The 57,671-nt window shown below is 65.4% G+C and carries 46 protein-coding genes and 2 rRNA genes (1 of these 48 running past the window's edge); 17 read left to right on the forward strand and 31 right to left on the reverse strand.

Annotation, left to right across the window (positions count from 1 at the left end; translation table 11 throughout):
- Positions 1-369, forward strand: a 23S ribosomal RNA gene (locus Q8Q80_RS05300); the annotation flags it as partial.
- A gap of 164 nt (positions 370-533) precedes the next feature.
- Positions 534-646: ribosomal RNA gene (rrf, locus tag Q8Q80_RS05305) — 5S ribosomal RNA — on the forward strand.
- Positions 647-783: 137 nt separating this feature from the next.
- Here rrf and Q8Q80_RS05310 read toward each other — a convergent pair.
- Positions 784-1,518 carry a hypothetical protein gene (locus tag Q8Q80_RS05310; protein WP_305631925.1) on the reverse strand — a complete coding sequence of 245 codons (735 nt, stop codon included), beginning with the start codon at positions 1,516-1,518 and terminating at the stop codon, positions 784-786.
- A 59-nt stretch (positions 1,519-1,577) separates the two neighbouring features.
- Here Q8Q80_RS05310 and Q8Q80_RS05315 point away from each other — a divergent pair, with 59 nt between their 5' ends.
- Positions 1,578-2,525, forward strand: a complete 948-nt coding sequence (locus tag Q8Q80_RS05315; protein WP_305631926.1) for an alpha/beta fold hydrolase — start codon at positions 1,578-1,580, stop codon at positions 2,523-2,525.
- On the opposite strand, the gene Q8Q80_RS05320 is transcribed toward Q8Q80_RS05315, so the two are convergent.
- Both Q8Q80_RS05320 and aqpZ read right to left on the reverse strand, forming a co-directional pair.
- The gene (locus Q8Q80_RS05320; protein ID WP_305631927.1) at positions 2,429-3,262 is read right to left on the reverse strand and encodes a hypothetical protein; all 834 of its coding nucleotides are present in this window, start codon (positions 3,260-3,262) and stop codon (positions 2,429-2,431) included. The genes Q8Q80_RS05315 and Q8Q80_RS05320 overlap by 97 nt on opposite strands.
- Before the next feature lie 126 nt (positions 3,263-3,388).
- Positions 3,389-4,078, reverse strand: coding sequence for an aquaporin Z (gene aqpZ, locus Q8Q80_RS05325; RefSeq protein WP_305631977.1), 690 nt, complete (start codon positions 4,076-4,078; stop codon positions 3,389-3,391).
- Positions 4,079-4,369: 291 nt separating this feature from the next.
- Between aqpZ and Q8Q80_RS05330 the strand changes: the two genes are divergently transcribed.
- On the forward strand, positions 4,370-5,014 hold the full coding sequence (locus Q8Q80_RS05330; RefSeq protein WP_305631928.1) for a hemerythrin domain-containing protein: 645 nt from the start codon (positions 4,370-4,372) through the stop codon (positions 5,012-5,014).
- An 8-nt stretch (positions 5,015-5,022) separates the two neighbouring features.
- Here the strand turns inward: Q8Q80_RS05330 and Q8Q80_RS05335 are convergent, their stop codons facing one another.
- Positions 5,023-5,577 carry a hemerythrin domain-containing protein gene (locus Q8Q80_RS05335; RefSeq protein ID WP_305631929.1) on the reverse strand — a complete coding sequence of 185 codons (555 nt, stop codon included), beginning with the start codon at positions 5,575-5,577 and terminating at the stop codon, positions 5,023-5,025.
- A complete protein-coding gene (locus tag Q8Q80_RS05340) occupies positions 5,574-8,483 on the reverse strand; it encodes an adenosylcobalamin-dependent ribonucleoside-diphosphate reductase (RefSeq protein WP_305631930.1) in 2,910 nt (969 codons plus the stop codon). Before Q8Q80_RS05340 ends, Q8Q80_RS05335 begins: the two co-directional genes overlap by 4 nt.
- A 180-nt stretch (positions 8,484-8,663) precedes the next feature.
- Here Q8Q80_RS05340 and Q8Q80_RS05345 point away from each other — a divergent pair, with 180 nt between their 5' ends.
- Both Q8Q80_RS05345 and Q8Q80_RS05350 read left to right on the forward strand, forming a co-directional pair.
- Entirely contained in the window at positions 8,664-9,020 is a 357-nt protein-coding gene (locus Q8Q80_RS05345) for a cupin domain-containing protein (protein ID WP_305631931.1), read from the forward strand.
- On the forward strand, positions 9,017-9,421 hold the full coding sequence (locus Q8Q80_RS05350; RefSeq protein WP_305631932.1) for a ribonucleotide reductase subunit alpha: 405 nt from the start codon (positions 9,017-9,019) through the stop codon (positions 9,419-9,421). The genes Q8Q80_RS05345 and Q8Q80_RS05350 overlap by 4 nt, the downstream gene beginning before the upstream one ends.
- Before the next feature lie 31 nt (positions 9,422-9,452).
- Here the strand turns inward: Q8Q80_RS05350 and Q8Q80_RS05355 are convergent, their stop codons facing one another.
- The 12 genes from Q8Q80_RS05355 to Q8Q80_RS05410 form a co-directional block, all read right to left on the reverse strand.
- Entirely contained in the window at positions 9,453-10,751 is a 1,299-nt protein-coding gene (locus tag Q8Q80_RS05355) for an NnrS family protein (RefSeq protein ID WP_305631933.1), read from the reverse strand.
- Between the two features lie 28 nt (positions 10,752-10,779).
- A complete protein-coding gene (locus tag Q8Q80_RS05360) occupies positions 10,780-12,078 on the reverse strand; it encodes an NAD(P)H-dependent flavin oxidoreductase (protein ID WP_371132701.1) in 1,299 nt (432 codons plus the stop codon).
- Between the two features lie 14 nt (positions 12,079-12,092).
- Positions 12,093-12,833 (reverse strand): carbonic anhydrase, encoded by a 741-nt coding sequence (locus tag Q8Q80_RS05365; protein WP_305631934.1) that lies wholly within the window; start codon positions 12,831-12,833, stop codon positions 12,093-12,095.
- A gap of 19 nt (positions 12,834-12,852) precedes the next feature.
- Complete coding sequence (locus tag Q8Q80_RS05370; RefSeq protein WP_305631935.1) at positions 12,853-13,665, reverse strand: peptidylprolyl isomerase; 813 nt, start codon at positions 13,663-13,665, stop codon at positions 12,853-12,855.
- A gap of 19 nt (positions 13,666-13,684) precedes the next feature.
- A complete protein-coding gene (gene narI, locus Q8Q80_RS05375) occupies positions 13,685-14,419 on the reverse strand; it encodes a respiratory nitrate reductase subunit gamma (protein WP_305631936.1) in 735 nt (244 codons plus the stop codon).
- A complete protein-coding gene (gene narJ / locus Q8Q80_RS05380; RefSeq protein WP_305631937.1) occupies positions 14,416-15,120 on the reverse strand; it encodes a nitrate reductase molybdenum cofactor assembly chaperone in 705 nt (234 codons plus the stop codon). Before narJ ends, narI begins: the two co-directional genes overlap by 4 nt.
- A 2-nt stretch (positions 15,121-15,122) precedes the next feature.
- Positions 15,123-16,646 carry a nitrate reductase subunit beta gene (narH, locus tag Q8Q80_RS05385; RefSeq protein WP_305631938.1) on the reverse strand — a complete coding sequence of 508 codons (1,524 nt, stop codon included), beginning with the start codon at positions 16,644-16,646 and terminating at the stop codon, positions 15,123-15,125.
- A gap of 11 nt (positions 16,647-16,657) precedes the next feature.
- Complete coding sequence (locus tag Q8Q80_RS05390; protein WP_305631939.1) at positions 16,658-20,452, reverse strand: nitrate reductase subunit alpha; 3,795 nt, start codon at positions 20,450-20,452, stop codon at positions 16,658-16,660.
- Positions 20,453-20,494: 42 nt separating this feature from the next.
- Entirely contained in the window at positions 20,495-22,120 is a 1,626-nt protein-coding gene (locus Q8Q80_RS05395) for an MFS transporter (RefSeq protein WP_305631940.1), read from the reverse strand.
- Between the two features lie 209 nt (positions 22,121-22,329).
- On the reverse strand, positions 22,330-23,577 hold the full coding sequence (locus Q8Q80_RS05400; RefSeq protein ID WP_305631942.1) for a nitrate/nitrite transporter: 1,248 nt from the start codon (positions 23,575-23,577) through the stop codon (positions 22,330-22,332).
- Positions 23,578-23,816: 239 nt separating this feature from the next.
- The gene (locus Q8Q80_RS05405; RefSeq protein ID WP_305631943.1) at positions 23,817-24,518 is read right to left on the reverse strand and encodes a response regulator; all 702 of its coding nucleotides are present in this window, start codon (positions 24,516-24,518) and stop codon (positions 23,817-23,819) included.
- On the reverse strand, positions 24,515-26,425 hold the full coding sequence (locus Q8Q80_RS05410) for a type IV pili methyl-accepting chemotaxis transducer N-terminal domain-containing protein (RefSeq protein WP_305631944.1): 1,911 nt from the start codon (positions 26,423-26,425) through the stop codon (positions 24,515-24,517). Before Q8Q80_RS05410 ends, Q8Q80_RS05405 begins: the two co-directional genes overlap by 4 nt.
- 356 nt (positions 26,426-26,781) lie before the next feature.
- On the opposite strand from Q8Q80_RS05410, the gene Q8Q80_RS05415 reads away from it, so the two are divergent.
- Positions 26,782-29,421, forward strand: coding sequence for an ATP-binding protein (locus Q8Q80_RS05415; protein ID WP_305631945.1), 2,640 nt, complete (start codon positions 26,782-26,784; stop codon positions 29,419-29,421).
- 31 nt (positions 29,422-29,452) lie between these two features.
- On the opposite strand, the gene Q8Q80_RS05420 is transcribed toward Q8Q80_RS05415, so the two are convergent.
- The 8 genes from Q8Q80_RS05420 to Q8Q80_RS05455 all read right to left on the reverse strand — a co-directional run bounded on the left by Q8Q80_RS05420 (position 29,453) and on the right by Q8Q80_RS05455 (position 39,624).
- Complete coding sequence (locus Q8Q80_RS05420) at positions 29,453-30,334, reverse strand: phosphoribosylaminoimidazolesuccinocarboxamide synthase (RefSeq protein WP_305631946.1); 882 nt, start codon at positions 30,332-30,334, stop codon at positions 29,453-29,455.
- A gap of 42 nt (positions 30,335-30,376) precedes the next feature.
- Positions 30,377-31,441 carry a class II fructose-bisphosphate aldolase gene (fba, locus tag Q8Q80_RS05425; protein ID WP_305631947.1) on the reverse strand — a complete coding sequence of 355 codons (1,065 nt, stop codon included), beginning with the start codon at positions 31,439-31,441 and terminating at the stop codon, positions 30,377-30,379.
- 19 nt (positions 31,442-31,460) lie between these two features.
- Positions 31,461-32,909 carry a pyruvate kinase gene (pyk, locus tag Q8Q80_RS05430; RefSeq protein ID WP_305631948.1) on the reverse strand — a complete coding sequence of 483 codons (1,449 nt, stop codon included), beginning with the start codon at positions 32,907-32,909 and terminating at the stop codon, positions 31,461-31,463.
- 59 nt (positions 32,910-32,968) lie between these two features.
- The gene (locus tag Q8Q80_RS05435) at positions 32,969-34,135 is read right to left on the reverse strand and encodes a phosphoglycerate kinase (RefSeq protein WP_305631949.1); all 1,167 of its coding nucleotides are present in this window, start codon (positions 34,133-34,135) and stop codon (positions 32,969-32,971) included.
- Positions 34,136-34,272: 137 nt separating this feature from the next.
- Positions 34,273-35,286, reverse strand: a complete 1,014-nt coding sequence (gene gap / locus Q8Q80_RS05440) for a type I glyceraldehyde-3-phosphate dehydrogenase (RefSeq protein WP_305631950.1) — start codon at positions 35,284-35,286, stop codon at positions 34,273-34,275.
- 90 nt (positions 35,287-35,376) lie between these two features.
- The gene (gene tkt, locus Q8Q80_RS05445; protein WP_305631951.1) at positions 35,377-37,410 is read right to left on the reverse strand and encodes a transketolase; all 2,034 of its coding nucleotides are present in this window, start codon (positions 37,408-37,410) and stop codon (positions 35,377-35,379) included.
- 224 nt (positions 37,411-37,634) lie between these two features.
- Positions 37,635-38,519 carry a phosphoribulokinase gene (locus Q8Q80_RS05450; RefSeq protein ID WP_305631952.1) on the reverse strand — a complete coding sequence of 295 codons (885 nt, stop codon included), beginning with the start codon at positions 38,517-38,519 and terminating at the stop codon, positions 37,635-37,637.
- A gap of 10 nt (positions 38,520-38,529) precedes the next feature.
- Positions 38,530-39,624, reverse strand: a complete 1,095-nt coding sequence (locus Q8Q80_RS05455) for a class 1 fructose-bisphosphatase (RefSeq protein WP_305631953.1) — start codon at positions 39,622-39,624, stop codon at positions 38,530-38,532.
- A 412-nt stretch (positions 39,625-40,036) separates the two neighbouring features.
- Between Q8Q80_RS05455 and Q8Q80_RS05460 the strand changes: the two genes are divergently transcribed.
- Positions 40,037-40,981, forward strand: coding sequence for a LysR family transcriptional regulator (locus Q8Q80_RS05460; protein WP_305631954.1), 945 nt, complete (start codon positions 40,037-40,039; stop codon positions 40,979-40,981).
- Positions 40,982-41,003: 22 nt separating this feature from the next.
- Here the strand turns inward: Q8Q80_RS05460 and Q8Q80_RS05465 are convergent, their stop codons facing one another.
- Positions 41,004-41,804, reverse strand: coding sequence for an inositol monophosphatase (locus tag Q8Q80_RS05465; RefSeq protein ID WP_305631955.1), 801 nt, complete (start codon positions 41,802-41,804; stop codon positions 41,004-41,006).
- Positions 41,805-41,808: 4 nt separating this feature from the next.
- Complete coding sequence (locus tag Q8Q80_RS05470) at positions 41,809-42,366, reverse strand: thioredoxin family protein (RefSeq protein WP_305631956.1); 558 nt, start codon at positions 42,364-42,366, stop codon at positions 41,809-41,811.
- 74 nt (positions 42,367-42,440) lie between these two features.
- Here Q8Q80_RS05470 and Q8Q80_RS05475 point away from each other — a divergent pair, with 74 nt between their 5' ends.
- The 6 genes from Q8Q80_RS05475 (at position 42,441) to Q8Q80_RS05500 (ending at position 49,371) form a co-directional block, all read left to right on the forward strand.
- Positions 42,441-43,163, forward strand: a complete 723-nt coding sequence (locus Q8Q80_RS05475) for a 16S rRNA (uracil(1498)-N(3))-methyltransferase (RefSeq protein WP_305631957.1) — start codon at positions 42,441-42,443, stop codon at positions 43,161-43,163.
- The gene (gene pap, locus Q8Q80_RS05480; protein WP_305631958.1) at positions 43,163-44,656 is read left to right on the forward strand and encodes a polyphosphate:AMP phosphotransferase; all 1,494 of its coding nucleotides are present in this window, start codon (positions 43,163-43,165) and stop codon (positions 44,654-44,656) included. The genes Q8Q80_RS05475 and pap overlap by 1 nt, the downstream gene beginning before the upstream one ends.
- A 55-nt stretch (positions 44,657-44,711) precedes the next feature.
- Entirely contained in the window at positions 44,712-46,034 is a 1,323-nt protein-coding gene (gene argA / locus Q8Q80_RS05485) for an amino-acid N-acetyltransferase (RefSeq protein WP_305631959.1), read from the forward strand.
- 24 nt (positions 46,035-46,058) lie between these two features.
- On the forward strand, positions 46,059-48,122 hold the full coding sequence (locus Q8Q80_RS05490; protein ID WP_305631960.1) for a GGDEF domain-containing protein: 2,064 nt from the start codon (positions 46,059-46,061) through the stop codon (positions 48,120-48,122).
- Positions 48,123-48,190: 68 nt separating this feature from the next.
- On the forward strand, positions 48,191-48,463 hold the full coding sequence (locus Q8Q80_RS05495) for an oxidative damage protection protein (RefSeq protein WP_257080205.1): 273 nt from the start codon (positions 48,191-48,193) through the stop codon (positions 48,461-48,463).
- Positions 48,464-48,534: 71 nt separating this feature from the next.
- The gene (locus tag Q8Q80_RS05500) at positions 48,535-49,371 is read left to right on the forward strand and encodes a tetratricopeptide repeat protein (protein WP_305631961.1); all 837 of its coding nucleotides are present in this window, start codon (positions 48,535-48,537) and stop codon (positions 49,369-49,371) included.
- Positions 49,372-49,522: 151 nt separating this feature from the next.
- On the opposite strand, the gene Q8Q80_RS05505 is transcribed toward Q8Q80_RS05500, so the two are convergent.
- The 4 genes from Q8Q80_RS05505 to Q8Q80_RS05520 form a co-directional block, all read right to left on the reverse strand.
- A complete protein-coding gene (locus tag Q8Q80_RS05505) occupies positions 49,523-50,596 on the reverse strand; it encodes a serine protease (RefSeq protein WP_305631962.1) in 1,074 nt (357 codons plus the stop codon).
- Positions 50,597-50,692: 96 nt separating this feature from the next.
- Positions 50,693-51,271: a flavin reductase family protein gene (locus tag Q8Q80_RS05510; protein ID WP_305631963.1), complete on the reverse strand. Its 579-nt coding sequence runs from the start codon at positions 51,269-51,271 to the stop codon at positions 50,693-50,695.
- A 3-nt stretch (positions 51,272-51,274) separates the two neighbouring features.
- Positions 51,275-53,050 (reverse strand): glutamine--tRNA ligase/YqeY domain fusion protein, encoded by a 1,776-nt coding sequence (locus Q8Q80_RS05515; RefSeq protein ID WP_305631964.1) that lies wholly within the window; start codon positions 53,048-53,050, stop codon positions 51,275-51,277.
- Positions 53,051-53,209: 159 nt separating this feature from the next.
- A complete protein-coding gene (locus Q8Q80_RS05520) occupies positions 53,210-53,629 on the reverse strand; it encodes a SoxR reducing system RseC family protein (protein ID WP_305631965.1) in 420 nt (139 codons plus the stop codon).
- A 556-nt stretch (positions 53,630-54,185) separates the two neighbouring features.
- Here Q8Q80_RS05520 and nifA point away from each other — a divergent pair.
- From nifA to cysE, 3 genes are all read left to right on the forward strand, one after another.
- Entirely contained in the window at positions 54,186-55,859 is a 1,674-nt protein-coding gene (gene nifA / locus Q8Q80_RS05525; RefSeq protein ID WP_305631966.1) for a nif-specific transcriptional activator NifA, read from the forward strand.
- Between the two features lie 250 nt (positions 55,860-56,109).
- Positions 56,110-57,249, forward strand: a complete 1,140-nt coding sequence (nifV, locus tag Q8Q80_RS05530; RefSeq protein ID WP_305631967.1) for a homocitrate synthase — start codon at positions 56,110-56,112, stop codon at positions 57,247-57,249.
- On the forward strand, positions 57,246-57,671 hold the 5' portion of the coding sequence (gene cysE / locus Q8Q80_RS05535; protein WP_371132704.1) for a serine O-acetyltransferase. Its footprint extends 402 nt past the window's final position; the window shows 426 of its 828 coding nt (coding positions 1-426); its start codon is at positions 57,246-57,248; its stop codon lies off the right edge, out of view. The genes nifV and cysE overlap by 4 nt, the downstream gene beginning before the upstream one ends.

Below are 57,671 nucleotides of genomic sequence, written 5' to 3' on the forward strand. Positions count from 1 at the left end.
GTCCCAAGGGTATGGCTGTTCGCCATTTAAAGTGGTACGTGAGCTGGGTTTAAAACGTCGTGAGACAGTTTGGTCCCTATCTGCCGTGGGCGTTGGAAATTTGAAGGGGGCTGCTCCTAGTACGAGAGGACCGGAGTGGACGAATCTCTGGTGTACCGGTTGTCACGCCAGTGGCATTGCCGGGTAGCTAAATTCGGAAGAGATAACCGCTGAAAGCATCTAAGCGGGAAACTCGCCTTGAGATGAGATTTCCCTGGAGCCCTGAGCTCCTTGAAGGGTCGTTCGAGACCAGGACGTTGATAGGCTGGGTGTGGAAGCGCAGTAATGCGTTAAGCTAACCAGTACTAATTGCCCGTGAGGCTTGACCCTATAACTTTGACTTGACTGTCTGGTTGGGTACAACACGTTATGACGTACTTCAAACGTGTTTGGTGAGCAATCAAAATCTGATAGCCATGTGATCAATGGTCACATGATCGACTCTGCGAATTGGCTGTCTTGTGTGCGATCACACAAGATGGTGCCCGGTTAAGCCTGATGACCATAGCGAGGTGGTCCCACTCCTTCCCATCCCGAACAGGACAGTGAAACGCCTCAGCGCCGATGATAGTGCGGGTTCCCGTGTGAAAGTAGGACATTGTCAGGCTACTATTGAAAAAGGCCTCCTTCGAAAGACGGAGGCCTTTTGCTTTTTGGAGCCCACCGCGCAAACAAGTACCCCCCCATTTCGATACAGAAAATCCCGAGTGACTGGTCGGCACCATACGCCAAACTAGGCCCGAGTTATTCAGGTGGTGGAAGCAATGAAACTGCCCCGCTGGCTTTATATGCCTCTGTATTCTCCGCCAGCGACTCACCGAATAGCGCAGTGGACAACTCTCGCTCACGGCGTTCAACGGTGGCGACAAAATCCTGCGCGCCCTTCATCTCTCTGAAGGTGTCGAAACCGCGCTCCAGAAACTGCTGCAGTTCACCCAATCCGGCTGCGCGTGCCGGCGGCCGCATCAGCCGCAGCACGTTCCTGAGCAGCGGTCTCCGAGTCAACAAGTCCAGCGAGCGTGCGACATGGAGCGTGAGGTCGATCTGCCTGGCCCGCTGAGCGATTTGGCCGGTCGCCTGCCAAGTTTTGCTGTAGCTGGCCGCGTCCACCGTCGGCAGTACAAGATGCCGCCCCATCTCCGTGTCGAGTCGTTCGGACAAGGCGTGCAGTTCGGCAAGCGAGGCCACGGTGTCGACGATCTCCTTCGGAAACAACCTGACCAACGACGGGACGACCTTTGCGAACTGTTCGTCACGCTGGCTGAAATCCCTTGGGCCGTAGAGCTCTTCAAGAAAAAAGTGGCACGCAGCGCCGTGCCGCTGACTATTCAAAAGGTCCGAATAGGTGTGGCGGAACCGCCGCTGCTGAAACTCCTTGATTGTTCGGACCTTCGCGTCCAAGCCCTCCTCGTGAGCACGGGTCGCACGCTCTGTTTCGACGGCGCGCAATTGATCCTGAATGAGCTGGGCAACGGTCATGGGAAGCCTGAAATTCGAAGGAAATGTCGGTGCTCAAATGCCGCTGATAGGATTCCGGCATGCTCGCGCGCCTTCAGCAGTTCATCACCATCGCGCTTGTCTGTGGCGCGGCGGCGTGGGCCGGCTATTTTTTTCAATCCGGCCGCCCCGCGTTGGGATGGGGCGGCGCACTTCTGATTCTCGCGGGATACGCGCTGTTTCTCGGCGTGGAATTTCTGCTTCTGGCCTGGGTTCAGGAAGCAGGACCTGCGCCGCGCCCGAAGGCGGTGAATCTGCTGAGAGCGTGGTGGGGCGAAGTGCTCACAGCCCCGCAAGTGTTCTGCTGGCGACAGCCGTTTCGTTCCACCGCCGAACCGGACCACCTTGAAATGCCCCCCGGCGGCAGCCGAGGTGTCGTTTTCGTGCACGGGTTCGTCTGCAATCGAGGCTTCTGGAACCCCTGGATGAAGCGCATGCGCGCCTCGGGCGTTCCGTTCGTCGCTGTGAATCTCGAACCGCTGTTCGATTCGATCAGCGGTTATGCCGACAGCATCGACGCGGCGGTCAGCCGCGTGGAGGCGGCCACGGGACGGCCGCCAGTCGTCGTGGCGCACAGCATGGGTGGGCTTGCGGTTCGAGCCTGGCTTGACAAATTCGACGCAGATCCGCGGGTGTGCCGTGTGATCACGATCGCCACACCCCACAGCGGCACTTGGCTCGCACGTTATGGACGTACCGTGAACAGCCGGCAGATGGCGTTGAAGAGCCCGTGGTTGCTCGGGCTGGCCGCGCAAAGCCCCAGCCGAAGGCACGCATTGTTCACCTGCTTCTACGGCAATTGCGACAACATCGTCTTTCCGGCTTCGACCGCGACACTGCCGGGTGCCGACAACCGGCACATCGCCGCCACCGCTCACGTGCACATGGCGTTTCAGGACACGGTGTTCAACGAAGTGTCACGCTGGTTGGTCTCGCCTGACGATTCCCCAGCAGACTCTGCGGCGTCACCTGCCAGCACCGCGCGGTAGGCCATCCAGCCGACGGCCGAGGTGAGCGCCATATGCATGATGGTGTGGCCGCTGATCCAGCCCGAGGCCTCCAGAACGAACGCATCCCCCATCTCAAACAACTTCGCCAGGGCATAGAGCGTCAGCACCACCACCCAGTCGAACACCGCGGTCGATCGGCCGGGCAAGCTCAGCGCGCCGGCCGGAATCACGAGTACCGGAATGATTTCCAGCAGCAGCAGAGGGCGCATGTCGAGGCTCCCGCTCCTGGCGTGAATGAGCAGCATGCCGCTGCCGGTCAGAGCGATACCGAGCAGCACCACGCAACAAACCTGGAGCGAGCCAAAACCCGAGTGCACACGCTCTGCGAGAAGGCCGAGCGTCAGCATCATGAAACCGCTGGCTGTGGCCACATGAGTCAGCACGAACAAGGTGTTTTGCGGATGCGCGTGATACAGCGCCGCAGCGCCGGCGGAGACCATGGCGCACACATGAAACAGTTGCCAGGGCGTTCGCAACTCCAGCGGCCAGCGACTGGCGCGTGTCGCGTACCAGCCCCAGGCGCCGGCGGCAATCATGGCGACGTTGACCCAGACGTTGGCCGCAGCGGGAACGCCCAGCCAGACACGTTCGTCGGCGTACCGGTGCGAATCCGGGGTCAGCTCGACCGGGCCCCATGCCATCAGGCCCATCGCGACGGCGAGCGTCATCGACGCCAACATCACCAGCGCGCAGCGCCTGCCGAGCTGCTCGGTCATCGCGTGGGGCGCCGCAGTGCAGCGGGTTCATGAAAAGTCGGTTTCACGGCGCGAAGTCTGTTCGCCTAGCGCGCCCCCCACAATCACCCCGAAGAGGGTTCGACGCCGAGCTCGGCTCCCTGTGGCTCAGCGCTCCGATTCGCCAAACGCGCGATAAGCGAACGCTCCCAGTACGGCGCCGATGATTGGCGCGACCCAGAATGCCCACAGTTGCATGAGCGCCCAATCGCCCACGAACACTGCCACGCCAGTGCTCCGGGCCGGGTTCACCGAGGTGTTGGTCACCGGAATGCTGATCAGGTGGATCAGCGTCAGCCCCAGGCCGATGGCCAGCGGCGCAAAACCCTGCGGCGCACGTTTGTCGGTCGATCCCATGATGATGATCAGGAACATCATCGTCATCACCACTTCGGTCAGCAGCGCCGCGAACATCGAATACTTGCCCGGCGAGTGCTCGCCGTAGCCGTTCGATGCAAACCCTGCCGTCACATTGAAACCGGCCTTGCCGCTGGCAATCAGGTACAGCACGCCGCCGGCGATCACGGCACCCAGCACCTGCGCCACGATGTACGGCAGCAGCTTGCCGGCCTCGAAGCGGCCACCGGCCCACAGGCCGATGGACACCGCCGGGTTCAGATGGCAGCCCGACACGTGGCCGATCGCATAGGCCATGGTCACGACGGTCAGCCCGAACGCGAGCGACACGCCGGTCAAGCCGATGCCGACACCTGGAAACGCCGCGGCCAGCACCGCGCTGCCACACCCTCCCAGGACAAGCCAGAACGTTCCGAAGCACTCTGCGGCGTATGCCTTCATTGGGGATCCCCTCAAGTCGTTTTGGTTGGTCGGGGCTTGCACCCCGCTCTGAGCCCTGATCGGGCCGGCGCACTTTGACATCGGGCCTCGACGTCGTCATGACGTTCGCACGGCCGAGGTGACATGTTCACGGCTTTTGGGGCGCCAACACCACAGGCACAAGTGGGCACCCGGCGGACACCCGGTTGACCCCGCTGCCCTTGTTGTCGATGCCGGGGGTTGATCGACGTCAAGCTGCGCCGCTCGCGAAAGGAGGACGCTCGATCACTGTTTCCTGAAGGAGGAGGCTCGATGACACACACCAGCATCAGCATCATTCGCCAGGAGCACCGCGCGTTGTCGGCCATGCTGCGATCCATCACCCTGTTGCTCGGCGAGCACCACCGCCGAGGCAGCGTGCCCGACTTCGACGCGCTGCGCGCCATGCTGTTCTACGTCGACGAGTTCCCCGAGAAGTTGCACCACCCCAAGGAAACGCGGCTGCTGTTCCCGAAACTGCGCGGCCTCGACGCGCAGGTCGACAGCGTGCTCGACCGGCTCGACCACGACCACGCTTGCGGAGAGAACGCTGTGCGCGAACTCGAACATGCGCTGGTCGCCTTCGAGATGATGGCCGAGACCGACCAGCGCGAAGCACGCCGCGAGGTCTTCGAGACGGCGGTGCAGAAATATGTCGCCTTCTACCTGGAGCACATGCGCGTCGAAGAAGCGGTGGTGCTGCCGCTGGCCGAAAGCGCACTCTGCGCGGCCGACTGGGCCGAGCTCGACGCCGCCTTTCTCGCGAACCGGGATCCGCTCGCCGGCCACGAAGCCGACGAGCCCTACCGTCCGCTGTTCCGGAAGATCCTGCGCCTTCTGCCGGGCTCGAACAGCATCGGCTCGGCACTCGAAGCCCTGGCGGGCACCGCTGTCCCGAAGTACCGCTGGCCGCCGTGATCGCTGCGCTAGAGGCGCGCGCCCGGCTGCCGCCTGGCCTGCATGTCGGCCGACATGCGGGCCAGCCGCCCCGCGTCCATGCGGGCGCGCGCGGCCGGGAAGACCAGCGTCTCTTCGATGCGAAGGTGCATGGCATACACGCTGCCGAATTCCTGCGCACGCTGCCGCGGCAGCATGCCGACGTCACGCGCAGCACCCGGCAAGGCCCACGCTTGCAGCGCCACCCGAAGCCCCGCCCACAGGTCCTCCATGCGCGCGTGGTCGATGCGCAAGCCTGCGGTCGCCGCTTCCAGCGGAGCGTCGCCGCAGTGTTCGAGCCGCGGGAAAACATGCAGCTCTTCGTCTTCGTGGTGCAGCGGTGCGGCCAGGTCGAAGTAGCGCAGCACATCGGCGGCCGCAGAACGCGACTGCGCATCGTGCCCGTGCGTCCCGACGTGCTCGACCAGCCGATCCAGCAGCGCGAGGCTGCGCCGCACCCGGTCGTGGCAGGCTTCGAGCATCTCGAACGGCTGCTCGAACCCGACCGCCGGCGAGTCGAAGCCCGGCAGCGCTTGCGCCGTCACCCGCACTGCCCCACATCGCCGCAGGCGGTGCAGAAGTCGCAGCCGTCCTTGTGGATCACGGTCGCGTTGCCACACTCGAGGCAGACCCGGCCGGCGAGCACACGGCCACGCTCGGCCTTGTCGCCCGAGGGTTCCAGCACACCCATGTCGCGCAGCGGGTAACCCTCTTCATTCAGCACGCCGAGCATCGCGTAGCGATGGATGATCAACCGCGCCAGGTAGGCCACGGTCGATGGCCAGGTCTGCTGGCGCCGCTCGCCGTGCGGCAGCCCCGGCACGAAGGCCATGAAGTGGCCCAGCGGCTCGGCGTAGTTCAGCAGTTTGCGCAGTTTCATGCCGATCCAGGCCGGGTCGATCACGCGCATGTCGAGCGAGAGCAGGCGCGCCAGGCCGTCGAGTGCGCGCGGGTAGTTGCCTGAGAAGCCGACCGCGCACGGGCGCGTGACCGTGCTCCGGTCGTGCCCGGGCAAGGTGACCTCCTTCAGGGTCAATGTGAACGCTTCGCCGCTGGCCGGGTTGTCGATGTCGACGGCCCAGGCCAGCGTGCCCGACGGCCCGGTGTGCGGCTCGTCGACGCTGAACATCGCGTCCATCACCGGTGTCGGTGCACTGCGGCCCAGGCGTGGCAATGCCTTCAACTGCTCGCAGCGCCAGCGGATCACCGCTGCGGTGGCCGCCACCACGCCGGGGAACAGGCGGCGCTCGCCGTGCGGCGGGAAGGGCATCTCGAACGCGCGCTCTTCGGCCACCGTGGCCAGCGCGTCGAGCTTGAGCTGCAGCCAGGCCGGGTCGTTCGCGCGCAGGTCCATCGAGAGTGTCTTCGCCAGCGCGCCGAGCCCGCGTGGCTGCTCGGCACCGTTGACCCAGACCTCGAACGGTTGCGCCGGTCCGCCGTCGGCGGCCGCGAGTTCGCCGACGAAAAGCGCGAAGTCGCCGAACGGGTGGTGCACCATGAAGGTCCACGCCGGGTTGCCCGACGGCAGCTCGGGCCGCCCTGGCCAGCGCAAGGACGAGAGCACCGGCGCGGGTAATCGTTCGAGCGCGAGACGGCGGTTCGTACCGTCGATCTGCAGCGGCGCCGCCGGCGGTGAGGCGCTGGCCGGTGCCACGCTCAGCACCGAGCCGAGCACGCTGTTGGGCCGGTACGTCGCCAGGCCCTTCAGCCCCGACTGCCAGGCTTCGAGGTACAGGTGCTGGAAGTCGGCATACGGGTAGTCGGCCGGCACGTTCACGGTCTTGGAGATCGCAGTGTCGATGCACGGCGCCACTGCGGCGACCATCGCCTCATGGGCCTGCGCGCTCATCTCGAGCGCTGTCACGAAAGCCGGCGTGAGTGGCGTGGCCTCGCCTTTCAGGTGCCGGTACAGGCGCCAGGCGTGGTCTTCGACCGCGTACTCCTTGAAACTCCCGTCGGGCATGCGCTTCTTGCGCGTGTAGCTCCAGCTGAACGCCGGTTCGATGCCGTTGCTCGTGTTGTCGGCAAAGGCCAGGCTGATCGTGCCGGTGGGCGCGATCGACAGCAGGTGCGAGTTGCGCAGGCCGTGGGCGCGGATGCGGTCGCGCAGCGTCTGCGGCAGGCGCGACGCGAAGGTCGTGCCCGTGAGGTACAGGTCGGCATTGAAGAGCGGAAAGGCGCCGCGCTCACGCGCCAGATCGACCGAGGCTTCGTAGGCCGCGTCGCGCATCAGCTCGGCGATGCGCCGCGCCATCGCACGCGCTTCGGCGCCGTCGTAGCGCAGGCCGAGCATCACGAGTGCGTCGCCCAGACCGGTGAAGCCCAGGCCGACGCGGCGCTTGCTGCGCGCTTCCTCCTGCTGCTGCGGCAGCGGCCACACGGTCACGTCGAGCACGTTGTCGAGCATGCGTGTCGCCACCTGCGCGACGCGCACGAAGCCCGCTTCGTCGAACCGCGCCCCGGCCTCGAACGGCGCGTGCACGAAGCGTGTCAGGTCGATCGAACCGAGGCAGCAGCAGCCGTACGGCGGCAGCGGCTGTTCGGCGCACGGGTTGGTCGCGGCAATGCTCTCGCAGTACGACAGGTTGTTGTCGTCGTTGATGTGGTCGAGGAACAGCACGCCCGGTTCGGCGTGGTCGTAGGTCGAACGCATGACCTGGTCCCACAGTTCGCGCGCGCGGCGCTTGCGGTAGACCCACAGGCCGCCGCCGTCCGGTTGCGCGTGCTGGTACGCACCGGCTTCCTTCTGTGCGGCGCCGGGCTCGGCGCGGTGCACCAGCTCGACCTCGGTGTCGGCCTGCACCGCTTCCATGAACGCATCGGTCACGCCGACCGAGAGGTTGAAGTTCTTCAGGTCGCCGGCGTCCTTGGCATGGATGAACTCCTCGATGTCGGGGTGGTCGCAGCGCAGCACGCCCATCTGCGCGCCACGCCGTGCGCCGGCCGACTCGACGGTTTCGCACGAGCGGTCGAACACCCGCATGTAGCTCACCGGGCCCGAGGCGCTGCTCTGCGTGCTGCCGACCCAGGCGCCGCGCGGCCGGATGCGCGAGAAGTCGTAGCCCACGCCACCGCCGCGGCGCATCGTCTCGGCCGCTTCAGTCAGTGCGGTGTAAATGCCGGGGTGGCCTTCTTCGGGGTGCGCGATCGAGTCGCCCACCGGCTGCACGAAACAATTGATCAGCGTGGCCGCCAGCCCCGTGCCGGCGGCCGACTGGATGCGCCCGGCCGGCACGAACCCGGCGCGCAGCGCTTCGGCGAAACGTTGCTCCCACTGGGCGCGTTGCGCCGCCGGCTCGGCCTGCGCGAGCGCACGCGCGACACGCTGGTTCACCGCCTCGATGCTGCGCTCGTCGCCCTTCGCGTACTTTTCCAGCAGCACTTCGGCGCTGATGTCCTGTGCGGGCAGGTTCTGCAGGGTGTGTACGGCGTTGTGTTCGGTCTCGTGCATGGTGGATCTTTCGTTTTTTCCAGGGCGCCAGTGTGAGCTTCGGCGCTCCACAATCATTGACCTGAATCAGCATCCATGAACGGGCCGGGGTCGAACGAAACAGCTTGATTCAATGCAAGACCCCACGGCTCGCGTGCCGCTAGTCTCAAGCCATCCACCGACGAACGAACAGGATATTCCATGGCCCTGCCACACGCTCGACCGCTCGACGTCATCGACCTGCGCCCGCTCGGCCCCGGCTTGCAAGCCGCCGTCACGACGAGCCTGCTGAAGACGCCGAGCCTGCAGTTGATGCGGCTCGTGCTGCCGGCCGGCCAGGGCCTGCCCGAGCACAGCGTGCTCGGCGCGATCACCGTGTTGTGCCTCGAAGGCGAGGCGGTCGTGACGACCCCGTCGCGCCGCTGCCCGCTGGGGGCCGGCCAGTTGGTGATGCTCGAAGGTGGCGAGCCGCATGCGGTGCAGGCGCTGACCGACGCGTCCTTGCTGGTCACGGTGCTGCTGCACCCCACTTCCCTTTTGAATGAAACCGCGCCATGACGATCTCGAGCTTCGACGAACTGCTGCAGGCTTCGCACCAACAGAACGAGCCGCAACGACTCCTGTTCGTGTTCGCCACCGCCGGCCTGCCCGACGACGCCACGCCCGCCCAGCGCGCGCATTTCACGGCCGGCCAGGGTGGCACGCTGGCCCCGCTGATGTGCGTCGACAAGGCGCCCGACGAGATCGTGTCCTTCGCCACCCTGGTCGAGCAGGCGCGCGCCTTCGGCCAGCCCTGGGACATCGTCTTCGTCGCAGCCATGTCGGGCCGTGCCGGCATCAGCCCGACCGCGGCGCAGGCCGAGGCGCCCTTGCAGCGCATGGTCGAGTCGATCAAGGCCGGCGACATCGGCGGCTTCATCCCGTTCGACGCCCAGGGCCAGCCGATTCAGTTCAACTGAGCGCCGGCCAGCGCGCGAACGTGCTGGTGTTTCAGCCGGGCCGCCCGTCGACCCGCGCGCGCACGAACCAGTTGCCGTAGCGCAGCGCCCAGCCCACCACAGCCGTGGCCCAGGCCAGCACCGCGAGCACGGTCAACGGCGTGGCGAGCGCGGGCCACAGCGCTGCGACCACGCGCAACAGCACTGCGCTCTGCAGCACCCAGTAGAGCGCCCAGGCGGTGTTGTCGGCGGCGAGCGAGCGGCCGCTGTGGCCGCTGCTGACGCGCGTGGCCATTGCGAACAGCGTGGCGCCGAGGTAGCCCATCGTCAGCGCGTGGATCGGCGCCAGGCCGAGCGATTGCGTATCGCCGCTCGAGGCCATGAGTGCATGCGACGTAGCCGAGAGCGCGAACGTGATGCCCAGCCACAGGAAGCCGGCGTGCAGCATCGCCAGCATCCGGATCTTCAGGCTTTGCACCAGGCCCCAGCGCACGGCGAGCCAGAGCAACAGCGCAGCGGCGGGCAACTCGACCACCACCTGAGCCCAGCGCAGCGCAGCGGGCAGCGGCCACCACCACAGTTGCGCCAGCGCGAACGGCACTTCGAACCACAACGCACCGACGATCAGCCACAGCAGCGCCATCGGCCGCCAGGCGTCAAGCAAGGGCAATGCGCTGGCGCTGAAGAACGGCACCATGCGGTGCGACACGGCTGTGAACACGGTGGCGACAAAACCCCACAGCGCCACCTGCGTGGCGGCGCGCAACAGCGACTCGGAGCCCATCAGCAGCGCTGCCGCAGCGACCCACATCGTCAGTGCACCGACCGTGCAGGCCAGCGCCACGACGCGTGCGTGGCTGCGGTCGGGCACGCGGCTCGCGCGCAGGATCGTCGCGAAGCGCCAGCACAGCACGCTCCAGCCCGCCGCCACGAGCAGCATGCCCGTGCCGGCCGCGCCCGCATGCAGATGAAGGCCCGGCCACGTGATACACCAGCCGCCCGACATCGTGAGCACCGGCACGAGCAGGCAGCGTGCGGCCTCGTCGGGCTGGCCGAGCCAGCGCGGCCCGGCGGTGAACAGGAAGCCGACGATGAACAGCGGCGTGAAGCCCAGGCTCATCAGCAGCGCGTGCGCCGCCGGGGGCGACGCGGCCCAGGTCGCTGACAAACCTTGTGTCCGCATCAGCAGCACCGCTGCCCACCACAGCGCGCTGCCTCCGAGCATCAGCGCACCCGCGAAAAAGCCGAGCCGGTGCGGTGCGGCGAGCAGCCAGCGCAGGTGCCAGCCGGGCTCGCCGACGGGACCGGGCGCAGCCGCTGTGACCGGCGCCTGGATCTGAATGGACTTCATGCGGCTGCTTCGTGTGTGTGGGTGTCGCTCAGGTGCCCACCGCAGCGTTCGGCGTCAGCAGGCGCTGCATCAGCTCGCACACGCTGCGAATCTGGTCGCCGAACGGCAGCGCGCCAACACCGCGGAAGAACAGGCCCTTTTTCAGGTCGCCGCGCAGGGCCGCGGCAAGCTGCGTGTCGATGCAGAACTGGCCCCAGCCGGGCAGGCCGTCGCGCAGGCCGCACTGGGCCAGGCAGTCGAATGCGAGCGTGCAGCGCGGTTTCACATGCACCACGCTTTGCAACCTGGGCTCGGCCTTCAGGTAGTTCTTCAGCCACGGTGTTGCGACGGCGCGCGCCGGCAGGCCGGCCACGCTGGTGAACTCGACCATGTCGGCGTCGGTGGTCTGCGCCAGCACGCGCTTGAATTCGGCGTGGGCGTCGCACTCCTGCGTCACCGCGAACGGCGTGCCGAGCTGCACGCCCGCGGCGCCGAGTGCCTGCACGCGGGCGATGTCTTCGAACGAACGGATGCCGCCGGCGGCGATCAGCGGAATGTCGAGGCCGGCGCCACGCATGTAGGCGAGCGCCTCCGGGATCACGTTCTCGAACTCGAAGCGAGGGTCGTTCAAATCAGCGATCTTCGCCGCGCCGAGGTGGCCGCCGGCCAGGCGCGGGTGTTCGATCACGATCGCGTCGGGCAGGCGCTTCTTGCGCTCCCACTTGCGCAGCAGCAGCTGCACGCCACGCGCGTCCGACAGGATCGGCACGAGCAGCGCTTTCGGGTGGTCTTGCGCGAGGTCGGGCAGGTCGAGCGGCAGGCCGGCGCCGACCACCACCGCGTCAATGCCGCATTCGAGCGCGCGTGTCACCGACGGGCCGTATTCGCTGACCGCACGCATCACGTTGATGGCGAGCAGCCCGCGCCCGCCCGCGAGTTCGCGCGCCGCGTGGATCTCGCGCGCCAGCGCTTCGAGGTTGGCCGCGTTGATGGCTTCTTTCGCCGCTTGCGTGGCGGCCGCACCGGCCGGCAGGTCGCGCGTGCGCTCCATCAGATCGGGGTGGTGGCGCCGCAGGTCGACCGACGAGATCGTGCCCATCGCACCGAGCGCAGCCACGCTGCCCGCGAGCCGGTGGGCCGACACGCCCACGCCCATGCCACCCTGCACGATCGGCAGCAGCGTGCGCCCGCCCATGCGCAGCGGTGTGAGGCCGGTGGCGCAGAGCAGCGTCATCAGATCGCTGGCGTGGCCGGCAGCGGCGGTCGGGTCGGTCATGGATGTGTGGGCCGGGCGCTCGCGCGCGGCCTCGGTGGCAAGGCCTGCAAGGTAGCGGTGGGACGTGCCCATGGGTTTGACCGGGATCAAGCGCCGGGCAGGGCCGGCTCGATGTGTGCGGTGTGCGAACCGGGAGCGAGCGCCGCGTCGATCTCGTTGAAGATGCTGCTGCCGTCGTCGACCGGTGCCGAATCGAAGGGCCCGGTGCCACTGTGCTGGGCGCTGGAAGCCGGCACGAAGCTGCCGCTGCGCACGTCGAAGACATGCACTTCGCCGTCTTCGATCACGTAGTGCCAGCCGTGCAGCGCCAACCGGCCGGCCTCGACACGCTCGCGCACCATCGGGTAGCCCATCAGGCGCTCGAGCTGCAGCACCACCGAGCGCTGCTCGGTGCGGCGCAGCGCTTCCGGTGTCAGCTGCACCGGCAACGCGGCTTCGCGGCCGAGTTCCAGCCAGGCGGCGAGGTTGGTCGCGTGTGGCGTGGCTTCCTCGTAGAGCGCGCGAATACCGCCGCAATGGCTGTGACCGCAGACCACGATGCGCGTCACGTCGAGCTTGAGCACGGCGAACTCGATCGCGGCGGCGGTGCCGTGGTAACCGGCCGAGCCGTCGTGCGGCGGCACGAAGGCACCGACGTTGCGCACCATGAAGACTTCACCCGGCCCGGTGCCGGTGAGCAGGTAAGGCAGCAGGCGCGAGTCGGAGCAGCCGATGAACAGGATGGACGGGTGCTGCCCGTCCTGCATCAGCGACTCGAACTGGCCCTGCACGCCGGGGAAGTAGTCGTCGTGAAAGCGGCGCAGCCGCTGCAGCAGTTCGTCGGGCATCGGCGCCTGCCCGTCGGGCCTACTGGACCAGCGGCGTGGTGGCGGCGTCGAGGTCGACACCCTCGACCACGGCCGCGCCGGCCAGCAGCTGCAGGCACTGGCGCAGCGCCGCCACGTAGGTCTGCTGGCGCAGCGCCATCTCGACCGCGCCGCGCACCACCTCGAAGGGCTGGGGCACGCCGCCCTCGCGCTCGAGCACCTCGACCACGTGCAGGCCGAACCGGCTGTGCACCAGGCGCGGCAATACGCCGACCTCGACATGGCCGAACAATTCGCGCGCGAACTCGCTCGCGCAGTCGGCCGGGGCGAGCCAGCCGAGCTCGCCACCCTGTTCGCCGCTCGGGCAGTTCGACAGCTTGCGTGCCGACGTGCCGAAGCCGTCGTTGGCGCTGCCATCGTGGCAGCGCACGTCGAGCAGGCAGGCTTCGGCGCGGTTGCGCAGCGCCACAACGTCCATGCCGGGAGTCACGGCGAACAGGATGTGCCGCACCCGCACCCGCTCGCCGCTGCGCCAGCGCGCCGGCTGCGCCGCGAAGTGGCGCTGGCAGGCTTCGATCGATGGCTCAGGAACGGGCAGTTCGCGCTCCAGCCACGTGTCGATTGCCGCCGACGCGGCTTCGCTGACCACGCCGTCGCCGGCGGGGGCGTCGCTCGTGTCGAGCAGGCCGGCCTGCATCGCCGCCTGGCGCAGCAGCTCGGTGCAGGCCCGCTGGCGCAGTTCTTCCGGCGCGAGGTTCTCGGCGGCGCTGTTCAAGGCCACGCCGTTGATGCGCGCCACAAGCACCGGCACGGCCTGCGCGGCAGCGCTGAAGTCGACGGTTTCCACCAGCATGTTCTTGTCTCCTCGAGGTTCAGACACTCGCGCCGGGCTGGCGCGGTTCGTTGTGGCCGGGCGGCAGATTCAGGCGCCGGCTGCGCACGACCTGGTGCGGGCGGAACAGGAACGAGACCGTGGCGAAGCCGCTCCACACGTGCACCAGCCGGCTGAACGGGAACAGCAGGAAGATCGTCATGCCGAACACGATGTGGACCAGGTACGGCCAGGGCAGGGTGCTGAGCAGGGTGGCATCGACCGGCCGCAGCGTGACGATGCGCTGGGCCCAGTCGGCCAGGATCAGCATCACGCTGCCGTCGGCGTGCTGCCATGAAAACGGCAGCGTGATCAGCCCCACCCCCAGCTGCACCCACAGGATCACCAGCACCGCGATGTCGGTGCGGTGGCTGGTCAGGCGAATGCGCGGGTCGAAGACACGCCGATACAGCAGCATCGACAGGCCGACAAAACAGAAGGCCCCGGCGATGCCGCCGGCCACCACCGCCATCGTCTGCTTGGTGGCGGCACTCATGAACACGCCGTACACGCTGTGCGGCGTGAACAGCCCGACCATGTGGCCGAAGAACAGGAACAGGATGCCGAAGTGAAAGAGGTTGCTGCCCCAGCGCAGCAGGCCGGCGCGCAGCAGCTGCGACGAATCGCTCTTCCAGCTGTACTGGTTCTGGTCGAAGCGGATCAGGCTGCCCATCACGAACACCGTGAAGCACACGTACGGGTAGACCTGGAACAGAAAACCGTAGACGCCGCTCATGACGCTGCTCCTGTGGGTGCCGCGGCCGCGCTGCGCTGGCGAACGACGTGGATGGGTTGGGCCTGGCCGGGCTTGGCCTGGCCCTTCGACGAACAACCGTCGAACACCACCGGCTCGGCCCAGCTCTCATCCAGCGCTTCTTCCGCGGCGGGCGTGACCGGCTGCGCCTTTTCGCCGGCCAGCTCGAGCAAGGCGCCGAGCACGCTGGCGTAGGCACTTTCGCGCTGCTGCAGCGCATTGAAGATCGCGTTGAAGATGTGCGCCATCTCGCCGAGAAAGGCGCGGGCCTCCAAGGGCGGCTGGGTCGACACGAATTCGAGCACCGCCGGCAGGTAGTCGGGCAGCTCGCCTTCGGCCAGCACGAGGCCGGCGTTCTCGTAGGTCTGCCCGAGGTCGATCATGGCCGGGCCGCGGTCGCGCGAGTCGCCGTGCACGTGCTCGAACAGGTGCAGCGAGGTGGCGCGCCCACGGTCGAAGAGTTCGACGTAGTCCGACTCGGTGCCCAGCACGTCGGCGCGGCGCAGCGTGTCCATCAGCGTGTCGAGCTCGGTACGGCGTGTGTGCGACAACGCGCTTTCGTCGCGCAGCAGGTCGCGCATTTCGGGCAGAAAGCGGCGCAGCCGCGCGTCGGGGTAGCCGAGCAGGGCCGCGAGAACGCGCAGGCTCTTCGTCATCGGCCGGGGTGTGTTGTGCTTGAACATGGTCAGACCTCCGCCTTGATGGGAATGGTGCGTTTCTTGTCGCCGCCGAACAGGCTGGTTTCGCTCGTGCCTTCGGAGCAGCCGTTGCCGAAGGTGAAGCCGCAGCCGCCACGCACGTTGAAGGTGTTTTCGGCGTATTCGCGGTGCGTGCTCGGGATCACGAAGCGGTCTTCGTAGTTGGCGATCGCCATCACGTGGTACATGTCCTCGACCTCGGCCTGCGTGATCTGCACCTGCTGCAGCACGCCGTGGTTGATGCGGCCGTTGACGTGTTTGTCGCGCTGGTAGGCGCGCATCGCGAGCATGCGTTCGAGCGCGCGCACCACCGGCTGCGTGTCGCCGGCGGTCAGCAGGTTGGCGAGGTATTTCACCGGGATGCGCAGCTGGTTCACGTCCGGAATCTCGCCGTTGATGCCGACCTGGCCGGCGTTGGCGGCGGCGCTGATCGGCGACAGCGGCGGCACGTACCACACCATGGGCAGCGTGCGGTATTCCGGGTGCAGCGGCAGCGCCACCTTCCATTCGACCGCCATCTTGTAGACGGGGCTGCGGCGGGCCGCTTCCATCCACGCGTCGGGGATGCCGTCGGCACGCGCCTGTTCGATCACTTTCGGGTCGTTCGGGTCGAGGAAGATGTCGAGCTGCGCCTGGTACAGGTCGCGGTCGTGTTCGACCGACGCCGCTTCCTGGATGCGGTCGGCGTCGTACAGCAGCACGCCGAGGTAGCGGATGCGACCGACACAGGTTTCCGAGCACACGGTGGGCTGGCCCGCTTCGATGCGCGGGTAGCAGAAGATGCACTTTTCGGCCTTGCCCGACTGCCAGTTGTAATAGATCTTCTTGTACGGACAGCCGGACACGCACATGCGCCAGCCGCGGCACTTGTCCTGGTCGATCAGCACGATGCCGTCTTCTTCGCGCTTGTAGATCGAGCCCGACGGGCACGACGCGACACAGGCCGGGTTCAGGCAGTGTTCGCACAGCCGCGGCAGGTACATCATGAAGGTGTTCTCGAACTGGCCGTAGATGTCCTTCTGCACTTCGTCGAAGTTCTTGTCCTTCGAACGCTTGCTGAATTCGCCGCCGAGGATTTCTTCCCAGTTCGGACCCCATTCGATCTTTTCCATGCGCTTGCCGGTGATCAGGCTGCGCGGTCGTGCCGTCGGCGCGGCCTTCATTTCGGGCGCCGACTGCAGGTGTTCGTAGTCGAAGGTGAAGGGCTCGTAGTAGTCGTCGATTTCCGGCAGGTGCGGGTTGGCGAAGATCTTCATCAGAAGCTGCCACTTGCCGCCCTGGCGCGGCGCGATGCTGCCGTCGGCACGGCGCACCCAGCCGCCCTGCCACTTGTCCTGGTTCTCCCATTCCTTCGGGTAGCCGATGCCGGGCTTGGTTTCGACGTTGTTGAACCAGGCGTATTCCATGCCGGGGCGGCTCGTCCACACGTTCTTGCAGGTGACCGAGCAGGTGTGGCAACCGATGCATTTGTCGAGATTCAGCACCATGCCTATCTGGGCTCTTATCTTCATATCCGTTCTCCTCAGGCGTGAGCCGTATCGGCCGCAGCCGCTTCGTCGTCGAGCCAGTCGACCCGCTTCATCTTGCGTACCACCACGAATTCGTCGCGGTTGGTACCGATGGTTCCGTAGTAGTTGAAGCCGTAGCTGAACTGCGCGTAGCCGCCGATCATGTGCGTGGGCTTGAGCACGATGCGGGTGACCGAGTTGTGGATGCCGCCGCGCGCGCCGGTGATTTCCGACCCCGGCGTGTTCACGATCTTTTCCTGCGCGTGATACATCAGCACCATGCCCGGGTTGACCCGCTGGCTCACCACGGCGCGCGCCGCGATGGCGCCGTTGAGGTTGAACAGCTCGATCCAGTCGTTGTCGACGATGCCGGCGCGTTTCGCGTCGTCTTCGCTCATCCACACGCAGGGACCGCCGCGGCTCAGCGTGAGCATCAGCAGGTTGTCGGTGTAGGTCGAGTGGATGCCCCACTTCTGGTGCGGCGTGATGAAGTTGAGCGCGATCTCCGGGTTGCCGTTCGGCTTGATGCCCTGGATGCCGGCCGTGGTCTTCAGGTCCACCGGCGGGCGGTAGCTGCTGAAGCCTTCGCCGAAGGCGATCATCCACGGATGGTCCATGTAGAACTGCTGGCGCCCGGTCAGCGTGCGCCACGGGATCATTTCGTGCACGTTGGTGTAGCCGGCGTTGTACGACACGGTTTCCGACTCGATGCCGCTCCAGGTCGGGCTGGAGATGATCTTGCGCGGCTGTGCCTGGATGTCGCGGAAGCGGATCTTCTCGTCTTCGCGATGTATCGCCAGATGGGTGTGGTCGAGCCCGGTCTGTTTTCCCAGCGCTTCCCACGCCTTGACGGCGACGTGGCCGTTGGTTTCCGGTGCCAGCATCAGCACCACTTCGGCCGCGTCGATGTCGGTTTCGATCTTCGGCATGCCGCAGGTCACGCCTTCGGCGGTGACCAGGCCGCTCAGTTCGCCCAACTGCTTCACTTCGGTCTGCGTGTTCCACGCAATGCCCTTGCCGCCGTTGCCAACCTTCGCCATCAGCGGCCCGAGCGCGGTGAAGCGCTTGAACACATTCGGGTAGTCGCGCTCGACGACGACCAGATTCGGTGCGGTCTTGCCGGGAATCAATTCGCATTCGCCGCGCTTCCAGTCCTTCACGTCGAAGGGTTGTGCCAGCTCGGACGGGCTGTCGTGCATCAGCGGCATCAGCACCAGTTCGCGTTCGACGCCAAGGTGCCCGACGCACACTTCGCTGAACTTCTTCGCGAAGCCCTTGTAGATGTCCCAGTCGCTGCGCGACTGCCAGGCCGGATCGACCGCCGTCGACAGCGGGTGGATGAAGGGATGCATGTCGCTGGTATTGAGGTCGTTCTTCTCGTACCAGGTGGCGGTGGGCAGCACGATGTCGGAATACAGGCAGGTGGTGCTCATGCGGAAGTCGAGCGTCACCAGCAAGTCCAGCTTGCCTTCGGGTGCCTTGTCGTGCCAGACGACTTCGGTGGGCTTGGCCTCTTCGATTCCGAGGTCCTTGCCCTGCACGCCATTGCTGGTGCCCAGCAGATGCTTGAGGAAATACTCGTGGCCCTTGCCCGACGAACCGAGGATGTTGGAGCGCCACACGAACATGTTGCGCGGCCAGTTGTCCGGGTGATCGGGGTCGGTGCAGCTCATTTTCAGCGTGCCGTCCTGGAGCCCCCTGACCGCGTATGCCTTCGGGTCCAGGCCGGCCGCGGTGGCGTCCTTCACCACCTGCAGCGGATTGGTCTGCAGTTGCGGTGCCGACGGCAGCCAGCCCATGCGTTCGGCGCGCACGTTGTAGTCGATCATGCTGCCGCCGTACATCTTTGCGTCGGCCAGCGGCGAAATGACTTCTTCCATGCCCAGCTTTTCGTAGCGCCACTGGTCGGTGTGCGCGTAGAAGAAGCTGGTGCTGTTCATCTGCCGCGGCGGGCGTATCCAGTCGAGTGCAAACGCCAGTGCCGTCCAGCCGGTCTGCGGGCGCAGTTTTTCCTGGCCGACGTAATGCGCCCAGCCGCCACCGCTCTGGCCGATGCAGCCGCACATCATCAGCATGTTGATGACGCCGCGGTAGTTCATGTCGCTGTGATACCAGTGGTTCATCGCGGCGCCGATGATGACCATGGACTTGCCGTGGGTCTTGTGCGCGTTCTCCGCGAACTGGCGCGCCACGGTGATGAGCTGCGCACGTGGCGTGCCGGTGATGCGCTCCTGCCAGGCCGGCGTGTAGGGCGTGTCGTCGTCGAAGTCCTTCGCTGCCAGCTCACCCGGCAGGCCGCGTGCCACGCCGTAGTTGGCGACCTGCAGATCGAACACCGTGGCGACCAGTGCTTCGCGCTTTTCGCCCGCCTTGCCCAGTGCGATGCGCTGCACCGGTACGGTGCGGACCAGCACGTCGGTCTGCGTGTTGTGCGGGAAATGTTCGCTGACGATGCCGCCGAAGTAGGGGAAGCCCACCTTCGCGGTTTCGCCGCTCGGCGTGTCGCCTTCGAGCAGCGACAGCTTCAGCGTGACGTCGCTGCCGTGGCGTGCTTCCTTCGCTTCGAGGTTCCACTGACCCTCGTCGGCACGTCCGTCCGGACCCCAGCGGAAACCGATGGCGCCGTGCGGCAGCACGACCTTGCCCTCGTCGTCGAAGGCGACCGTCTTCCATTCGGGGTTGTTGGCCTGACCGAGCTTGCCGTTGAAGTCGGATGCGCGTACATAGCGGTCCGGCACCATGATGACCTCGCCGCTCGGCAGCGTGTGCTCCTTGAGCATCACCAGCATCGGCATGTCGGTGTAGCGGCGCACGTAGTCGTCGAAGTAGGGGCTGCGCTCACCGTTTTCCGGAAAGTAGAACTCCTTCAGGATGACGTGGCCCATCGCCATCGCCACCGCGGCATCGGTGCCCTGCTTCGGGTTCATCCAGATGTCGGCCAGCTTGGCAACTTCGGAATAGTCGGGGGTGACCGCAACCGTCTTCGCGCCCTTGTAGCGGACTTCGGTGAAGAAGTGCGCGTCCGGCGTGCGCGTCTGCGGCACGTTGGAGCCCCAGGCGATGATGTAGGTCGAGTTGTACCAGTCGGCCGATTCCGGCACGTCTGTCTGTTCGCCCCAGATCTGCGGGCTGGACGGCGGCAGGTCGCAGTACCAGTCGTAGAAGCTCATGCAGACGCCGCCGATCAGGCTCAGGTAACGGCTGCCTGCGGCATAGCTCACCATCGACATCGCCGGAATCGGCGAGAAGCCGATGATGCGGTCCGGGCCGTGCTTCTTGATGGTGTAGACGTTGGCGGCGGCGACCAGCTCGTTCACCTCGTCCCAGCTCGAGCGGACGAAGCCACCGAGGCCGCGCACCTGCTGGTAGTCGCGGCGCTTGGCGTCGTTCTCGACGATGGAGGCCCAGGCTTCGACCGGGCCGTGCGCCAGGCGCGCTTCGCGCCAGCTCTTCAGCAGGCGGCCGCGCACCATCGGGTATTTCACGCGGTTGGCGCTGTACAGGTACCAGCTGTAGCTGGCGCCGCGCGCACAGCCGCGCGGTTCGTGGTTGGGCATGTCCCAGCGGGTACGCGGGTAGTCGGTCTGCTGCGTTTCCCAGGTGACGATGCCGCCCTTGACGTAAATCTTCCAGGAACAGGATCCGGTGCAATTCACGCCGTGCGTGGAACGCACGATCTTGTCGTGCGCCCAGCGATCGCGGTAGGCGTCTTCCCAGCTGCGGTCTTCGCCGGTGGCGATACCGTGGTCACCCGAAAAGCTCTCCTTCGGGTTCGAGAAGTGGGTCAGGCGGTCTAGAAAGTGGCTCATCAGTTTTCTCCGTGTGACGTTCGGAATGGCAGCATGTGCGGGTCAGGGGTTCTTCACGTACGCGTCGGCGCGCAGGTAGAACCACCAGTTGAGGACCAGACAGATGGCATAGAAGGCGGCGAAGCCGTACATCGCGATTTCCGGGGTTCCGGCCTTGATCTGTTCGCCGATGACCACCGGTGCGATGAAGGCGCCGTAGGCGGCGACCGCCGAAGTCCAGCCGAGCACCGGGCCGGCCTGCTGGCGGTCGAAGATGACGCCGATGGTGCGGAAGGTCGAGCCGTTGCCGATGCCGGTGGCGGTGAACAGCACGATGAACAGGCCGATGAAGGCCGGAAAGTACTGCTCCGGCGTGGCCGAGCCGTAGGCCTGCATCATCACGTAGCCGACTGCGCCCGAGGCGACAACCATGACGGCTGAAATGACCTGGGTGACGATGGAGCCGCCGACCTTGTCCGATATCCATCCGCCGATCGGGCGCACGGCGGCGCCAACGAAGGGGCCGATCCAGGCGTAGGTCAGTGCCGACGGCGCATTCGGGTTCTTCAGCGTGTGCTGCATGACGCCGGCGGCATCGGGTACGTGGCTGGTGCCGAAGATGACGGTGATGGCCAGCGGCAGCGCCATCGAAAAGCCGATGAAGGAGCCGAAGGTGACGATGTAGAGCGCCGTCATCGACCAGGTGTGCTTGTTCCTGAAGATGGCGAACTGTTTGTTCACGCCTTCCTTCATTTCACCGAAGGCGGCCACCTTCATGACCAGCAGCGCCAGAATGATGTCGAGCGGAATCGCGACCCACATGCTCAGTACGCCGAGACCGGTCGGGGCGGGCAGGTAGAGCCACAGCATGAACATCGCGGGCACGAAAGCCAGCGTGTACAGATAGGTGATCTTGGAGAACGCGACGATCGGGTTGCCGGTATTCGGCGACACCGTCTTCAGGTTGTTCATGCCGAACCAGCACAGGATGGCCAGCGGCACCAGCGACAGCACCCAGGCGAAGCCGGCGTTCTGTATCCAGGTCGGCGTGCCGGCGGCGATCTTGCCGAAGATCCAGCCGCTGTCCTTCACCAGCGTCATCGGCTCGCCTGCGAAGGCACCGAACAGGCCGACCGTCATGACCAGCGGAATGACGATCTGCATCGTCGTCACGCCGAAGTTGCCGAGGCCGGCATTCAGGCCGAGTGCCGTGCCCTGCAGCCGCTTCGGAAAGAAGGTGCTGATGTTGGACATCGAACTGGCGAAGTTGCCGCCGCCGACGCCCGACCACAGCGCCATCAGCTGGAACACCCACAGCGGCCATTCGGGGTGCTGCAGCGCAACCCCGGTGCCGACGGCCGGTGCCAGCAGCATCGCGGTGGTGAGGAAAATGGTGTTGCGGCCCCCGGCCAGCCGGATCAGGAAGGAGGCCGGGATGCGCATGGTGGCACCGGCGATGCCGGCGATGGCGGTCAGCGTGAACAGTTCGTCCTTGCTGAACGGAAAGCCCAGATTGAGCATCTGTACGGTGATGATGCCCCACATGCCCCAGACGGCGAATCCGCACAGCAGGGCCGGAACCGATATCCAGAGGTTGCGGTAGGCGATCTTCTTGCCGGTGGATTCCCAGAACTGCTCGTCCTCCGGACGCCAGTCCTCGATGGTGCCGCCGCGGGTTTTCGTGTTCATGATGATCCTCTCGTCGGAAGTTAGGTGTCAGCCTTGCGCGCCGGCAGATTCGCCGCAGGTTGGGGTGAGCGCAGCGATGCCCAACAAATCAGTCCTTTGCATGGGCGGGCTCCCGCAGGTTGGGGGTGAGCGCAGCGATCCCCTGCGAATAAGTCCTGTGCATGGGCGGGCCCTCGTAGGTTGGGGTGAGCGCAGCGATGCCCAACGAATCAACTCTGCACACCGCTCGCCTCCCCCATCAGCCGCGTGCGGCGCACTTCGGTGAAATACATCCAGATCAGCGACACCCACACCACGGCGTACATCAGCATGAAGGCGCTGGAACGTATGCCGGTCAGATCGACCAGGGCGCCGAACATGATGGGCAGCACGAAGCCGCCGAGGCCGCCGGCCAGGCCGACGATGCCGCTGATGGTGCCGATGTTGGCCGGGTAGTCATCGCTGATGTACTTGAATACGCTGGCCTTGCCGAACGCCCAGGCGATGCCGAGGATGAACATCAGCGCGGTGAAGGCATACACGTTCAGGCCGATGTCGAAGGTCTTCGGACCGTCGACCGTGACGATGGTGAAGTGCGTCTGCGGATAGCTCAGCAGGAACAGGCAGATCCAGCTCACCCACAGCACCCACCAGGTGACGTTGTGCGCGCCGTACTTGTCGCTGAGCCAGCCGCCGGCCGCACGCAGCACGCCGCCGGGCAGCGAGAAACAGGCGGCCAGCAGTGCTGCGGAGCGGATTTCCATGCCGTACTCGCCGACGTAGTACTGCACCATCCACAGGCTCAATGCGACATAGCCGCCGAACACGATGCTGTAGTACTGGCAGTACTTCATGACGCGCGGATCCTTCAGCGCCTTGAGCTGATCCATGAAACGCACATTGCTCGGCACCAGATGCGCGGGGTCGCTGTGGCTGAACAGCCAGAAGATGACGACCGTGCCGAGCATGATGGCGGCGTAGGCCTGCGGCACCATGGTCCAGCCGAAGGCGACCAGCAAAGCCGGGGCGACGAACTTGTTGACCGCGGCGCCCGAGTTGCCGGCGCCGTAGATGCCCATTGCGAAGCCCTGCTGCCCCTTGGGAAACCAGCGAGCGACATAGGGTGTGCCGACCGAAAAGGAGCCGCCGGCCAGGCCGACGAACAGACCGATGACCAGGAAGTGCCAGTACTCAGTCGCGTAGCTCATCATCCAGATGGCCGGCACGGTGGCCGCCATCAGCAGGGTCATCACGATGCGGCCGCCGTACTTGTCGGTCCAGATGCCCAGTGGCACCCGCACCAATGAGCCGGTCAGTACCGGTGTTGCGGTCAGCAGTCCGAACTGCGTGGCATTCAGGTCAAGCGCCTTCTTGATCGGTATGCCGATCACGCCGAACATCATCCACACCATGAAACACACGGTGAACGCCAGGGTGCTGACGATGAGCACCGATAGCGCCTGCCCTTTCCTGGTCATGACTGAACCCTCCCTTGTCGTTGCGACGATGGTAGGCAGTCGGTCGGGATGACAACATCCGTCCGTCGGACGTGAAGTCGATGGCAGAAGAACTATTGCCGGTATGCACCCATCGTTCCGAAGAACTACGGCGCAAAAAATACAACGGAAGTTGAGCAGGATCAAGCCGGCACGGGACATCCATCCTGCCGGATCGACGCGAGGGGGCGTCAGGCGACGCCCATCGCGGCCGCCCCGGCTCAGGTCAGGCCGCGTTCCACGGCGATGACGGCGACCTGTACCCGCGAAGAAACGCCGAGTTTGCGCAGGATGTGCTGTACGTGAATCTTCACCGTGGTGTCGGCGATGCCCAGATCGCGGGCGATCTGCTTGTTGCTGTCGCCGCGGGCGATGCCGCGCAGGATGTCGGTTTCACGCGGCGACAGTGCGCCATTGCCGGCCGCATACCCGGCAGCCGGCGCCTCGCTGGCTGGCGCCGGCGTCGCGGCGGCCTGGCGATAGACGGCCACCAGCTTGCCGGTCATTTCGTTCGCGACGACGCTTTCGCCGCGCATCGCGCGGTGGATGGCACTGGCCAGTGCCTCGCCTTCCATGGTTTTCAGCAGGTAGCCGCAGGCACCTGCCCGCAGTGCGGCGGCCAGATCGTTCTCGTCCTCGCTGATCGTGAGCATCAGTATGCGTGCGTGCGGCGCGGCTTCGTGCAGCGACGGCAGCGCGTCGATGCCGCTGACGCCGGGCAGATGATTGTCGAGCAGGATGATGTCCGGTTGCAGGCTTGCGGCACGCCGCTGCGCCTCGCCCGCGTCAGCCGCATCGCCGACCACCTGCAGTCCGGGGTCGCGCGACAGCAGCGCGGTGAGGCCGCGCCGGAACAGCGTGTGGTCATCGACCAGCAGGATGCGGATCGGTGAGCCGGCATCACGCAGTGTGCGGTCATTCATGATTCAGAGGTTTCCGCGGCAGTTGCCCTCTCGAACAGCTCGGTCGAGGGTGGCAGGGTGAGCACCACGGAGGTGCCGCGCTGCGGCGTCGAGAATACCTCCACCCGGGCGCCGATGCGCTCGGCGCGCTCCGTCATGATGCGCAGCCCGACATGCGTTTCGTCTGCCGCACCATGGCCGACATCGAATCCGCAGCCGTCATCGCGCACCTCGAAAACCCACAACGGCTGCTGCTTCACGTCGAGCCAGACCTGGCCGGCGCGGGCGTGCTTGCGCACGTTGGAAAGGGCTTCCTGCACGATGTGCAGCACCTGGATCTGTATGTCCGGCGGCAGCGGTATGCCGTGATCGCGCATGCTGAGCGTTGCGTGGACGCCGCTCTGATGTTCGAACTTGCGCAGCGTACCGAGCAGGGCGCCCTCGATGTCTTCGGCGTTGGTGCGGGTGCGGAAGTGCAGCAGCAGTTCGCGCACATCGCCCGTGCTTTCGCGCAGACCGGCGTCCAGTTCGCCCAGGATGCGCTCCGTCTGCAGGGTATCCCGTTCGGCCAGTGCGCCGCGCATCATTTCCAGCTGCATCTTCATGAAGGCCAGTGACTGGGCGATCGAATCGTGCAGTTCGCTGGCCAGGAAGTTGCGCTCCTGCGACACCGCGGCTTCGTTTCTCAGCGCAGTCAGGCGCAGGTTTTCCATGCCGCTGGCCAGATGGGTGGTCAGTGCCTCGAGCAGTGAGCGTGCCGAAGGTGAAAGAACGATTTCGGCATGGAAAAACAGATCGACCTCGCCCATCACCCTGTCCTTGAGACGCACCGGTACCGACACCAGCGTTTCAAAGCCGGCTTCGGCGCAGTACTGCAGGCCACCCGGCGTCATCGAACGGATCGGGATGATGCGCGCGTGCGGCGAAGCGTCGGGCACACCGCAGTGGCATTCGTTCGCCTTCAGGCAGCGCTCGCCCTCGGTCATGTAATCCGGAAGGCCCTGTGAAGCCAGCATCAGGAAACGCCGGTTCGATTCGTCCGACCAGCGCAGGCCCACTCCGTCCGCATGGAGCGCCCGTGCGACATAGCCGACGAAGCCCTGCGCCAGTTCGTCGAGCGACCGGGCGGTGGCGATCAGCGAAGTGACCTCATAAAGCGCTTCGAGGCGCTCCCGCTTCTCCTGCAGTTCCGCCGTCTTGGCAATCACCTTGGCTTCGAGGTTTCGGTACATGGCCTGGATCTGGTCTGCCATGCCGTTGAAGCCATCGGCCAGCGTGCCGAACTCGTCATCGGTCGACCGTTCGACCCGGGCACCCAGATCGCCCGACTGGATGCGCTCTATCGCCTGCTTGAGCTGTCCGACGGGTTCCAGTACGAACAGGTAGCCGACATACAGCAGCACGGTGGCGCCCAGAACGGCAATGGTGATTGTTGCAAGCTGCAACAGATGCAACAGTGCCGTCCAGCGTGACATGTGCGCTTCGATGCCCGATACCAGCCGGTCGATGTCTGCGTTGAAGGCCGCCGTGTCGGTGCCCAGGGATTGCAACCGGGCAGGTGGCTTGTCCAGCCAGGTGGTGCGGTATTGCTGCCAGCCGGATTCCACGCGCGCAAAACGGTCACGGACGGCGTCGTCCCACGGCACGAAAAGGGGGCGTTCCGGGTCGCCGTTGCGCAGCAGCGCGACACTGCGCTCGAATGCCTCGATGGCACCCGGCAGCGCGTCCTGTTCGTGGCGACTGACCAGGAGCGACAGCCGGTAGGCCTGCATGCGCATGCGGCCCGCCTCGTTGACCGCGGCCGCGCCACCGTCGAGTTGCCATGAAACCCACAACGTCAGCGTGACCGACAGCAGTGCCAGCAGCGCGAACGGCGCAGCCGACAGGGCGAGTTTGGCGCCGAGGCCCCGAAGTTTGCGAACGTTCATTAACCTGAAAACCTCAGTTGATCGACGCTCAGTGAAAGATGAGGGGCATGGTTGGCGGGGTGCTCGGCAAGGCGCGAGGACGAAGCGCTCTCACCTGGAGGGTGAAGCCCGGGAAAGACCGGAAAGTCGCGGGGGCGCAAGCCGTCATCAGTATCTCAAGCGGTCAAACAAGGTTTTCAGGTTTAACACAGTGTAGTCAAGCGCGCGCGATGGGCATTGTTACAACGCAAGCCGGTGGCGTGCAGTCATTCGGGCAATTGCGCACGCTTGCCTGCTCTGTTCCAGTCTTTCGGCATGGCGACAGTCGGTAGTCTGCAGGTTGGCCCGATGTCCCGGCCGCAACGGAGCGGATGCTTTTGAAGGACAGCCCTCATTCAAGACTGCAGGCGGCGACCATCCTGCGTGGCCCGGCCGGCGCTGTGCTGGCGTGCGTGTGCGCGCTGTGGCTGCCTGCTGCGTGGTGGATAGGGCCCGACGCGCTGCCGCTGCAGGCAGCCTGGGCGATCTGGTGTGCGGTTTGCGCGGCGTTGCTGCTGCGGGTGCGTCGCAGCACGCCTGTGGCGACGCAGGCAGAGGTGCCTGCCCCCGCCGAGGCCGATTCGGCCGACCACGACATCGTGCAGGCAATTCCGCTGTCGATCTGCGTCTGCGCGCTGCCGGGCGGCGAAATCCTGTTTGCCAACGACGCCATGGTGGATCTGGCGGGCGAGCCGCGCGGCAGCCTGCTTGGCCGTGCGCTGGGCGAGTTCTGTGCCCAGACGCATGACCGGGAACGTCTCGGCATTGCGTTGGCGACCGGTCACGGCTTCGATGATGTCGAACTGCCCGTGCGGCGTGCCGACGGCAATGTGCGCTGGCTGTCGGTGTGCGGCCGCCCGGACGAATTCGCCGGCCGGGTGGCACTGTTCGTCGTCTGCCACGACGTCACCGGGCACAAGCAGGCGCAGCGTTCATTGATCGCCAGCGAAGAGCGCTTCCGCGTGCTGCTCGGCGCGTTGTCCGAATCGGTGGTGCTGTATGACGCACAGGCGAAGGTGCTGACCCGCAATCGCGCCGCCGAGGGCTGCACCTGGCTGGACGATGCGCACGCCGGTCTGCCCGGCGGGCACGCCGAGGCGCGCCTGTTCGACGAACAGGGCCGGGCGCTTCCCAATGCCCGGCATCCGGTGATGCATTCGCTGACCGATGGCCAGCCGCTGCGCGAGGTGGTGATCGGCACCGGCCACGCCGGCAGTCCGGTGCGCTGGCTGTCGGTCACGACGCAGCCGCTGTTCCATGCCGGTGCCAGCCGGCCGTATGCCGTGGTGGCGTCCTACTCCGACCTGACGGCGCGCATCCGCGCCGAACGGGCGCTGCGCGCCAGCGAACAGCGCTACGCTCTGGCGTTGCGCGGTATGAACGAAGGGCTGGCCGAATGGATCAACGGCAGCGACGAGCTGTACGTGTCGCCGCGCCTGTCTCACATCATGGGCTACGACGGCGGTGGTCGCCGCATGCCGGTGAAGGATTTCGTTGCGGGCATCCATCAGACGGACAAACCGGGCTGGGACGCCATGATGGACGACCTGCTGGGCGGCGGCCATGACGTATTCCAGCTTGAGTTGCGCATGCGCCACGCCGACGGCACCTATCACTGGTTCATGGTGCGCGGCGTTGCGCAGCGTGATGCGGCAGGTCGCAGCACGCGGGTGGTCGGCACCATCGGCGACATTTCACTGCGCAAGCGGCTGGAGCAGGTCGATCTGGCCGAACGCGAGCTGCTGGCGCGGATCGCTGCCGGCGTACCCCTGGCCGATGTGAGTTCGCGGCTGGCCGTGCTGGTCGAAGGACTGCTGAACGAAGATTCGCGGGTGGCCGTGCTCACCTGCGGCGCGTCGGCAGCCAACAGCGTCGACGTGGTGGCGCCCGGCCTGTCGGCAGGTTTCCGCACCGCCTTGGCCCGGCTACCCCTGCCATCCGGCGCTGCTGCGCCGCCGCTGGTTCTCGACGATATTGACGCGCCGGGTGCGGACGCGCATCGTGCCGCGCTGGCCGGGGAAGGCCTGAACGCACTGTGGGCGTTGCCGCTGGCCGGGCCGGGCGGCATTGCGCTGGGTGCGCTGGTGATCTGTCATCGCCGGCCCTGGCGACCGGGACGTTCGGACGAGAACCTGGTGCAGCGGCTGGTCGACATTGCGCAACTGGCGATCGAACGGGCGCGCGGCGAGCGCCAGGTCAGGGAGCTGAACGAGTCGCTGGAACGGCGCGTTGCGGAACGCACGGCCTTGCTGGAACAGGCCAACAACGAGCTTGAGGCCTTCTCGTATTCGGTGTCGCACGACCTGCGCAGCCCGCTGCGCGCCATCAATGGTTTCGCTCATCTGCTGACCGAGCACGCTGCAGCAACGCTCGATGACGAAGGCCGGGACATGCTGCAGCGCATCCAGCGCGGATCGAACCGGATGGGCCAGCTGATCGACGACATCCTGCGTTTCTCGCGCATGGCGCGCATCGACATGGCGCATGCCGAGGTCGGGCTCGACAAGCTGGTGCGTTCGGTCGCCGCAGAGCTGCTCGAACAGTATCCGGTCGCGCGCGTCACCGTCGCGCCGCTGGGGCAGGTCAGCGGCGACAACGCGATGCTGCGGCAGGTGTTCGCGAATCTGATCGGCAACGCGCTGAAATTTTCGGTGCATGCGGAACAGCCGCTGATCGAGCTGTTCGTCGAGATGCAGGATGGCGAGCCGGCGATCTGCGTGCGCGACAACGGGGTCGGCTTCGATCCGCTGTATGCCGATCGTCTGTTCGGGGTGTTCCAGCGCATGCATGGCGCCGAGGAGTTTCCCGGCACCGGCGTCGGGCTGGCCATCGTCAAGCGCATCGTCGAGCGCCACGGTGGCCGGGTCAGCGTGCAGGCCGCGCCCGGCAAGGGCGCAACCTTCTGTTTCACCCTGCAGGGTTTCGTGCCGGCAAAACCGCTGACCGACCCGGCAGGCGAGACGCGAACGGGAACCTGAGGGGACCTCGGGGACCGGGAGAAGAGGCTGCTCAGCCGATCAGGCGGGTCAGTGCTTCGCGGTACTTGTCGCCGGTGCGCTCGATGATGTCGGCCGGCAGCGAAGGTCCGGGCGCGCTCTTGTTCCAGTCCAGCGTTTCCAGGTAATCGCGCACGAACTGCTTGTCGAAGGACGGCGGATTGACGCCTTCCCGGTACTGGTCGGCCGGCCAGAAGCGCGACGAATCCGGGGTCAGCGCCTCATCGATCAGGATGAGCTTGCCGTCCGGATCGAGACCGAATTCGAACTTGGTGTCGGCGATGATGATGCCGCGGCTCTTTGCATAGTCCGATGCCGCGCTGTACAGCGCGATCGCCGTATCGCGCACCTGCGCTGCCAGCGCCTTGCCGATCAGCGCCTCGGTCTGTTCGAAGCTGATGTTTTCGTCGTGATCGCCCACGGCGGCCTTGGTGGCCGGCGTGAAGATCGGGGCCGGCAGCTTCGACGCCATGCGCAGGCCGTGCGGCAGCGCCACGCCGCACACCGCACCGGTGCGCGAATAGTCGCCCCAGCCGGAGCCGATCAGGTAGCCGCGCACCACCGCTTCGATCGGCAGCGGCTTGAGCCGCCGCACGACGATGGCGCGGCCTTCGACCTGATCACGCTCGTCGGCGGTGACCACCGATTCCGGCGCGATGCCGGTCAGGTGGTTGGGCGACACGCCGGCCAGCATGCCGAACCAGAAGTTCGACACGGCAGTCAGCACCTTGCCCTTGCCCGGAATCGGGTCGGGCAGGATGACGTCGAACGCCGACAGGCGGTCGGTCGTCACAATGAGCATCGTCGCGTCATCGATGGCGTAAATGTCGCGCACCTTGCCACGGGCAATCAGCGGCAGGCTGTTGATGCGGGATTCGAACAGTGCGTCGGCCATGTCGGTTCCGGGTACGGTCTTCGTTGCGGGATGCGGGGAAGGTCAGGTGACGGTCTGCGCCAGTTTTCCGCTGACGTACTGGCGGGCAATCTCGTCCAGCGGAATGGCCTTGATCTTGCCTGCCTGGCCTTCGCAACCGAACTGCAGATAGCGTTCCTTGCAGATGAGCTTGGCCGCTTCGCGGGCCGGCTTCAGCCATTCACGGGCGTCGAACTTGTCCGGGTTCTCGGCCAGGAACTTGCGCACCGCGCCGGTCATTGCGAGACGGATGTCGGTGTCGATGTTGATCTTGCGCACGCCGTACTTGATCGCTTCCTGGATTTCCTCGACCGGCACGCCGTAGGTTTCCTTCATGCTGCCGCCGTACTGGTTGATGATGGCCAGCAGGTCCTGCGGCACCGACGATGAGCCGTGCATCACCAGGTGCGTGTTGGGAATGCGCTTGTTGATTTCCTTCACGCGCGAGATCGCGAGGATGTCGCCGGTGGGCTTGCGGGTGAATTTGTAGGCGCCGTGACTGGTGCCGATGGCAATGGCCAGTGCGTCCAGCTGAGTCGCCTTGACGAACTGTGCGGCTTCCTCCGGATCGGTCAGCAGCGACGAGTGGTCGAGCTTGCCTTCGGCGCCGTGACCATCTTCATCGCCGGCCATGCCGGTTTCCAGCGAACCGAGGCAGCCCAGTTCGCCTTCGACCGTGACGCCGACCTTGTGCGCCATGTCGACCACGCGACGGGTGACCTCGACGTTGTAGTCGAACGAGGCCGGCGTCTTGCCGTCTTCCTTCAGCGAGCCGTCCATCATGACCGAGCCGAAGCCCAGGTCGATGGCACCCTGGCAGATCGCCGGCGACTGACCGTGATCCTGGTGCATCACCAGCGGAATGTGGGGGTACGCTTCGACGGCGGCCTGGATCAGGTGCTTGATGAAGCTTTCGCCGGCGTACTTCCGGGCCCCGGCGCTGGCCTGCAGGATGACCGGCGCGCCGACTTCATCGGCCGCGCTCATCACCGCCTGGACCTGTTCGAGATTGTTTACGTTGAAAGCCGGAAGGCCGTAGCCGTATTCGGCGGCGTGGTCGAGCAACTGGCGCATGGAAACCATGGGCATGGCAATTCTCCTGGCTGGATCAGATAACGGTCGAAAGTTGACGATACTCCCCGACCTTGACGATTTTCAGTGTATTGGTGCCGCCCGGCACGCCGATCGGCTCGCCGAACGACAACACGATGAGGTCACCCACCTGCACGGCGCCGCTGCGCAGCAGTTCGGCTTCGGCATCGACCAGCATGCGGTCGCGGTCGGCCTCCGGATCGAGCTTGATCATCAGCGGCGTGACGCCGCGGTACATCGACAGCTTGTAGCGGGTACGCACCTCCGGTGTCAGCGCGTAGATCGGCACGCCGCTGTTCAGGCGTGACATCCACAGCGAGGTCGAGCCGGACTGGGTCAGCGTGGCGATCGCCTTCACCTTGAGGTGGAAGGCGGAGAACAGCGCGGCCATCGCGATCGACTGGTCGATGCGGGTGAATACGCGGGTCAGGAACTCCTGGTCCAGCTTCACCTCGGCGGATTTCTCGGCTTCGATGCAGATGCGCGCCATCGCCTCGACCGTTTCGACCGGGTACTCGCCGGACGCGGTTTCGGCCGACAGCATGACCGCGTCGGTACCGTCGAGCACCGCATTGGCGACGTCGGACACTTCGGCGCGCGTCGGCACCGGGCTGTGGATCATCGATTCCATCATCTGGGTGGCGGTGATCACCAGCTTGTTCATTTCGCGCGACACCCTGATGATGCGTTTCTGCATCGCCGGCACGGCGGCGTCGCCCACTTCGACCGCGAGGTCGCCGCGCGCCACCATGGCGCCGTCTGACGCATCGAGAATTTCCTCCAGCGCCGGAATCGCCTCGACGCGCTCGATCTTGGCAATCAGCAGCGCGTTCGACCCGGCCGCGCGCAGCAGCTCGCGCGCCTGACGCATGTCGGCGCCGTTTTTCGGGAAGCTGACCGCGACGTAATCGACATTCAGCGACGCCGCAATCTTGATGTCTTCCATGTCCTTGAGCGTCAGCGCCGGCGCCGACAGGCCGCCGCCCTGGCGGTTGATGCCCTTGTTGTTCGACAGTTCGCCGCCGTGGCGCACCGTGCAGTGAATCTGCGTGGTGTTGACCGACTTGACGTCCATCACGATACGGCCGTCGTCGAGCAGCAGCACGGCGCCCGGTTCGACGTCATTCACCAGTTCCGGATAGTCGAGGCCGACGCGGCCCGCGTCGCCCAGCGTGCATTCGATGTCGAACACGAAGGCCTGGCCGCCCTTGAGCATCACCTTGTTGTCGGCAAACTTGCCGACGCGGATCTTCGGGCCCTGCAGGTCGGCCATCACGCCCACCGTACGGCCCGCCCTGGCTGCGGCGACGGCGAGCGTTTCGACGCGCGCGCGGTGGTCATCCGCCTTGCCATGCGAAAAATTGAGCCGTACCACGTCGACGCCGGCCTCGACGAGGCGGGTCAGGGTGGCGAGATCGCTGGAAGCGGGGCCGAGCGTGGCGACGATCTTGGTGAAGCGGTGCATGGCGGACGAACTCCTCGTGATGTCGTTGTTGTTATGCGTGTTGCGCGTTTCGTGCTGTTTCAGCCCTGGGCGCGGCGCAGCAGGATATCGACCGCCGGCAGTGTCTTGCCTTCGAGGAACTCCAGGAATGCGCCGCCACCGGTCGAGATGTAGCTCACCTGGTCGGCGATGCCGTATTTTGCGATGGCGGCGAGTGTGTCGCCACCACCGGCTATCGAGTAGGCCTTGGAGCCCGCGATGGCACGCGCGACGGTTTCGGTGCCGTGACCGAAGGCGTCGAATTCGAATACGCCGACCGGGCCATTCCACACGATGGTGCCAGCCGCCTTGAGCATCTCCGCCAAACGGGCAGCCGCCTTCGGGCCGATGTCGAGAATCATGTCGTCGGCCGCGACGTCGTCGACCGACTTGACCGTTGCCGGTGCATCAGCCGCAAATGCCTTGGCGCACACCACGTCTTCCGGCAGCGGCACTTTCGTCTTGGCCATCACGCGCCTGGCGGCGTCCACCAGATCGGCTTCGGCGAGCGATTTGCCGATCTGCTTGCCGGCGGCCAGCAAGAAGGTGTTGGCGATGCCGCCACCCACGATGAGCTGATCGACCTTGTCGGCCAGATTTTCCAGCAGCGTCAGTTTGGACGATACCTTCGAGCCGGCGACGATGGCCACCAACGGACGCGCGGGCTGGCCGAGCGCCTTGCCCAGCGCATCAAGTTCGCTCGCCATCAGCGGACCGGCGCAGGCGACAGGCGCGTACTGGCCCATGCCGTAGGTCGTCGCCTCGGCCCGGTGGGCGGTGCCGAAGGCGTCATTCACCCACACATCACACAGCGCTGCGAGTTTTCTCGACAGCGCGTCGTCGCACTTCTTCTCACCCTTGTTGGCGCGGCAGTTTTCCAGCAGCACGACTTCGCCCGGGGCGACCGTGACGCCATCGACCCAGTTCGCAATCAGTTTCACCTCGAAGCCGAGCAGTTCCGACATGCGGCGGGCGATCGGTGCCAGCGAATCTTCCGGCTTCAGTTCGCCTTCCGTCGGACGGCCGAGGTGCGACGTCACCATGACCGCAGCGCCGGCGTCACGCGCGGTGCGGATGGCTGGCAGCGAGGCGCGGATGCGGGTGTCTTCGGTAATGTTGCCGGCGTCGTCCTGCGGCACGTTCAGGTCGGAGCGGATGAAAACCCGCTTTCCCTTGAGATCAAGATCGGAAAGTCGTGTGAACAGCATCGTGTGTCCTCTGCGAAAGGCGCGTGAAGGGGTTCTGACGGTGCGAATACGAGGTGGGGCGGGTGAAGGCGGCAAAAGGCGAAGCGAAGCGGGGCAGGGACGCTGCCGCCCCGCACCCCGCCCGGATCCGGATGACCTTACCTGGCCGCCATCAATGCAACCGTCGTGTCCAGCATGCGGTTCGAGAAACCCCACTCGTTGTCGTACCAGGACAGCACCTTCACCAGCGTGCCACCCATGACGCGCGTTTGCGTCGAGTCGAAGATCGACGAGCGGGCGTCGTGATTGAAGTCGATCGACACCAGCGGTTCGACGTTGTAGCCCAGCACGCCCTTGAGCTCGCCATCCGAAGCGGCTTTCAGGATGCCGTTTACTTCGTCTGTCGTGGTGGCGCGCGCGGCGGTGAAGGTCAGGTCGACGATGGACACATTGATCGTCGGTACGCGCATCGCGAAGCCGTCCAGCTTGCCGTTCAGGTCGGGCAGCACCAGGCCGACCGCGGCGGCGGCACCGGTCTTGGTCGGGATCATCGACATCGTCGCGCTGCGCGCGCGGCGCAGGTCTTCGTGGTAGACGTCGGTCAGCACCTGGTCGTTCGTGTAGGCGTGGATGGTGGTCATCAAGCCATGCACGACACCGATCTTGTCGTGCAGCGGCTTGACCAGCGGCGCCAGACAGTTGGTGGTGCAGCTGGCGTTCGAAATGACCGTGTCGGACGACTTCAGCACGCCGTGGTTCACGCCATAGACGATGGTTGCATCGACATCCTTGCCGCCCGGCGCCGAAATGATCACCTTTTTCGCGCCGCCCTTGATGTGGGCCGACGCCTTTTCCTTGGTCGTGAAGAAGCCGGTGCATTCCAGCACGACATCGACGCCCAGTTCGCCCCACGGCAGTTCCGCCGGATTGCGGTTGGCCAGCACGCGGATGCGATCGCCATTGACCACCATGTAGTCGCCGTCGACGCTCACTTCGCCCGGAAACTTGCCGTGGGCGGTGTCGTAGCGGGTCAGGTGGGCATTGGTCTTGGGGTCGCCAAGATCGTTGATCGCGACGATCTGGATGTCGTGGCGCTTGCCGCCCTCGTAGTGTGCGCGAAGCACATTGCGGCCGATGCGCCCGTATCCGTTGATGGCAACCTTGATCGTCATGTCTGCAACTTCCTTTCCGATGGGTGTGGATTCAAGAAAAGCTCTGGATTGTGCGGCGCGGCTTTTGGCCGCGCTGCGCCAAATTTGGCATCACCTGCCAAGCAGTTGTCGTGCCGCCTGCGCCACGGCGTCCGCGGTGATACCGAATGCCTTGTACAACTCGCCCGCCGGCGCCGATTCTCCGAAGTGGTCCAGACCGATGACGGCGCCTTCGAGGCCGACGTACTTGCGCCACAGATCGGTCACTCCGGCCTCGACCGCCACGCGCGGAACGCCGCGCGGCAGCACCGTTTCACGCCATGCGCCATCCTGGCGATCGAACACCGTGGTCGACGGCATCGACACCACGCGCACGGTGATGCCTTCCGCCTCCAGCGATTTCTGCGCTGCGAGCGCCAGCGAAACCTCCGAGCCGGTGGCGATCAGTATGGCTTCCACCTTGCCGGCCGCATCGGACAGCACGTAACCACCGCGCGCGATGGCTGCGGTCGTTGCTGCGTCGCGCGCCACGTGCGGCAGGTTCTGGCGCGAGAACATCAGCGAACTGGGGCCGTCGGCCCGTTTGAGTGCGTGCGCCCAAGCGGCTGCCGACTCGATCGTGTCGCATGGGCGCCAGACGTCCATATTGGGCATAAGGCGCAGTGTCGCGGTCTGTTCGACCGGCTGGTGGGTCGGGCCGTCTTCGCCGAGGCCGATCGAGTCGTGCGTGAACACGAACACCTGGCGCAGCTTCATCAGCGCCGCCATGCGCAGTGCGTTGCGCGCGTACTCGGAGAACATCAGGAAGGTGGCCGTGTAGGGGATGAAGCCGCCGTGCAGCGCGATGCCGTTGGCGATCGCCGACATGCCGAATTCGCGCACGCCGTAGTAAATATAGTTGCCGCCGGGGTTGTCGGCCGAAATACCTTTCGAGCCCGACCACAGGGTGAGGTTCGAGCCGGCCAGATCGGCGGAGCCGCCGAGCAGTTCCGGCAGCGCCGGTGCGAAGGCCTCGATGCAGTTCTGGCTCGCCTTGCGGCTGGCGATGTTGTCCGCCTTGTCGTCGAACTTTGCGATCGTGTCTGCAACGACCTGCTCAAAATGGCCAGGCAGCGTGCCATGCATGCGACGTTTGAACTCCGACGCGAGGTCGGGGTGGGCCGCCGCATAGGCCGCAAATCGCTCGTTCCAGCCCGCTTCGGCCGTTTTGCCTGCCGGACGGGCATCCCATGCTTCATATACGTCGGCCGGAATGTCGAACGGGGCGTGCGACCAGCCGATGAAGGCACGCGCCGCTTCGATTTCTGCGGCCCCCAGTGGCGCGCCATGCACGTCGTGGCCGCCAGCCTTGTTCGGCGAACCGAGGCCGATTACCGTGCGGCAGCAGATCAGCGTCGGTCGCGAAAGATCGGCCTTTGCCGCGATCACCGCGGCGTTGATGGCTGCGCTGTCGTGACCGTCGACGGCCGGAATGACCTGCCAGCCATAGGCTTCGAAGCGCTTCGGCGTGTCGTCGGAAAACCAGCCCTCGACATGGCCGTCGATCGAAATGCCGTTGTCGTCATAGAACACGATCAGCTTGCCCAGACCTTGCGTGCCTGCCAGCGAGCACGCTTCGTGCGAGATGCCTTCCATCAGGCAGCCGTCGCCGGCAAAGGCGTAGGTGAAATGATCGACGACAGCATGGCCGGGTCGATTGAATTGCGCCGCCATGCCGCGTTCCGCGAGTGCCATGCCGACCGCGTTGGCCAGCCCCTGGCCGAGCGGGCCGGTGGTGGTTTCGACGCCCGGTGCGTAGCCACGCTCCGGATGACCGGGCGTCTTCGAATGCAACTGCCGGAATGACTTCAGATCGTCGATCGACAGGTCGTAGCCGGTCAGGTGCAGCAGTGCATACAGCAACATCGAACCGTGGCCGTTCGACAGCACGAAGCGGTCACGGTCGGCCCAGTCCGGATTGGCCGGGTTGTGCTTCATGTGATGGCGCCACAGTACTTCGGCGATTTCCGCCATGCCCATCGGCGCGCCCGGATGGCCGGAGTTGGCTTTCTGGACGGCATCCATCGCCAGCGCACGGATGGCACCCGTGATCTGATTGAAGCCCCCGCGGGGCGTGATGGTCGGGACGGCGTTCGAAGCGGTCATAGGGCAGGTTCCGGCCGGAAAAACCCATAATTATCCGCGAAAACAAGGCCTCTGGATAGCACACTGCGTTCCGCAAGTGCGCCGGTTGTCCGCGTCCGGCCTCGCGGGACTCGCACGAGGCGGACCGAAGTGGTGCGGGTCTGACAAGCGGGTTACCGTCGCCGATCGCCGGGCACAGGGAATCCGTGTTGATCCTGCCCTTCAGCGGGCGCCGTGGCGGAAATTCAGTAGCGCGCTCGCGCCTTGCGCCCGTTTTCCACCAGCCGAAGAATAAGCGGCGTGAAGATGAGTTGCATGGCCAGTTCGATCTTGCCGCCCGGAATCACGATGGTGTTGGCACGCGACATGAAGGAGCCTTGCAGCATGCTCAGCAGGTACTGGAAATCGATGCCGCGCGGATTGGCGAAGCGGATCACCACCATCGATTCTTCCGGCGTCGGAATGCCGCGAGCGATGAAGGGATTCGACGTATCGACCATCGGTACCCGCTGGAAATTGATGTGCGTGTTTTCGAACTGAGAACAGATGTAGTGCACGTATTCCGGCATCCGGCGCAGGATGGTGTCGGTCACGGCATCCGTCGTGTAGCCGCGCTGTTCGCGGTCCCGGTGCAACTTCTGTATCCACTCCAGATTGATGATGGGAACGACGCCGATGCGCAGGTCGGCATGCTGTCCGACATCGATCCGGTCGGTTTTCACTGCGCCATGCAGACCTTCGTAGAACAGGATGTCGGTGCCCGTCGGAATGTCCTCCCAGGGCGTGAATGTGCCGGAGGGTTGCCCGAAAGGCGCGGCTTCCTTGTCGTTGTGCAGATAGGCGCGCGAGCGCCCGGTGCCTTCGGCGCCATACTGCCGGAACAGGGCCTCGAGCTCTTCGAACAGGTTGGCGCCCGGGCCGAAATGGCTGAAGTGCTCGTTTCCGGCAGCTGCTTCGCGCGCCATGACGACCTTCATTTCCTCCCGGTCATGGCGATGAAAGGCATCGCCTTCGACAATGACCGGATTGACGCCCTCGCGCCGGAAGATTTGCTGGAAGGTTCGAGTGACCGTGCTGGTACCCGCGCCCGATGACCCGGTGATGGCGATGACTGGATGGCGTACCGACATCCGTCAGGCCTCAGAGCGTGGAAAACAGGCCACGGATATTGAAAAGTGGCGAAGTGTATTCACGGTCCAGTCCCTGGTCGTTTTCGTGGTGATACTGCGCAATGCGACGCACTTCTTCACTCGACCCGAAGATCAGTGGCGTGCGCGTCTGCAGGCTGCGCGGCGGCAGTTCGAGGATGCGGGTGCGGCCGTTGGTCGCTTCGCCACCTGCCTGCTCGATCAGGAAGGAAATCGGATTGGCTTCGTACATCAGCGAAATCCGTCCTGGCGGCTGCGACGGCATGGTGTCGGCCGGATACATGATGACGCCGCCGCGCGTCAGTACACGATGGGTTTCAGCCACCAGCGAGGCGATCCAGCGCATGTTGAAATCGGTGTTGCGCGGTCCGGTCTGGCCAGCCAGACATTCCTCGACATAGCGCTTGACCGGCGGCTCCCAGAAGCGCGACTTCGATGCATTGATCGCGAATTCGTTGGTTTGAGCCGGGATGCGCATCTTCGGATGGGTCAGTATGAAGGCGCCGATGTCGCGGTCGAGCGTGAATCCGTCAACGCCTTCGCCGGTGGTCAGCACCAGCATGGTCGAAGGGCCGTACAGCGCGTAGCCGGCGCATACCTGTTCGGTACCGGGCTGCAGGAAGTCAGACAATTGCGGCTCGGCGCCCGGGTTGGGTGCGTGCAGCACCGAAAAAAGCGTGCCGACGGTCAGATTCACGTCAATGTTGTTGCTGCAGTCGAGCGCATCGAACAGAAGAAGGTATTTGCCGCGCGGCGACTGTTCCGGCGTCGGAATGAAGCCGTCGAGGCCGTCCGGCGCCAGCGCCGCCAGATGGCCGCCCCATTCGCATTCTCGCTGCATCGCCTCGTTGGCGATGGTGTCGAGCTTCTGCGTGACGCCACCCGACAGATTGATGGCGGCGCCGCTGCCGATCGCCTCGAAGCTGCCGAGCGAGCCGACCAGCGCGCCCTTGTTTACATTGTTGGCGATGATTTTCACCGCCGTCGCAACCGCATTCAACAGGCTCGAAAAGATCCCGCTGGCTTGCGGGTGCCTCTGCTGGGCCTCGATGGTGTAACGCGTGAGGGTCTTGCGCCCTTCGATCATGGCAACCTCCTTCGCAACCGGTGTCGATTTATCCTAGCTGTCGCCCGCCGTGCTGTCACATCGGCTGGTCGCGCTCCGACAGGTCATCGTGACAGCAAATCATGTGCTGCAACCATGGAGCGATTTGTTCCGCGGCAAGCAACACAGTGTGCAAACGCAAAAAAATACCCCGGACTCTTGCGAGCCGGGGTATGAATCCACAAACAAGGTTGTGGAGGAGGAGCCTGGGTCACCTGTCAATTCTTGTTGAGCAGACAGGCTTTGACACTAAATCGTGAGCTCTCGAAAACTGCCTTTGCGACTTCCGCACTTCGTTTTCGACCGCTGTTGCAGTGCAATATATCTGGAATCTGCCGTGGCTCAAAATAAGTTGTTTTGATACGATCGATTAAATTTCCTGATACTGATTGATATGACGACCCAGTGGACACGAGGCGTGTCGCTACGCCAGTTGCGGATATTCGAAGCGGTCGCCCGCCTCGGATCGATTTCGCGTGCTGCCGAAGAACTGCATCTGACACAACCCGCAGTCTCGATGCAGGTGAAGGCGCTCGACGGGCTGATCGGGCTCCCGCTGATCGAGACCCTGGGCAAGAAGCTGCGTGTGACCGATGTCGGCATGGAAATCGCCCGCCACGCACGTGCGATCGACCACCAGCTGGCGGAGGCGGAGGCCGCGCTTGCCCAGATGGCGACCGGTCACGCGGGATTGGTGTCGGTCGGCGTGGTCAGTACCGCCAAATACATTGCCCCGAAGCTGCTGATGGCCTTCCGCGAGCTTTATCCCGACGTGCAGGTGCGCATATCGCTGCACAACCGCGACGATATCTTCCGCCAGCTGGAAGACAACCTGATCGACCTTGCCATCATGGGGCGACCGCCGGCTGCCTTGGGCTGCGAGGCGCACGTGTTTGCCGAGCATCCGCTGTCCATCCTCGCCTGCGAAGGTCACCCGCTGACCGGCGGCGGCATGGCCAGCGTGGAGGATCTGGGGCGCGAGGCCTTCCTGATCCGCGAGCGCGGCTCCGGCACGCGGGTGACGCAGGAAAGTTTTCTGATCGAACACGGCATTCGCCCGACCGAAATCATCGAGCTGCCGAGCAATGAAATCATCAAGCAAGCCGCTATCGCGGGCATGGGGCTGGCGTTCCTGTCGGAGCACACCTGCCAGCTCGAACTGCGCACCGGCGTGCTGCGCCGGATCGCTGCACCGGGTACGCCGGTGATCCGCAACTGGCATGTGGTCTATCGCGACCGCAAGAATCTGCTGCCGGCCGCCAAGGCGCTGCGCGACTTCCTGCTGGCAAAGGGCGGTGGTCTGGTCAACGCACAGGTGATGCCCGCGCAGCCAGCCTGAAGTCAGGTATCCCCGGCATGGCTCAGCGCGCGCCGTGCGCGTTGAGCCAGTCCATCCATTCCCTGTACAACGCTGCGTTGGCGCCGACGACGACCGGCGTCTTGTGGCCGGGCGACATGTTCAGCGGTTCGCCGTCAAGCATCGAACATTGCGCACCCGCTTCGGCCGCAATCAGGGTGCCGGCAGCGAAGTCCCACATCATCTGGCCGCCGTGCAGGTAGACATCCAGTCGCGCCGCCGCGACGAAGCACCATTCGAGCGCGCTGGAACCGAAATTGCGCTGCGAATAGAACGGCGACTGTGTGGCGAGCGCATCGGCCAGCGGCTTGGGAATGCGCTTGAAATCGACGCCGGCGACCGCGTCCAGCAGATGGCGGGCCGGCGTGCGCAGCGGCAGCGCAGTACCGTTCAGGAAGGCACCGCCGCCTTCTTCAGCGTAGAAGGCCTCGTCGGTCATCGGGTTGTACACCACCCCGTAACGTGTCCGGCCTTCCGCGATGTAGGCGATCGCCACGCCGAAGAATGGAATGCCGTTGATGAAATTCGTCGTGCCATCGATCGGATCGATGCACCAGATGCCGTCCTGGCCTTCGTGCCACAGACGCAACTGCAGCGATTCCGGCATTTCCTCGCCCAGTACCGGGCGATCGATGATGCGGGGCAGGCGTTCGATGAGCGCTTCCTGCGCCGCCAGATCGACCACCGTGAACAGGCTGCCATCGTCCTTGGTGTTGCGTTGTGCCGTCAGGAAGTGCGGCATGATGACTTCGCGCGCCACATTGCGCGCGGTGTCGACGATCTGGATGAGGGTGGGTGAGCTCATGGGTTCAGTCCTGACGCCATTTGATGGAACAGCCGATGCCGGGCGTCTGCACGCGCGGGCCATCGCCGGTCAGCGCGACGAGGCGCATGGCCTCGAACAGGTCGCGCGGCGTATCCGGCGGCGCAGCCTCCTTGCGCGAGGCGTCGAAACGTCCGCGGTACTGCAGTTGCATTGCGCTGTTGTAGCCGAAGAAATCCGGCGTGCACACGGCGCCATAGGCGCGCGCCACCGACTGATCGGCGTCCAGCAGATACGGAAAGGAGAATGCCTTGTCGCGTGCCAGTGTCTGCATCGCGTCCGGGCCGTCCTGCGGATACTCGTCGACATCGTTCGACATGATGGCCACGACGCCGATGCCGAGCACCTGCAACTCACGCACCGTTACCACCAGCCGTGGCAGTATCGCCTGCACATAGGGGCAGTGGTTGCAGATGAACATCACAAGCAGACCGGCCGGTCCGCGCAGCGTGTCCGGCGTATGTTCGCGACAGTCGGCGTCGCGCAGCCGGAAGCCAGGCGCCGCCAGGCCGAAGTCACAGACAGGTGTCGAAGTGCTGACCATCATGCTTCCATGGGTTTGCCCGCCGTAATGGAGCGCGGGCCGTTATCCTCTCGCAGTGCACCAATGATAATACGATGAATCCACGCTTCTTTTGCCCTCTGCCCGATGAACCCCAGGGCGCGCTGTTGCTGCCGGCGGCAGTGGCCCACCATGTTGAACGCGTGCTGCGTCTGTCGTCCGGCGATTCGCTGACCCTGTTCGACGGTCGCGGTTTCGAAGTCGAGGCCCGACTCGAAGGCAAGGGTCGCGATCTCAGGGCAGTGCTCGGCGAGCGCCGCGAGCCGCTGCGCGAGCCCGCGCTGCGAATCACGCTGATGCAGTGTCTGGCCGCGTCGGACAAGATGGACTGGATCGTGCAGAAGGCGGTCGAACTGGGCGTTGCGCGCGTGCAGCCGGTGAGCTGTCGGCGCGCTGTCGTGCGGCTGGCTGGCGACCGCGCGCAGCGCCGGGAGGCGCACTGGCGCCAGATTGCCGTGGCCGCCTGCGAACAGTGCGGCCGTAACGTCGTGCCCGAAGTGCTGCCGCTGCTTTCGTTCGAGCAGGCGGTCGCGGGTGCCGACGGGCAGCGCCTGCTGCTGCACCCGGAAGGTGGGGTGCCGCTGCGTAACGCGGGCCTGAACGCCGATCAGCCGATCAGCCTGCTGATCGGACCGGAAGGTGGATTCGACAACGATGAACTGCAGGCCGCGCGCGCCAGCGGATTTGCCGCGCTCACGCTCGGCCCGCGTGTGTTGCGCACCGAAACTGCCGGGGTCGCCGTGGTGGCTGCGCTCAACGCCCTGATCGGAGATTTCTGATGTTCGATACGCTGACCCCGCTCGAGGCGATGGACGAAGCACGGTTCGATCGGGCAGTTGCGAGGCTGCGCGCCGACCTGCTCGATGCGCAGTACTCGATACTGGAACAGGCGCGTACGCCGGTGATTCTGCTGATCGCCGGCGTCGCCGGCGCCGGGCGCGGCGTGGTGGTCAACACGCTGAACGAGTGGATGGATCCGCGCCACATCCGCACCAGTGCATTCGGGCCGCGCGACGAAGCCGAACGTCTGCGACCCCACATGTGGCGTTTCTGGCACGCACTGCCGTCGCGCGGGCGCACCGCCATCATGTTCGATGCGTGGTACAGCGAAACCATCCGCGACCGCGTGGACCGCCGCATCAAGCGGCCGGCGTTCGGCCGTGCGCTGCAGTCGATACGGCGTTTCGAGCACATGCTGGCGATGGAAGAGGCGGTGGTGCTCAAGTTCTGGCTGCATCTGGATGCCGGCACCCAGCACGCCCGCTTCAAGGCGCTCGAAAAAGACACCGCAACACGCTGGCGCGTCACGCCGGAGGACTGGCACGAACACCGCCATCACCGCAGGCTCTGCAAGGTGGCGGAAGACGTGATCCGGCAGACCGACGACCCGCATGCGCCCTGGCATCTGATCGACGCACGGGACACCGGCCTGTGCGAACTGGCGGTCGGTCGCATCGTGCTGCGCGCGCTGCGTGCCACGCTGGCCGGACGCCCGCCGCGACCGGCGCCCTTGCCGCCGCCTTCGAGGGCGGTGGCCGAGGCGCCCGTTGCGCCCGTCGCGCCGGCCAGCGAACCAGCGGGCGCGTCGAGGCCGATGACCAAGGCTCAGTATCAGCCCGCGCTGGAAGCCCTGCAGGGGCGGCTCAATCTGCTGTTGCGCCAGCCGGCCTTCGACGCACGCTCGTTGGTGCTGGTATTCGAAGGCATGGATGCCGCTGGCAAGGGCGGTGCGATCCGCCGCATCACCCACGCGATGGACGCACGGTATTACCGCGTTCATCCGGTTGCGGCGCCAACCGAACACGAACGCAGATACCCCTGGCTGTGGCGCTTCTGGCGCGACGTGCCGCGCAACGGCCGGACGGGGCTGTTCGACCGCTCATGGTACGGCCGGGTGCTGGTCGAACGGGTCGAAGGCTTTGCCGAGCCGGCCGACTGGGCGCGTGCCTACGATGAAATCAATGCCTTCGAGCAGGAGTGGGTGGCGCATGGCGCCATCGTCTGCAAGTTCTGGCTCGACGTCAGCCCGGACGAACAGTTGAAGCGTTTCAACGAGCGCAGTCGCACCCGGTTCAAGCGCTTCAAGATCACGCCGGATGACTGGCGCAACCGGGAAAAGTGGCCCGCCTACCTGCCAGCGGTGCGCGACATGCTCGCGCGCACGCACACCGAAGCGGCACCCTGGGCGTTGATCGGATCGGACGACAAGTATCGCGCCCGCCTCGACATCCTGCGAACCGTCTGCGTCCGACTCGAATCCGCGCTCGGCTGAGCGTGCCGGCGGGGCGCGCTCGGATAGAATCCGGGACTTACCGAACGGAACCTGCATGCACGCTGATCCCGATTCACCGCGCTTCGTCGCCTGGGTGCGCAGCGCAGCACCTTATATCCATGCCTTTGGCGGCCGAACCTTCGTGGTCGCGGTCGGCGGCGAAGTGCTGAAAAGCCCGTTCGCCAATTCGCTGGTGCAGGATTGCAACCTGCTCGCCGCGCTCGGCATCAAGCTGGTGCTGGTGGTCGGCGCACGTCCGCAGATCGAGGAGGAGCTGGCGGCGCGCGGACTGGAACCCCGCTATCACAAGGGTTTGCGTGTGACCGACGGGCCGGCCATGGACTGCGTGAAGCGCGCCAACGGCGCGATCCGCATCGATGTCGAGGCGCTGTTCTCGCAGGGGCTGCCCAATACGCCCATGGCCGGCAGCACGATCGAGGTGGCGTCAGGCAACTTCCTGACGGCGCGTCCGGTAGGCGTCGTGGACGGTATCGACCACGGGTACACGGGGGCCGTGCGCAAGGTCGACGTCGAAGCGCTGAACGACGCACTGGTCGACAGCGACATCGTGCTGATGCAGCCCTATGGCTACTCGCTGACCGGCGAGGTGTTCAACCTGTGCATGGAAGAAGTGGCCGAATCGGTCGCCATCGGCCTGCAGGCGACCAAGCTGATCTATCTGTGCGACGCGCCGGGCATTGTCGATGAAGCCGGAGAACTGGTGCCTGAACTCACCGCTGACGAGGCATCGCAATGGCTCAAGGCGGGTCGCGGCATTACCGAAGACCTGGGCCTCTACCTGCCGCGGGCGATCCGTGCGGTGAAGATGGGCGTGGCCCGGGCGCACATGATCGACCGCGACCTTGATGGTGCGCTGCTGCTCGAATTCTTCACCACGCAAGGCGTCGGCAGCGTCATTTCGCGCGAACGGCTTGCGCTGATGCGCAATGCGCGCATGGACGATGTGCCGGCGGTGGCCGGCCTGATCGCGCCGATGGAGGCCGATGGCACGCTGGTCAGTCGCGGCCGCGAACGGCTCGAACGCGAGATCGATCGGTTCAGCGTGCTCGAACACGACGAAGTCATCATGGGCTGCGCCGCCTTCTACCCGTATGCGGAAGAAGAAATGGCCGAACTGGCCTGCCTCGCGGTCATGCCCGAATACCGCCGGCACGGCTACGGGGAACAGATACTCAGCTTCGTCGAAGGGCGGGCACGTGCCGAGCGCATGAAGCGCCTGTTCGTGCTCACCACGGTGACCGCACACTGGTTCGTCGAGCGCGGTTTCGTCGAAGCCGGCATCGACGTATTGCCGCGCTTGAAGCGCGAGAGTTACAACCCGCAGCGTCGCAGCAAGGTGCTGGTGAAGGTGCTTTGATGACCCGGCGGCCGCTCCACTGACATGAAACCGGCCTTGCTCGCGCGCATCGGCACGCTGAAGGCACGCCTCATCGGGTCAGCGGTCGCGTTGGGCCTGCTGCTGATCCTGGGGCTCGGGCTCACCCACCACCTGCTGGCCGGCCATCTGATTGCGCAGGAAGATGCGCGCATCGCTGCGCTGGCCACAGACATGCAGACCCGGCTGGGTGAAATCGTGATGCACGATCAGGCGCGGCTGGCAGCCGAGGCGGGTGCGTTGCGCCGGCTGGGTGTCCTGGGTTACATCGAAGTGCGTGATGCTGCGGGGCGCGTACTGGTGGCGGACGGTGGGCCGGCCGTACTCGGTGCGCCGCATCCGGACCTGCATGCCGCATTGGCGGCCGGACGCAGTCGCCACGATTTCCGGATCGAGCTGAGGTCGGCCGACGCCAGCACGCCGGTCGGCGTCGCGCGCGCCAGTGCGAGGCTGGTTCGTCTCGAGGCGGCGCTTGCCACCTTGCAAACGTCGATGCTGCTTCTGGGCATACTGATCCTGTCGCTGCATGTGGTGCTGACCCGCTGGGTGCTCGGCGGCGTGCTCGATGGTGTGACCGCGATCGAAACGCGCGCCATCGCGCTGCGCCGGGCCGAGGTCGTCAATCCGCTTCCGGTGGTCGGCGACGATGCGCTGGCGCGCCTCACCCGCGCCTTCAACCAGATGGTCCAGGCGCTTGATGAGCGGGTCATGGCGTTGCGCAAGAGTGAATCGCGCTTTCATGCGATCGCCGATTTCACCTTTGGCGTCGAGGCCTGGTTCGGGCCGCAGGGTCGCCTGATCTGGGTCAATCGTTCGATCGAACGGGTGACCGGCCACAGCCCGCTGGACTGCCTGCTGAGCGAAAATCTCGCAGGCATGCTCGTCCATGAGAAGGACCGCAAGATCTTCGCCTCCCGCGCGCAGGAGGCGCTGGCCGGCGCCAGCGGAGAAAACTTCGAAGTGCGTCTGCTGCGCCGCGATGGCGGTGTGGTGTGGGTGTCGCTGAACTGGCAGCCGATCTACGACGAGGCCGGTGTTTGCCTGGGCGTGCGGGTGTCGGCCGACGACATCCAGAGCCGCAAGGAAGCCGAATTGAAGCTGCTCGACACGGTGACCGCGCTGCGTCGTGAACAGGGCCTGCGCGATTACTACCTCACGCGCAGTGAGGAAGAACGTTCGCGGCTTGAGGCGCTGCTCGACCTGATCAAGCTGGGTGTGCTGTTCGTCGATCGCGACGGGCGCGCGCAGCACGCAAACCGGATGCTGAAGCTGATCTGGGGCATGGCGCCGGACGAAAATCTTTCCGGCATGCGGGACAGCGTGCTGATCGAACGCACCGCGCCGTTGCGTGCCGACGAAGAGGGCTACCGGGAGCGCATGGCACAGATTCTTGCCACGCGACTGCCGACCGAGCCGCTGGACATCCTGCTGCGCGACAGCCGCATCATCCGTGAACAGTCGGCGCTGGTGCCGTCGGCCACGCCCGGGCGTTTCCTCGGTCGGGTGTGGATCTACGAAGACGTCACGGCCGAGCGGCGTGCAGCCGAGGCGCTGGTACAGATGGCAGAACGCGACCCGCTGACCAATCTTTACAATCGTCGCCGTTTTCATGAAGAGCTCGAACGCATGATTGCAGACGCCAGCCGGCGTCACACGCAACTCGGCCTGCTGCTGTTCGATCTTGATGGCTTCAAGCCGGTCAACGACCGGCACGGCCATCAGGCCGGCGATCAGGTGCTGGTGAAACTGGCGCGCGAGGTCGGTGCGGTCGTGCGGCGGAACGAAATCTTCTTCCGGCTCGGCGGTGACGAGTTCGGTGTGCTCGCTCCGGACACCGACGAACAGGCCATCACCGGTCTGGCGCGACGCATCGGCGAACGTGTGTCGGGCATGAACTTCGAGTTTGACGGGCAGCGCGCCCATGTGACCGTGAGCACGGGCATCGGCATCTATCCGGTTCACGCGTCGACCGGCGAGGCCTTGCTGGGCGCAGCGGACGCTGCGATGTATGCGGCCAAGAACGATGGCAAGAATGCTTTCCGGATGTACGAACGCCACGATGGCACCTGACGATCGGCGCAGCTCTCGAGCGGCTGACACGCCTTTTCCGAACCTCATTTTTTCGAAGGAGTTATACGATGGCACGCATGGTCAATTGCATCAAACTGGGTCGTGAAGCGGAAGGTCTGGACTTTCCGCCGGTGCCCGGCCCGCTCGGCGCGCGGATTTTCGAGTCGGTATCCAAGGAGGCCTGGCAGCAATGGGTGAAGTACCAGACCATGCTGATCAACGAAAACCGACTCAGCCTGATGGACGTGCGCGCGCGCAAATATCTTGCCGAGCAGATGGAAAAACACTTCTTCGGCGAGGGCGCTGACGGTGTATCGGGATTCGTGCCGCCGGCTGCCTGATTTGATGTACACCGGCCCGCGCCACAGTAATTCACGGCAAGTCCTTGCCTCGTCATGCTAATTTCGCGCCGATGAATGTTTCCACCCGCACTTCCGGCATCCTGCAGGGCACACGTGGCTGTCCCTACTGCATGAGCCGGAACACCAAAGACTCCAGCTGGAAGAATCCGGCCGAGAAGTCGGGACGCTTCTGGTTGCGTCCGGTACGCTGCCGCAACTGCCACAAGCGTTTCGTGCGCTTCCGCCGCGTGCCGCTGGCTGCGTTCGCGGGCCTGGTGCTTCTGAGCATTTCCGCCCTTGTGGTCATCACCGTGCAGAGCGCAGGCTCGCGCATCCCGAGTGAGCACGAGAGGAAGCTGGCCGAGCTCGATCCGCGTGACGTCGCCCGTATCCGTGCCGAAGCAGGCAGTTCGCTGGCGCAGTTCGAGTACGCGATGCTGCTTTCGCAGGGCGGAACCAGCGAACGCGAAGATCAGGTCGAAGCGATCAAGTGGTTTGAAAAAGCCGCGGAGCAGGGGCACGCTCAAGCCCAGTTCGAACTGGCGCAGGTCTACAAGCTGGGTCGCGGCACGCTGCAGGACTACGACGCCGCCGCCAGATGGTTCATGGAGGCGGCGCGCAAGGGCCATGTCGCGGCGCAGTACCACATGGGGCGCCTGCACCGCATCGGCGAAGGAGTGGATCTTGATCTGATCCAGGCCTACGCCTGGTTCAACCGCGCCGCCGCCCTCGGACATGGCGCCGCGCGCGGTGCGCGCGACGAAATCGCTGCCTCGCTCAAACCGGAGCAGGTGGAAGCGGCGCAAAAACTGTCGCGCGATCTGCTCTCGGCATCGACAACAGCGCCAACCGCCTCCGGCCCCCCGGCGGACGCCGGACGGGTCATCGGCGTGACGGCGACGCCCTAGATCGATGCCAGCCGTGCAGGAGGCGAACTGCACACCTGATGCCGCGGGGGGGGGGGGGGGGGACAAAACCACCGATCCCCTGGAAGCGTGCTGGTTTATCGCGAATACAAACGGATCCTGCAGTTGCGCCGCATGCCCGTTGCGACGGCGGTCAGCAGGTATCGAGTCGCGGACAGCCGGGGCTGTTGGCAGGCGCAGGTGGAATGCCACCGTTTTCCAGGGCCTTGTCGAGCCGGCCGGCAAGGTCCGTATCGGCCAGCGCCAGTTCGTTGCGGATATGTGTGGCCTCGCCGCTGCGGCCGGTCCGCGACAGCGCCAGTGCGGTGTGAAAGAGTATCTGCGGATGTCCCGGCGACAAGGTGATCGCTTTTTGCAGCGCGGCCAGCGCCTCCGTGTGTCGATCGAGGCGCGACAGCGCGACGCCTGACTGATGCCAGGCGTCAGCATTGTCCGGCTGCGCCTGTGTCCATTCGCCTGCCAGTTCGGCGGCTGCCTGCCAGCGCGCCTGCGTGCCCATGCGTGCCACGCGCAGGAACCACGGCTGCGCCGGGTCCGGTTGTTCCCAGATGGCCAGGCCGTCGATCGGCGCCACGTCACTCTCGGGCAGCGTGCGGACACGCCGGATCATTTCGGCCGGCATGGCGAAATAGCCACCGGCGTGGCCGGACGCGAGAAATGTGGTGATGCCCATCAGCCTGCCGCGGCCATCGAACAGCCCGCCGCCGCTGCCGCCCAGCGCGAAGCCGCTCGACGTTTCGATCACCGCCATGCCGTCATGCGGATGCGTGGTGGCCACGCGCCCGGGCGCGAAAAAGGCTTCGATCCCGCCCGAGTAGCCGTAGTAGAAAGACTTCTCGCCTGCCTTCACCGATGCTGCGTCGCGCAGCTCGGCGACGCGCAGTGGCATCGGGCCGGTGCGCAGCAGGCACAGATCGTTGGTCATGTCGGCCTTCTGGCCGAATACCGGGTACACCAGCGCACCCTTGGCGACTTCGATGCGCACGGCTTGCCGCGTGACGTGGCAGTTGGTGACGACCTCGTTCTCCGCCACCACGACGCCCGAACCGAAGTAACCCTTGCCTGCCGCGTTGACCACGCGCACCTGCACCACGCTGATCGACAGGCCGGTATAGAAGCCCGAGCCGAATTCTTCCGCTACATCATTTGCCGTGGCGGCAGAGGACAGGCCCAGACAGCAGACGAGCAGGGCAGACAGGCGGATCATGGGTGGCCTCGCAACGGGTGGCGGTGGATCGGTGGAGTGTCGAACAACCGCTATCGGAACGTCGCGACCGCAGAAAAGTTCGCGCGGTCGGTGCGGTCAGTCGGCGCCGCCGCCCGTCATCGGGCCGGTCACGAAAAAGGCGCCGCCGGCCACATGGTGGAGGGTGCGCAGCGCATCGTGTTCCGGGCCGAAATGCCAGCGTCCGGCGCTGAACACCCGACTGTCAGCCTGCGCCGCGACCACCTCGCCGATGAACAGGTCGTACCGGCTCTGGTTGTGCATTTCGGGGACGACGCGACATTCCAGCCAGGCCACGCAGCCTGCGATCAGCGGTGCGGCGACCGCGTCGCCGGCAAAGGTCGAGATATCGAGGGCGGCGAACTTGTCCCGGTCGCGGCCGGAATCGCTGCCGACCGCCACGGTGAGCGCACGCTGCGCCTGAGTCGGCACATTGATCGTGAATTCACCGGAGGCTTCGATCAGCTCGCGCGTGAAGGTCGATTTGTCGATCACCACCAGCAGCTTGGGCGGGTCGAAATCGAGCGGCATGCACCAGGCCGCCGCCATCACGTTGCGTCGCGCGCCGTGCGCGCTGCTCACCAGCACAGTCGGGCCGTGATTCAGCAGGCGGTAAGCCTTTGCAAGCACCACCGGTTCGACAGTTGATACGGGCATGCGCTACTTTCCCCAGCTGTCCTTCAGCGTCACCGCGCGGTTGAACACCGGCCGGCCGGGCGCGGAATCCTTGCGGTCGGCGACGAAGTAGCCGTGGCGTTCGAACTGGAACCGTTCATCGGGCGCGGCGGCTGCGAGGCCGGGTTCGACGATGGCCTGCACGGATTTCACCGAGTCGGCGTTCATCACGGTCAGGAAGTCGCGGCCGCCGGCGTCCGGGTGGGCTTCGGTGAATAAACGGTCGTACAGCCGGACTTCGGCCGTTACGCCGTCCAGTGCGCCAACCCAGGTGATGACGCCCTTCACCTTGACGCTGTCGGCACCCGGGGTGCCGCTTTTCGTGTCCGGCACGATCGTGGCGAGAACCGCGGTGATGCCGCCATCGGCGTCCTTTTCGCATCCGGTGCATTCGATCACGCAGCCGTACTTCAGCCGAGTGCGGTTGCCCGGATACAGGCGGTGATAGCCCTTCGGCGCCTCTTCCATGAAGTCTTCACGCTCGATCCACACGTCGCGCGAGAGGTTGAAGCTGCGTTGCCCGTGTTCGGGATGATGCGGATGCACCGGTGCCGAGCAGGCTTCGGTGTCGCGACCGGCAAACAGCGCATCCCAGTTGGTGAGCTTGAGCTTCACCGGATCGAGCACCGCCATCGCGCGCGCGGCGCGGCCGTCGAGGTCGTCGCGCAGCGCGCCTTCCAGCGTGGAGTAATCGATCCACGAATCGGCTTTCGACACGCCGATGCGTTCGGCGAACAGCTGTATCGCCTCCGGCGTGTAGCCGCGCCGGCGCAGGCCGACGATGGTTGGCATGCGCGGGTCGTCCCAGCCGCTGACGTGCCCTTCGGTCACCAGCTGCATCAGCTTGCGCTTGCTGGTGACCACATAAGTGAGGTTCAGGCGGGCGAATTCGTACTGCTTCGGCAGCGGATGCGCGAGCAGGCCACCTTCCGCGAGGCGTTCCAGCACCCAGTCATAGAATGGCCGCTGGTCTTCGAATTCCAGCGTGCAGATCGAGTGGGTGATGCCTTCAAGCGCGTCTTCCAGCGGGTGCGCGTAGGTGTACATCGGATAGATGCACCAGGTGTCGCCGGTGTTGTGGTGGTGCGCGCGCTTGATGCGGTAGATGGCCGGGTCGCGCAAGTTGATGTTGGGGCTGGCCATGTCGATCTTCGCGCGCAGCACCATCGCACCGTCGGCGTGCCGGCCGTCGCGCATGGCGCGGAACAGCGCCAGCGACTCCTCGCGCGGCCGGTCGCGCCAGGGCGACGCCTTGCCTGGCTCGGTCAGCGTGCCGCGGCTGGCGCGCATTTCATCCGGCGTCTGCTCATCGATATAGGCGTGGCCGGCTTCGATCAGGTATTCCGCTGCGCGGTACATGAAATCGAAGTAGTCGCTGGCGAAATACAGGTGCGAGGCGCCGTAGGCGTCCCAGCCGAAGCCCAGCCACTGCACCGAATCCTTGATCGATTCGACGTACTCGACGCTTTCCTTCTCCGGATTGGTGTCGTCGAAGCGCATGTGGCACACGCCGTCGTAGTCGCGCGCCAGGCCGAAATTCAGACAGATCGACTTGGCGTGGCCGATGTGCAGATAGCCATTGGGTTCGGGCGGAAAGCGGGTGCGGATCTTCGCCGGATCGGGCTCGCCGGCGGCGTGGTGGGCGGCGTCACCCGGGCTGCGCGCCCAGCGGCGGCTGGCGTAGATGTGCGCGCCGAGATCCTTCTCGATGACGGCGCGCAGGAAATTCGAGGCGGGAGCAGCGGGACTGCGATCTGACATGGTGTCCGGGTCTGAAAGTGACGGTCAGCACGAATTCTATCCGGTCGCTGTCGTGCCCGACGGCAGGCAGGCAATTTCAGTCACGACGTGTCAGCGCCAGACAGCCGCGAACCGATGCGGGCGCTTTGCGCACGGTGGTGTGTGGCCCGCCTCGCCGGCTCAGATCGCGCCGCCGCCCTGACAGACCTGTGGCTGCAGGCGGGTCCGCCAGTGGCGGGCCAGCACGCGCGAGCCCAGGTGACCCGAAAACAGGCCGCTGCTGCCACACAGCACGACGGCAATGTCGGGCAGTACGAGTGCGCTGCCTGCCGCAATGCCGGCGAGCAGGCCGCCCAACGGCAGCAGATAGGCGGCGGCCACGGCACGCATCATCGTGCCGTCATCGACCATGATCGACACCTGATCACCCGTGCGGAGCCGGCGCGCCAGATCGGCCGCGACCTCGATCCGGTGCGTGCTGCCGTCGCCGGTGCCGCAGGCCGACTTCGACCGGCAGCCACCGCAGGCAGCCGGAGCATCGACAGCGACGGTGAGGCGGTTGCCTTCGATGGCGACGATCCGTGTTGGTTGCGTTTTCATGTCCCGCTCCGGCCTGTGCATTGAGATCGACCTTGCAAACGTCGTGCCATTTCACGACCCGCTGCGGAACTTCGGCGCCGCGCCAGCCGGACACGGCGATCGTGGGCTGGCCGGATGTCGTCCGGTGGGTATGTAGCGTGTGACAGGGTTTGTCGGCTTTGCAGCATCAGCGACAGCCCGCGCACGCACTGTTTTGGTATTGCGCTGCACCAACCCGGACTGCATGGGCGACTGGCTGCAGTCCAGGCGAGTGAGGTCGCGCTCGCTGACCACACGCAAACGGCGTCGTGCCGGCGTTCGTGCATTCGGCGGCGGTTGTGCGTGATAACCCTGCTCCGGGTACGGGCTTTGCTTTGATGTATCCGGGCGGAGACAAATGCGGGTTAATCCACCATCTGGAGCAGGCCGCCGGACGGTCGCCAGCGTTGGCGACAAGGTCGCTCGCCCGCTTTTCCCCAACATAACAAGACCTCCAGGGGCCACTGCACAGTGGGAACCCGACACGACCACACGGACGTCGTATCGGGTTTCCGGACCAACCGCCGGGGGCTGCATCATGGGTGCGAATGGAGTCGAGCTGAATGCTCGTGCGAATGTAGAACTGGTGACGGTCTACGAGATCAGCAAAATCCTGAGCTCGTCGCTGGACGTCACCAAGACGCTGCGCGAGGCGCTCAATGTGCTCGCGCATCACCTTGATTTCCGACGCGCAATGATCGCGCTGGCCGACGAAGACGGCGAATCGTTGAGCCTCGCGGCGGCGGTCGGGCTGAGCGCCAAGGAGTGGGCGAGCGGACGCTATCGGGCGGGCGAAGGGATACTTGGACGAATCTACCGATCGGGTTCGCCCATGGTGGTGCCCGACATTTCGGTCGAACCGCTGTTCCTGAACCGCACCGGCGCGCTGGACGAAGCCGATGGTCACACGATTGCCTTCATCGGTGTGCCGATACGCGGCAGCAGCGAAGCCCTTGGTGTGCTGTGCGTGGATCGCGCCGTGACGCCGCGCGGCAGTTTCAGCAGCGACGTTCGCGTGCTGACGATGGCGGCCAATCTGGTCGGACAGTCGGTGGCGCTGCGCCGCGTCGTCCATGACGAACATGAACGTCTTCTGAACCAGGCCAAGCTGGTGCGGCGGGAAACGCGCGGCCGCTTCAAGCTGGACAACGTGGTCGGCGCCTCGCCCCGCATGCAGGAAGTATTTGCCGAAGCGCACCAGGTGGCGCCGTCGCGCGCCACCGTACTGTTGCGCGGCGAGAGCGGAACCGGCAAGGAAGTCATCGCGCGGGCCATCCATGAATTGTCGACCCGCAAGGGCGGGCCCTTCATCAAGCTGAACTGCGCGGCACTGTCCGAATCGCTGCTCGAGTCGGAACTGTTCGGCCACGAAAAGGGTTCGTTTACCGGCGCCAGCGCCGAGCGCAAGGGCCGCTTCGAACTGGCCGACGGTGGCACGCTGTTCCTTGACGAGATTGGCGACATATCGCCGGCGTTCCAGACCAAGCTGCTGCGCGTGCTGCAGGAGCGCGAGTTCGAGAGGGTCGGCGGTTCGCGTCCGATCAAGGTCGATGTGCGGCTGGTCTGCGCCACCAACCGCAATCTGGAAAAGATGGTGGCCGCCGGCACCTTCCGCGCTGATCTGTACTTCCGGATCAACGTGGTGAGCATCTTCCTGCCGTCGCTGCGCGAACGGCGCGAGGACATTCCGGCGCTGACCCGGCACTTCCTCGAACGCTTCAATCGCGAGAACGATCGCACCATGAAGCTGGCGCCGAGCGGACAGACGGTGATGATGCAGTGTTACTGGCCGGGCAATGTGCGCGAGCTGGAAAACTGCATCGAGCGCACCGCGACGATGGCGCATCACGACTCGATCGAGGCGTCGGACTTCCCCTGTTCGGCGAACCGCTGTCTCACCCAGGTGCTGCATTTCGTCAAGAAGGACGATGCCGTGTCGCCGGTGCTGGTGAGCGCAGCGCTGCATCATCCGGACGACGCGTCGGCGGACGATGCGGCGGTGGCTGCCGCGCCACCGGCACGCGTCGATGCCGGCGCATCGGCAGCGCGGCCGACCGATGACGACAAGCCGCAGGGCGAGCGCGAACGGCTGGTGTGGGCGATGGAGCAATGCGGCTGGGTGCAGGCCAAGGCGGCCCGACTGCTCAACATCACGCCGCGCCAGATGGGCTATGCACTGAAGAAGTACGACATCGAAGTCAGGCGCTTCTAGCCTGTGACGACATCCAGTCGTGGCGCGCGCCACGACTGGATGTCATCCGGGCCTCTCGTCACGCCGCCGCACCCTCCTGTTCCTCCCCTGTTGCAAACGACACAAAGCCGACAGGCGCGCCACGCCGCTTTGCTTCACTGCCGACCGGCTCGCCGTCTGGAAATCAAAAAACTCATTCATATCATTCTGTTGCGATCAATGCGGGTGATGGCATAGCGCTTGCTGAATGACTGTCGGGAGGAATCGCGACATGGCAGCCGACTTCATCATCAATGACACCACGCTGCGCGACGGCGAACAGACCGCCGGCGTTGCGTTCACCGCAGACGAGAAGTGCACCATCGCCCGCGCGCTGGCACTGGCCGGCGTGCCGGAAATGGAAATCGGCATTCCGACGATGGGTGAAGCGGAAATCGAAGTCATCCAGGACATCGCCTCGCAGCATCTGTCGTCGCAGCTGATGGTGTGGGCGCGCATGGTCGATGCCGATCTCGATGCCGCGCTGCGCTGTCCGGTGGACATCGTGCACATGTCACTGCCGGTCTCCGACCTGCAACTCGAATCCAAGCTGCGGCGCAGCCGTGAATGGGTGCTGGCGCAGATCGTGCCGCACGTCGGACGCGCGCTCGATGCCGGCGTCGACGTCAGCGTCGGCATGGAAGACGCATCGCGTGCCGACATCGACTTCCTGTGCCGCGTAGCCGAAGAAGCGCAGCGGGCCGGCGCACGCCGCGTGCGCTTCGCCGACACGCTGGGCATGCTCGATCCGTTCGGCACCTGGATGATGGTGTCGCGCCTGCGTCGCACGGTCGACATCGAAATCGAGATGCATGCCCACAACGATCTCGGGCTGGCCACCGCCAACACGCTGGCGGCCTTCCGCGCCGGGGCGACGCATGCCAACACGACGGTGAACGGTCTGGGCGAGCGTGCCGGCAATGCGCCGCTGGAAGAGGTGGTGATGGCGATGCGCCACATCCATGGGGCCGATGCCGGCATCACGACGCAGTCGCTGGTGCAGATATCGCACCTGGTCGAGCGCGCATCCGGTCGGCGCATTGCCGCCAACAAGAGCATCGTGGGATCCGACGTGTTCACGCACGAGTCGGGCATCCATGTCGATGGACTGATCAAGAACCCGCGCAACTATCAGAGCTTCGACCCGGCCGAACTGGGCCGTTCGCACCGCATGGTGCTGGGCAAGCATTCCGGCTCGCACGCGGTACTCGCCGCGTACGCGCAGCTCGGCATGTACCCGTCGGTGCCGGAAGTCGCGCAGATCATCGAGCGCATCCGCGCCTGGGCCACGCGCAACAAGTGCGAACCGGACGCCACCCAGCTCGCCGATTTCTACCTCGAGGTCATGCGCACGCAGCGGGAGACTTCATGAACACGGACAACGCCACCTTGGATCCCTGCATCGATCCCTCCCCGCCCCCCGCAACGCTCGGCCTGTTCGCCATGCTGCGCGAAGATGTGGCCTGCGTGTTCAAACGCGACCCGGCGGCACGCAGCACGCTCGAACTGCTGACCATCTACCCCGGCATCCAGGCACTGGTGATGCACCGGCTGGCGCATGCGCTGTGGCTGCGCGGCCTGCGCTATCTGCCGCGCCTGCTGTCCTTCGTCACCCGCTTCCTGACCAATGTGGACATCCATCCTGCGGCCTGCATCGGCCGGCGCTTCTTCATCGATCACGGCGCCTGCGTGGTGATCGGCGAGACGGCGGAGATCGGTGATGACGTGACGCTGTATCACGGCGTCACGCTCGGCGGCACCACCTGGAGCGCCGGCAAGCGCCACCCGACGCTG

The sequence above is a fragment of the Methyloversatilis sp. genome (assembly GCF_030698125.1).
Classification (GTDB): Bacteria; Pseudomonadota; Gammaproteobacteria; order Burkholderiales; family Rhodocyclaceae; genus Methyloversatilis.

Coding starts and splice junctions, on each gene's coding strand:
- Q8Q80_RS05310 (WP_305631925.1), bottom strand. CDS start 1,518: ATGACCGTTGCCCAGCTCATTCAGGATCAATTGCGCGCCGTCGAAACA.
- Q8Q80_RS05315 (WP_305631926.1), top strand. CDS start 1,578: ATGCTCGCGCGCCTTCAGCAGTTCATCACCATCGCGCTTGTCTGTGGC.
- Q8Q80_RS05320 (WP_305631927.1), bottom strand. CDS start 3,262: ATGACCGAGCAGCTCGGCAGGCGCTGCGCGCTGGTGATGTTGGCGTCG.
- aqpZ (WP_305631977.1), bottom strand. CDS start 4,078: ATGAAGGCATACGCCGCAGAGTGCTTCGGAACGTTCTGGCTTGTCCTG.
- Q8Q80_RS05330 (WP_305631928.1), top strand. CDS start 4,370: ATGACACACACCAGCATCAGCATCATTCGCCAGGAGCACCGCGCGTTG.
- Q8Q80_RS05340 (WP_305631930.1), bottom strand. CDS start 8,483: ATGCACGAGACCGAACACAACGCCGTACACACCCTGCAGAACCTGCCC.
- Q8Q80_RS05345 (WP_305631931.1), top strand. CDS start 8,664: ATGGCCCTGCCACACGCTCGACCGCTCGACGTCATCGACCTGCGCCCG.
- Q8Q80_RS05350 (WP_305631932.1), top strand. CDS start 9,017: ATGACGATCTCGAGCTTCGACGAACTGCTGCAGGCTTCGCACCAACAG.
- Q8Q80_RS05355 (WP_305631933.1), bottom strand. CDS start 10,751: ATGAAGTCCATTCAGATCCAGGCGCCGGTCACAGCGGCTGCGCCCGGT.
- Q8Q80_RS05360 (WP_371132701.1), bottom strand. CDS start 12,078: ATGGGCACGTCCCACCGCTACCTTGCAGGCCTTGCCACCGAGGCCGCG.
- Q8Q80_RS05365 (WP_305631934.1), bottom strand. CDS start 12,833: ATGCCCGACGAACTGCTGCAGCGGCTGCGCCGCTTTCACGACGACTAC.
- Q8Q80_RS05370 (WP_305631935.1), bottom strand. CDS start 13,665: ATGCTGGTGGAAACCGTCGACTTCAGCGCTGCCGCGCAGGCCGTGCCG.
- narI (WP_305631936.1), bottom strand. CDS start 14,419: ATGAGCGGCGTCTACGGTTTTCTGTTCCAGGTCTACCCGTACGTGTGC.
- narJ (WP_305631937.1), bottom strand. CDS start 15,120: ATGTTCAAGCACAACACACCCCGGCCGATGACGAAGAGCCTGCGCGTT.
- narH (WP_305631938.1), bottom strand. CDS start 16,646: ATGAAGATAAGAGCCCAGATAGGCATGGTGCTGAATCTCGACAAATGC.
- Q8Q80_RS05390 (WP_305631939.1), bottom strand. CDS start 20,452: ATGAGCCACTTTCTAGACCGCCTGACCCACTTCTCGAACCCGAAGGAG.
- Q8Q80_RS05395 (WP_305631940.1), bottom strand. CDS start 22,120: ATGAACACGAAAACCCGCGGCGGCACCATCGAGGACTGGCGTCCGGAG.
- Q8Q80_RS05400 (WP_305631942.1), bottom strand. CDS start 23,577: ATGACCAGGAAAGGGCAGGCGCTATCGGTGCTCATCGTCAGCACCCTG.
- Q8Q80_RS05405 (WP_305631943.1), bottom strand. CDS start 24,518: ATGAATGACCGCACACTGCGTGATGCCGGCTCACCGATCCGCATCCTG.
- Q8Q80_RS05410 (WP_305631944.1), bottom strand. CDS start 26,425: ATGAACGTTCGCAAACTTCGGGGCCTCGGCGCCAAACTCGCCCTGTCG.
- Q8Q80_RS05420 (WP_305631946.1), bottom strand. CDS start 30,334: ATGGCCGACGCACTGTTCGAATCCCGCATCAACAGCCTGCCGCTGATT.
- fba (WP_305631947.1), bottom strand. CDS start 31,441: ATGCCCATGGTTTCCATGCGCCAGTTGCTCGACCACGCCGCCGAATAC.
- pyk (WP_305631948.1), bottom strand. CDS start 32,909: ATGCACCGCTTCACCAAGATCGTCGCCACGCTCGGCCCCGCTTCCAGC.
- Q8Q80_RS05435 (WP_305631949.1), bottom strand. CDS start 34,135: ATGCTGTTCACACGACTTTCCGATCTTGATCTCAAGGGAAAGCGGGTT.
- gap (WP_305631950.1), bottom strand. CDS start 35,286: ATGACGATCAAGGTTGCCATCAACGGATACGGGCGCATCGGCCGCAAT.
- tkt (WP_305631951.1), bottom strand. CDS start 37,410: ATGACCGCTTCGAACGCCGTCCCGACCATCACGCCCCGCGGGGGCTTC.
- Q8Q80_RS05450 (WP_305631952.1), bottom strand. CDS start 38,519: ATGTCGGTACGCCATCCAGTCATCGCCATCACCGGGTCATCGGGCGCG.
- Q8Q80_RS05455 (WP_305631953.1), bottom strand. CDS start 39,624: ATGATCGAAGGGCGCAAGACCCTCACGCGTTACACCATCGAGGCCCAG.
- Q8Q80_RS05460 (WP_305631954.1), top strand. CDS start 40,037: ATGACGACCCAGTGGACACGAGGCGTGTCGCTACGCCAGTTGCGGATA.
- Q8Q80_RS05465 (WP_305631955.1), bottom strand. CDS start 41,804: ATGAGCTCACCCACCCTCATCCAGATCGTCGACACCGCGCGCAATGTG.
- Q8Q80_RS05470 (WP_305631956.1), bottom strand. CDS start 42,366: ATGGTCAGCACTTCGACACCTGTCTGTGACTTCGGCCTGGCGGCGCCT.
- Q8Q80_RS05475 (WP_305631957.1), top strand. CDS start 42,441: ATGAATCCACGCTTCTTTTGCCCTCTGCCCGATGAACCCCAGGGCGCG.
- pap (WP_305631958.1), top strand. CDS start 43,163: ATGTTCGATACGCTGACCCCGCTCGAGGCGATGGACGAAGCACGGTTC.
- argA (WP_305631959.1), top strand. CDS start 44,712: ATGCACGCTGATCCCGATTCACCGCGCTTCGTCGCCTGGGTGCGCAGC.
- Q8Q80_RS05490 (WP_305631960.1), top strand. CDS start 46,059: ATGAAACCGGCCTTGCTCGCGCGCATCGGCACGCTGAAGGCACGCCTC.
- Q8Q80_RS05495 (WP_257080205.1), top strand. CDS start 48,191: ATGGCACGCATGGTCAATTGCATCAAACTGGGTCGTGAAGCGGAAGGT.
- Q8Q80_RS05500 (WP_305631961.1), top strand. CDS start 48,535: ATGAATGTTTCCACCCGCACTTCCGGCATCCTGCAGGGCACACGTGGC.
- Q8Q80_RS05505 (WP_305631962.1), bottom strand. CDS start 50,596: ATGATCCGCCTGTCTGCCCTGCTCGTCTGCTGTCTGGGCCTGTCCTCT.
- Q8Q80_RS05510 (WP_305631963.1), bottom strand. CDS start 51,271: ATGCCCGTATCAACTGTCGAACCGGTGGTGCTTGCAAAGGCTTACCGC.
- Q8Q80_RS05515 (WP_305631964.1), bottom strand. CDS start 53,050: ATGTCAGATCGCAGTCCCGCTGCTCCCGCCTCGAATTTCCTGCGCGCC.
- Q8Q80_RS05520 (WP_305631965.1), bottom strand. CDS start 53,629: ATGAAAACGCAACCAACACGGATCGTCGCCATCGAAGGCAACCGCCTC.
- nifA (WP_305631966.1), top strand. CDS start 54,186: ATGGGTGCGAATGGAGTCGAGCTGAATGCTCGTGCGAATGTAGAACTG.
- nifV (WP_305631967.1), top strand. CDS start 56,110: ATGGCAGCCGACTTCATCATCAATGACACCACGCTGCGCGACGGCGAA.